Consider the following 55,692-nt stretch of genomic DNA (forward strand, 5'->3'; position numbering starts at 1 on the left):
ATGCCTCCCGGGCGAAGCCGAGTCGCTGAGCTGCTTTGCTGACAGACTAAGCGGACAGGGTCGGAGCGCTCCCATTTTTTGCTGCCGATCTGACGTTTTGTCTGCCAAAAAGCAGGCCGTCTGACGCCCCGGCGCTTAGCGATTTGGTCCTTCAAAATCGCTTATGCGTCCGCTGGCCGCGGCAGTCGGAGCGAGAGCGTCCTGCGTTGGGCAGGCAAACGGCAGATCGATTCACTCCTCTCTGAAGCCGTGCCTTAAGCGTAGAAGTCTGCCATCAGGCAGACTCGGAGCGTCCTTGAGTCTTCTCAAAAGCAGGATTAACTTATCTATTCCAGCACTGCGCTCCCGGAGTCCCAGCTCAACTCCGTAAGGGCATCGGCGGCAGAAGGATTTTCACCTTCAGGGAAGGCAAAGAGCACATATGCCTTCCTGTTCTCCCATGCGTCTGGATCTGTAATGACAATCGGCTCCCCTAAATCCGCTTTGTCCTTTGCTCCAAGGCGCAAAGAGGCATAACGATCCAGCTCTGCTCCTGTCATTTTCTTCCCCGAGAAATCAAAAACGAGACAGACAGAATCCGGATACTCCCGGAGAGAGAGAAGCTCCATCCCATCCAAACTTTGTTTTCGCTCCTTCTCCTGATACGATGCAGAGGGAAGCTTGCTCAAGCTGCACTGCGAGCCGCTCACCTGAAGGACCGCCTCGGAGGCATTTCCCGAATTCATGAGGGAAAAGTGCAGTTTATTCCCTTCAATGCCGCTCCCGCCCATGGAAATTTTATTCTCCTCCGAAGTGGGAGCTTCGAGCTGAACAAGCCTCAAATAAGGATTCTCCTTCTCCGCTGCCTCATCCGAAAAGCTCAGCTTCTCATTTTGCAGAGTCAGAGACAGGTAAGGGCCTATCCTCCTAAAATCCACCAGCTTCAGATCCGTATTGTCAGAAGAAAACTTCGGCCATTCCGAAGACGGAAGCTCTCTTGGCACAGCGGACAGCATGTCTCCCCCGGGCTCTTTCGATACGGAGGGCTCTGCCTCCGAAGCCTCTTTACTGCTCTCTTTTCCGATCCCCGTGCTGCCACGATCACTTCCTCCGCAGGAAGCCAAAAATACGGATAGAACGCAGATTCCCAAAACTAGCTTTATTTTATTCATGTCTGTTCCCTCCTTTCCGTTTCTTATGGTAGAGCGTTATCAGCCTTCAGCTTTCTCATGGTCTCTTCCGATATATAATATTTTGTGTCCTCTCCTTATTTATCGAATCACCGTATACCGGATAGATCATCACCTCTCTCAGCGGATTGCAGACAGCGGGGAATCCGCAAGATCTGGTAAAGAAAAATTCGAAGGGGAGGAGGAGACGAAGGAGCGCCGCGATATAGAGGAGAATCGAAGCGTTTATATAGCTCTTTCCCCGAAAAACTCTCAGCCTTTTTAAGATGCACAAAGCAGCGGCCAAAATCCCGGAACAAATCACCGTCGTCAGCACGGAAAATAGAGTAATGCTCACGGCCCCCTCCTCTCTCAGGAGTTGTCTCTGCCCTCCCTGTAGTCGTCAATAAACTTTTCCAGCTCTTCCATGAATTTTCTGTCGCTCTCCCGTTCTTCCTTCGTATTTTTCTTCCCGACAGCCGCCTTCACAAGGGCCATTGCCACATTGGGGAGGACGCGGCTTTCTCCATAGTTCTTTACCGCTTCTCGGACGGAAAAATCCCTTTCGCTGATGCAGGGTTTGAATAGTCTCGCATTCTTTTTCCCCGATATAATAAGACCGGAGACAGCGATCATTTTTTTATCGAGAAGGGAGTTCAGAGCCGTGTGAAGGGGCGCGGCATAATGAAAAATATCTGCCCTTCTTTCTCTCAGCTCCATGCTGGTCAGTGCGCTCTCACTGCCCCAGAGCTCCCGCATGACCGCCATCTCCCACTTGTTCAACGATTGATTGTCTTTCACCATATCTCTCCTCATCTTTGTTCCATTCCTAGGCTCTTCCGAATCCAGAATGGAATTTTAGCGAATTAGTTCTTCTGTTTTTATACTAATATTAAATGAAATATTTGTCAATACTGTTTTTTAATTATAATAAAAAAGGAGGGACTCCTCCCTCCTCGGAAATTTCTCTGTTCCATTCCCGTTCTATCGAAGCTCTAGCCCCTCCGCATTGTACCAGTGAAAGCCGTTTTCCCGGCAGTAGCGGTCGATCCGCGCGGAGAGCCCGGGATCCGCCCGGTATTCCAGCAAATAGACGGAGAGGCCGCAGGCCTTTGCCCGGGAAAGATAAGAGCGAAAGTATGCGCTCTCCTCCTCTCCCTGCCTCCCGTAGCTTTTCCTCTTAAAGTCGATGCTGCTGAATACCGTCTCCTGGTTGATCCCGTCCAAAAGAGCGAGGGCTCTTCCCTCTTCCATGCAGCGGGAGACGAAGAGATCTCCCCCGTTAATCAGGATCGGAAGGCCGAAGCCTCTCAGGCCTTCCAGGATCTCGCAGAGTCCCCGGTAGGTCTTCTCCTCCGGATAATGATAGTAAACGTCCGCATTGTCCAGGAAAAAGCCGTCCAGTCCGAGCTCCGCATACTCTTTTCCAAGCTCATTTACGAGAAAGTCCCTCCAGCGGGGGGAGGATACATCGATCCAGCTCTCCTCCGGCCAGTTCTCATAGGCAGAGAGCGAAAGATCCGAGAAGCGGGAGAAATAAGGGCGGCCGCTCTCGATCGCCCCGATGTTGAGATAGCCGTAGACCGTCTTTCCCGCCTCCCGAAGCTTTTGGATCTGCTCCTTTTGAAACTCCGAGGGTTCGATCACAACCGTGCGAAAGCCCCGAAGACGCTCCGCCTCCTCTCCGCCGATGCCGAGAAAGACCCCGTAGTCCCGCTCCGCCCCTTTCCCGCGCAGTAAAAGGCAAAAAAGAAGGAAAAGCAGAAGAAGGAGCGGGAGGGCGAGCGCAGCTTTCCTCCTCAACGGCTCTCTGATTCCGCACCGCCTCTCTCTAAAAGCGCGTCTCCGACCCGGTAGATATCCCCGGCCCCCATAGTGATCAGGAGATCTCCGGGCTGCAGGCGCTCCATCAGGAAGTCCTCGATCCTCTGAAAATCCGGGATATAGTAGACATTCGTGTTCTGCTCCAGCATGTGGCGCCTCAGATCCTCGGAGCTCACGCCCACCGTATTTTTCTCCCTCGCGGCGTAGATATCCGCGAGCACGATCTCATCCGCCTGGGACAAAGCTCCCGCGAAATCGTCCATGAGCGCCGCGGTCCTCGAGTAGGTATGGGGCTGGAAGGCGACCCAGAGCTTTCGATGCGGATACTTCTTCGCGGCCTCAATCGTGGCGGCGATCTCCTGGGGATGATGCGCATAGTCGTCTATGATCGTAAAGCCGCAGACCTCTCCCTTTTTCTGGAAGCGGCGGTCCGTGCCCTGGAAGCGGTGGAGCGCCCTCCGGATCGTCTCCAGCTCGATCCCAAGCGCCCGGCCCACGGCGATCGCGGAGAGGGAGTTGTAGATATTGTGCTCCCCCGTGACGCCGAGGCTGATCGGACCAAGCTCCTTCCCCCGCTCAAAGAGGGTGTAGCTCGGGTGCGCGTAATGATCGTAGCTGATGAAATTCGCGGTATAATCCGCGTCCCGGTCATGCCCGTAGGTCAAAACCCTGCAGCGGAGCCCCTCTGTGAAATACTCGTAGTGGGGGATATCCCGGTTGATCACGAGAAGTCCGTTCTCCGGAAGCTTCTCCGTGAACCTTCGGAAGGAGTGCCGGATGTCCTCCAGATCCTTGAAAAAGTCCAGATGGTCCGCCTCTACATTCAGGACCACCTCGATCGTGGGATAGAAGGAGAGAAAGGAATTGGTGTACTCGCAGGCCTCCGCGATGAAGTTTTCCGACTGTCCGACCCGGATGTTTCCGCCGATATCCCGCATCATGCCGCCCACCGTCACGGTGGGATCCCAGTCCGCCTCCAGGAGGATCTCCGCGATCATCGAGGTGGTCGTCGTCTTCCCGTGCGTTCCGGAGATATTGATGGCATTTCGGTAGTTCCGCATGATCTCTCCGAGAAGCCCCGCCCGGCTGATGATGGGAAGCCCCGCCTTCTTCGCCGCGACAAGCTCCGGATTGTCCGGATGGATCGCCGCCGTGTAAACCACGAGCTCGATCCCCTTTTCTATATTCTCCGCGCTCTGCGGATATCGGATCCTCGCGCCGAGCTTCTGTAAATGCTCCGTCAGTGCCGAGCTCTCCCGGTCTGATCCCGAGACCGTAAAGCCGCGGTCCAAGAGGATCTCCGCGAGGCCGCTCATGGAGATGCCGCCGATCCCGATAAAATGTACGTGGAGCGGCTTATCAAAGCTGATCTGATCCATACTCTCTCCCAAAGATGAACTCCCTCTGCTGCTCCAAAATCAAAAGCAGCAGGTTTCCGAGAAGTGCAGCGGCAAGCAGCTCCCCCGCGCCGACTGTGAGCATCATCCACGGGATGAGCTCCTTTGCGCCATAGGCATAGCGAAGCACGAAGGGAATGATGAGCGCGTTGGAAAGCACCGGCGGAAGACAGACGAGAAAGCGGGACAGCTTCCGGATCTGCCAGCTTCCGACGGCTCCGATCAAGGTCGCGAGCGTCCCGAAGACAATGTCCGGAAGGGGCGCTCCGGCCAGCGCGTTCGCAAGAAGACAACCGACAGAAAGCCCCGGCACCGCCGCGAAGCTGAAATAGGGGAGGATGCAGAGTGCCTCCGAAACCCGAAACTGCACCGCTCCGAAGCTGATCGGCTGAAAGATCAGTGTCAATACCGTATAGATCGCCGCGATCAAAGCCGCCTGCGCCAAAAATTTCGTCCTCTCCTGCTTCATCCTGCCCTCCTCTGATATGCCGCCCTTTCCTCCATCCGACAGAACACGCTCCCGCTCCGCAGAGATCTGCAAAGCAAAAGGGCAAGTCACAAAGCGCCGTCTGCTCATGGATTGGCTATGCTTTCCGCATCCGGATGCCGTGGGCGGCTCGCCCGCCGAAAAGTGTAACACAGTATGGCGCGGCTTGTAAACCCGGCCATTTCGAAGCAAGTCGGAAGGCCCCGGCCGATTCAGTATTTCCGCACGCAGCTTTTCCTCATCAGCCGCTCCGTTTTCTCCGGATCAGGCTTCCGTTTGCCAGGAGGCTGTCCCCCTGAAGGCCTCTGGAAAAGAGGATCTCTCCCCCTTCCCTGATTCCGATCGGGCCGGAAGAGCAGTTCAGAAGGACTTCCAGCTCTCTCCCCTCCTGATCCAGCTTGATATACTCTACCATCCTCTCCTGCTCGTATTCCCCCGGGAAATGAAAGTGCGGGCTCCGGCAGGCCGCCTCTCCCTTCCGCATGGCGATCAGTGCCTTCATGGCGGAGAGCTTTTCCCTGTTTTCCGGGCTCTCCAGACTCTCCCAGGGCATACATCTCCTGCAGTCCGGATCATATCCCCCCTCCAGCGCGATCTCGGTCCCATAGTAGATACAGGGGCTCCCCGGCATGGTGAAGAGGACAGCGAGCTGCTGATAGAAGATATCCGGATTCTGAACACGGCTCATCAGCCTCATGGTATCGTGGGAATCCAGGAGATTAAAGATGACATTGTTGCTCTGCTGCATATACATGGTATAGCAGCGGTTCACCATATACTCAAAGTCCTCCTTTTTCAGCTCCCTGTCCAAAAAGAAATCGTGGATCCCGCTCATCAGAGGATAATTCATCACCGCATCATATTCATCCCCCAAAAGCCATGGTCCGGCATCGTGCCAGATCTCCCCGAGGAGATAGAGATCCGGCTTTTTTTCCTTTAAGCTCCTCCGAAGCCGCTTCAGAAAGTGGTGGGAGACCTCGTCTCCCACATCGAAGCGGATTCCGTCGATATCGAATTTCCGGATCCAGTCCTCACAGAGCGAGGTGAAAAAACGGATGACCGCCTCGCAGTTTGTATTTAACTTCGGCATTCCGTCCGAAAAGGCAAAGGAATAGAAGCGCCCGTCTCTGGTGCTCCCCCTGTCCCGGATATGCTCCCAGTCCTGTACCATGAACCAGTCCGCGTATTCCGATGCCCTGCCCTTCTCCAGCACATCCTTCCAGGGGGCGAAGTTTCTTCCGCAGTGGTTGAAGACCGCGTCCAGCATGATCCGGATCCCGTAGCCGTGCGCCTCTCTTACGAGGGAGGCAAGCTCCTCCTCCGTTCCGAAGTCAGCATCCACCTTCGTATAATCCTCTGTGTCATACTTGTGGTTTGACTCCGCCTGCATAATGGGATTTAGGTAGATCCCGCTGATCCCGAGCGAGTGGAGGTAGGGAAGCTTCTCCCGGATCCCGTTCAGATTGCCTCCGAAGCGCTCCTCCCTCGTCACCTCCCCCTCTCTCCACGGACTCAGGCTCCGATCCTCCGGGCTCCCCTTGCCCCGGCAGAAGCGGTCCGGGAAGATCTGATACCAGATCGTCTCATTGACCCAGGCCGGAGTCTCATTGATATCCGCCGGATTCATCCAGGGCTTGGTAAAGCACTGCAGCATCCTGCCCTCGAGCTTCCTCTGCTCCTCTGTCAGAAAGCCGTCCTCGAAGTAATACCAAAGCTCCTGCTCCGTCCAAAGCTCAAAGAAATACTTGCACCTTTTATATCTCGGAACCAGGGTCGTCGTCCACCAAAGCTGGTGGCGGAGCCTCTTTTTAAAGCAGATCTCCTCGCGCTGTCCCGTCCACTGCTCCTTTCCCCCGAGAATTCCCGCTTCAAAAGGGTCTCCGTAATGCAGGAAGACCCTCTTCACATCATAGCCTGTCCTGAGATTGATGACCAGCTCCCTTTCATTTAAGGGATAGCACATCTGCTCCGATGTCCTGTGATATACCCCGGCAAATTCCATCGAAATCTCCTCACTCCCGAATAAGGGCGGCTCTCAGGGAAGAGCCGCCCTCTTAAGAAATCCGGGCAGGCGGCCCTCCCGAAGCCGCCGCCCGACAGCTTTCTCCTCCGATCTCCGTCTTCCAAAAAGCACTTAGCCCTTCACCGCGCCGGAGACACCCTCCACATAGAATTTCTGCATGCAGAGGAAGAGGATTGCAATCGGAATCGAGATCAGCACCGCTCCGGCCGCAAAGCTTGTGTACCAGCTGTCGATATACTCCTTCTCCACCATCTTCCAAAGTCCGATCGCGATTGTATACTGGTCGGAATTTGCGCGGCAGATCACCTTGGCGAAGATGAAGTCGAGCCAGGGCGCCATGAAGGAGGTCAGAATCGTGTAGATGATGATGGGCTTACTGAGCGGCAGTGTGATCCTGCTGAAAATCTGCCATCTCGTGCAGCCGTCCAGAAGTGCGGCCTCATCGATTGCCATCGGGAGCGTATCGAAGAAGCCCTTCGCGATCTGGAAGCTAAGCCCCGCTCCTCCGGAATACACAAGGATCAGGGCCAGACGGATCCATCCCCCCTCCGTAAGTCCCATCGCCTTCAGGATGAAATAGACCGCGATCATGGACATGAAGCCCGGGAAGAGTCCGAGCACCATCGCCATATTCATATAGGGCTTCCGCATCTTAAAGCGGAGCCTGGAGAGGCAGTAGGACACGGCGAGGACATAGAAGGTCGCGAGGATGCAGGAGCAGACCGCGATGATCAGAGTATTCATGAACATCCTCGGGAAGTTCAGAACCGTAGTGTCGATAAAGAGTCTTTTGTAGTTCTCCAGAGTGTAGGCCTTAGGGAAGAAGTTGGACACATAGGAGCCCTTCTCCTCCCGGAAGCTGGTCAGCACGACCCAGACGATCGGAAAGAGCCAGATCACCGCAAGAAGAGCCAGGACAATGTGCACGATCCCGTTCTTTACGCTTCGCCTTCCCGTCGCCGACGGCATTCTTTGTCCGCTCATTCTAAAATCCTCCTTCTTCCTTATAGGATTTACTCCTCCGATAGCTGAACAGGGCCCCGATCGCCAGAATGACAAAGGTCAGGATGCCAATCACTGCGCCGATATTATAGTACTGCTTGTCGATCGTGAGCTTATAAAGCCAGGTCACGAGCAGATCCGTGCTCCCCGCCGTAGAGGAGAGGTCCGTGACCGGCCCTCCCCCGGAGAGAAGGTAGATGACATTGAAGTTATTGACATTTCCGGTGAAAGTGGCGATGAGGTAGGGCGTCGTCACGTAGAGCATATAGGGGAGCGTGATCTTTCCGAAAATCTGCAGAGCATTGGCCCCGTCCACCCGCGCGGCCTCATAGAGATCCGACGGAATGTTCTGGAGTACTCCGGTCAGCTGCAAAAGGGTATAGGGCACTCCGACCCAGATATTGACCACGATGACGGTCACTCTCGCCCACATCGGGTCCGTAAAGAAGGGAAGACTCGCATCCGGCGCGATCCATCCGAGATTTCGCAAAAGGACATTGACTGCCCCGTCCGGCTGCAGGATGGTCCTCATGATAAGGAGCGAGACGAACATCGGCATTGCACAGGAAAGGACGAAACAAAACCTCCAAAAGCCCTTCGCCCTCGTCTCCTTCCGATTGATCGTAATCGCGAGAATCATCCCGAAGATATAGTTCGAAAAGGTTGCGAAAAACGCCCAGATCAGCGTCCAAAGGAGGACGGACCAGAAAGTGGTCCCAAGGATACTGCTCGAGTCAAAGAGGGTCCGGAAATTCTCAAGCCCCACCCAGTCAAAGAGCAGCAGGTGATTCCCGATCTTACTGTAATTCGTAAAGGCCATGCAGATCATGAAGATCAGAGGCAGTATGGTAAAAGCCAGGATGAACGCCATCGGAGGCGTCATCAGAAGACGGTAGAGATTCTCATTGAGGAGGGAGGAGAGATCCTCTCCGAAGGTATTGACATGCCTTCCCTCCTTTGCGAGACACTCCGCCTTGTAGGCGCTCCGAAGCGCTCCTCTCCAGGCGAGGAAAAAGAGGACGCTCAGAAGCACCGTCGTCACCCCGTAGAGAAGGATCAATACGGACTGATCCCCCTTCACATAGAGATAGACCTGCTTCGCCTCGTCCCAGACCTCCGTTTGCGGCACCGTCCCAAGGCCGCGGAGCATCCCCAGGAAGCTGAGGCCCGCCGCCGCCATGAATACGATGTAGATAACTTCCAGAGCGAGATACAGAAGTCCCTTGATTCTCTGTCCGTGGACAAAATTCCCAAAGCCCATCAAAAGCATGGACAGCTTTGTCTCCAGACCGCCCTCCCGGATCGCTCTCTCACAGGTATAAGGCGTCGGAAATTCATTGACCCATTTCTTTGATAATTTCATGTTTCTCCTCTCCCTGAATGCGCAGCCGCTCTTTTTCCGCGCCTAGATGCCGTCGCTGTTCATCGCCTTATTCATCGCCTCCACCTGCTCCTTCGCATTCTCATGCGTGACGCTTCCGTTCCGGATCCCCTTTCCCATGTTCTCGACCGGGACCCAGCAGTTGCTCATCTTCGGAACGAAGGGCTGCAGGACGGAGGTCTTGTCGAAGGTCTCGGTCTGCGCCGCCACGACGAGGTCTGAGAGGATGTCCTTGTCCTCCAGAAGCTTTTTATTGCACGGGATCACGTTCCGAAGCTCATAGTGCAGCTTCTGCCCCTTCTCTCCTCCGAGATAGACGGCGAGCTTCACGGCAGCCTCCATATTCTTCGCACTCGGGTTCACACCGATCGCCTTGGAGCCGGCATAGGAATACAGCTGCTTCTTCTGCCCGTTCAGAGTATAGGTCGGAAGAGCCGCGGCTCCCATGTTCTCCCCCAGGGCCTCCTTCACATTATTGGCATCCCAGGAGCCGGAGAACATGGCGTGGATGCTTCCATCCCGAAGCCCCGCGATGCCGGAGCCTCCCTCATCCACCTTGAAATTCGGATTCTTCAAAAGGTCGATCAGATAGTCTGTGACCTCCACTGCCTTCTCCCCTCCGAAATCGGCCCCCTTGGACTCGTCTGTACCGTCCCCGAAGAGGCTGCATCCGTTCCCGAAATAAAAGGCCGGGAGATTCCACGAATTGGTGAGCGGGAAGGAAACCGTCCCCTTTGAGAGCATGCTCTCCAGATTTTTCACATCCTCCTCGGTAAACACGGCCTTGTCATAGTACATATACCAGGTATTGGTGGTGAAGGGCACGCCGTAGAGCTCACCGTCCAGGGTCAAGGACTTGAGGAGCTCCGGTGTATTTTCCTCCTCGATCTCCTTTCGGTATTTCCCGCCGAATTTGGCGAGAGCCTTGGCGTCCGTCATGGTGGTCAGGGTATCATTTGCGAACATAAAGACATCCGCGCTCGCCTCCGGGTCCTGCGATACCTGTGTCGCCGCCGTCGCCTCATCGGCGACGCCGTAGACGAAGGTGATATCCCACTGCGGATTCTCCTCCGCAAAGGAGCGGCACATTTTCTGCAGCCATTCCCCGCTTGCCTTTGACTGATCCTCCGAGGGAGACCAGACCATGAGGCGGACCTTTTCCCGCCCCTCATCGCCCTGCACCGAGCCCCCGCATCCCGTCAATCCCGCGGCAAAAAGACATGCCGCGAGAAAAATTGCACATTTTTTTCTTAGCATCACAACTCCCCCTCTCCTGAGTGGATTCCCGTTCGTTTCGTTAATTTTAATAATATCATTCTCTATTTTATCCGTCAAATAATAAGAGAAACGGAAGAAAGCCGGAAAAGAGACGGAGGGAGAGGGGATTATGAGAAAAAAGAAAAGGAAAAGAAAAAAGTCTCCGGAAAATCCGGAGACCTCGCAGGGCTACATGGATTCGAACCATGAAATGACGGAATCAGAATCCGCTGCCTTACCGTTTGGCTATAGCCCTGGACAAAAACCGCCTGAGCTTTTCTCAGACTCATAAAGGATACTCGAGGCGGTGGGATTTGTCAAGTATTTTCTCCTCAGTCCGGGAGGAGATATTTCGAAAAGCCCTGCGTCATCGGCTTTTCGCCGTCATTTTCCACCCACATCGCTTCCAGCGCATCCCCCTCCGAGAGGCCGCAGAAATGCTCCTCCCGGATCCTCCGAAGGAGTGCCTCTCCCTCCTCCCGGCTCATGAGAAAAAGCGCGGTGGAGAGCGCATCCGCAAGTCCCGAATCCGCCGTCAGGATCGTGACGCTCCGGTGAAGCTTTCCGGGATAAAGCGTATCCGGATCCACGATATGGTGATACCTCTCGCCGTTCACCGTATAATAGCGCTCATAGTCCCCGCTTGTGACGAGAGAGAGCTCCGAAAGCCCCGTCGTAAGCGCATACCTCTCCCCTTCTCCGCTGTCGATGTAAAAGGGGCTCTCCACAGGGCAGATCCACTTCTCCCCATCCGGCTTCCGGCCGATCGCCTTCAGATTCCCCCCGATATTGAGAAGAAAGCTCTTCGCGCCGAGCTCTGCGGCCTTTTCTCCCGCCCTCTGTACGGCGTAGCCCTTTGCGATTCCGCCGACATCGAGGCTCATCTTCGGATCCATGAGAGCGACCGTGGAGGCGTCCTCATCGATCACAATATCCTCGATCCGGCAGTGCTTCGACGCTTCTAAGAGCGCGTCCTCCTCCGGAAGGGAGGCATGCTCCGGATCCGCGATTCCCTCCTCCCTCTTCTCATGCCAGAGAGAGAGAACCGCGCCGTAGGCGATATTGACCTTCCCCCCCGTGAGGCGATAGATTTCCTTCCCGAATTTCAGAAGCTCGATGATCCGGCCGTCCACCTTCACGGGACCCTGCCCCGCTCTCTCATTTACGGTCTTCAGATTCACTACGCCCTCGTAATCATCATAGATATCGAAGAGCGCATGGCAGTCGCGGAGCTCCTTATGCACCGCCTCCGCCTTCTCCTGAAAGCTTTTCTCGTCCCTGTCATAGCCTGTCAGCACAGAGACCGTGTCGAAGACATCCATAAACTGCGACTGAAAGCGCTGAAGAGAGGGAGCGCTCCTCCCGCATCCGGGGAGAAGGATGAGAAGAGAAAGGATGAGAAAAAAGCGGAGAAAAAGAGAGAAAAAGGCCCCCCTCTTCCTTCGGGGAGCCAGATATTTCACGGAATCTTTCACGGAAAATCCTCCTTGGAAAAGGCACTCCTCACATTTTCATTCCTTGCCCCTGAGGAGATGTCTTAGGGTCCTGCCGGCCGTTCCCGGACGGCGGACCTTTCTTTTATGAAGGATTATGATTCCACACTGCCTTTACTGTCAAGAGAAAGTTTCCGGATCAGATCTTTTTGCTGCTCATCCTGCTTCGGATATCGTAGACCAGCATGAAAGCGATCAGGAGAAATCCCAGATAACCGTTCATCCCATAGAGGATATTGACAAGTCCCTTATAGGGGAGGAAGCAGGCGATAATGCATCCGACAGCTCCTCCTATGACAGTCAGGAGCTTGTACTTCTTCGTGCCCTCCGTCGCCACTCTTCCCACGCCGGTCCAAAGCAGCGGCACGGAAGTCGTATAGATTCCGCAGAAGATGATGACAGCGAGTGCCTGGGCGAGAAGCGGCGAGACTCTGGCCGCGAGGACCAGGGCCGGAATATCCGCGGTGGCCGTCATATCAATATGCATAATCAGCGCGACGCTCGCAAGAACCGCAGTCCCCATGATGAAAACAGTGGAGAGAAGCATGCCCGCGTTGACCTCAGAGAGCTTGTTCTTCGCTCCGACCTCCGAGAGGAAGGAGGCAAACCAGAGGATTACGAAGCCTCCGTAGGAGGCACCCGATGCGAAGGGATTTCCCCCTCCGACCTGGGCAAGCTCATATTTTCCCGCATCCACCGCCTGCAGATTCTCCTGGAAATTCCCGCCTCCCGTAAAGAGAGAAGCCGCGGAGACCACGATGATGATGACGATGATGAGCGGACCCAGCTTCCCGAGGGCATTCAGAATCCCGTCGAGACCGAAGATCGCGGTGGCGATGACAGCAATGGTCAGAATCACGGCGCCCACGCCGTTTGGAAGTCCCCACTGCTGCGAGGCCGTGGAATTGGCTCCGCCGCACATGACGATAAAGCACATATAGCAAAAGAATGCCGAAAAATAGTCGTAGAAGCTCCCGATATACTTCCCGCAGTAATGCTTATAGATGTCACCGCCCCTCTGGATCTGAAGCCGGGAGCCGTTGGTTGCGAAGGAGAGATTCGTGTAAATATAAATTACAGAGATTACGGCGATCACGATCGGAAGCCGAGAGCCATAGGAGGCCTCGTACTGCATGACCTCCTGCATGGTCGCAAAGCCCGCGCCGATGTAAAACGCGATACAGGCCCCGCAGAATCCGATAATCGTCATTAAATTTCGTTTTTTCCCGTCCATGTCATCCCTTTCCTGTCCCGGAGAGGATTCCGGGGTCCACGGGGCGGCCGGCACGCGCTCCTCCCCCCTGATCCCTCAGAGAGGAAGAGCGCGATAGATTGCCCCCTTTAAAAATCTTCCTCGAAAACTGTCTGCTCTTCGACCGGGACCGTCAGCGTCTTCAGCGCACGCCTCACAAGCCCTTCCCGGATCTCATAGCTCTTCTTCTCTCCGAGAGTCGGATTTCCCAGCGGATAGGGGATGCCGATAGCCGGGACAATCCGGTTCGCACCGATCGTGAGAGAGATCGGGACAACCGTACACACATGCACAACCGGGATTCCTGCGCGATCAATTTCCTTAACCATAGATGCACCGCATCTAGTACAGGTTCCTCACGTACTTACCATCAAAACCGCGTCGACTCCGTCCTCCTTTAAGAGCGGGATATACTCCTCCGCAAAGCGCTTCGAGGAATTGGTCGCCGTACCGGTTCCGGTGGTGGTGATGAAGTAGTCCGTGAGCTTTCCGATCACGCCCTCCTTCTCCAGCTTCCGGAGCGCGTCGACCGGGATGCACAGGTCCGGATCCTCCGTGATGAAGGCCCGGTCGTAGCCTCCGTGGATCGTCATGAAATCCTTCTTGTCCGCGTGATCCATGCCCGCGATCGAGTACTTGCCCCACTTCGTCGCGGAGGAGGACTCGATATGGTCCGGGTTCCCCTGGGGCACGACGCCGCCGGAGGTGATGAGCGCGATCTTCGCCTTCGAAAGATCCTTCAGAGGCGGAGCCGGAGCCACATGATCGATGACCGGCATCGGATAATCCGTATAGGTCTCCTCCCCCTTTATTTTCCGGACGAGAAGCTCCACCGCTCTCTCCGAGCCCCGGCGCTCATTGAAGTAGTTGACACGGATCCCCTTCTCAAGGTATCCCTCCTCCTTCGGCCCGAGCACTTCCTCGCCGTTTACAAGCTTCTTCAGAAGCTTCGCCATCTTCGGCGCCGCATTCCGCATATCCGCGGAGGAATCCTTCGTCTCGATGATGTAGATGTCCTTCCGGAACATATCGACGCCCGGGTTCTCCCGGTACATTCCGCTCACGACCGGGATCGAGAGCGCATCCTGCACGGCCTTCGCCATCGTGCCGCAGGCCACGCCGTAGCGCCCCGCATTGAAGGCAGGCCCCGCCACGAAGGCATCCGGGCTGAGGGGACGGATGAGTTCGAGAATCTCATCCACCACGCCGCTCTCGATATGAGAGCCAAAGTAGTTGTCCCCGCAGATCACCGTCGCGACGATCTGGAAGTCCTCCCCCAGCTCCTTCTGAAGGGCGAGTCCGGGTCCGATCGCTCCCTCTCTCAGCTCCGGGGCGATGTCCGCCTTCTCCTCGCCGCCGATGCCGGCGAAGAACTGGTTAATATAATGAACTATTTTTTTTGCCATATTCTATCTCCTTCCTCTCAAAAGTTCCGAAAAGTCCCGGGGCGCGCTTTTCCGGCCCGCCCGGCTCCGCGTCACTTCCTTAATACCCTCTCGCGCAGAGCTTGTTGAAGCCGTTCGCGATGGTAGAGGCGATGATGATCTGAATCTCCGCGTCGAAGCTTCCGTCCTCGTTCTTGCATCCGACCCAGCCGCCGATCTGCATCTCGATAAAGTCCTGCGTGCCGATGAGCCGATCCATCGCCGGGAAGTGGATGACCACATTTCCGTTTCCGCAGGAGATCATGGTATCCGCCTCCTTGCACACGTCCGCGAGGGAATAGGACTTTCCGTCTCTTCCGGGGAATTCGTCGGTGATGATAACGACCTTCGTCCCGCGCTGCGTCGTTTTCTTGCAGTTCATCATGAGATCGGTATCCGGATTGCCGTAGCCCTCCTCCGTGAGGAGCACTCCCTCGAGCCCCAGATACTCGCAGAGCTTCGAGGTCATATCGGAATGTCTCTCCTTGTCCATCAGGAAGACATTCTCGTTGGTCAGGATCACGCCCATGAAGTTCACGGTCTTTCCGTGCTGCCGGAAGAGATCCTCGATGACCGGATTATGAAGGTGGTGGTAGGTCGTCACCTTGTCACAGGGCGCCACGCAGTTTCCGGAGATGATGGCTCCGTCGAAAATCTCCTCCGGATACATGATGGTCGGCACGATCTGCTTCGCGTCCACACCATAGTAGTAGGTGTCGTGGAGGAGTCCCTGGCTCTGCAGCATGTGGATATATCCGACTCTCGGAAGATCCGGATACTGCGCTGCCTGCTCCAGGAGCGGCTTTGTCTCGAAGACCTCGGTCTCATCCGGCGTCTGATCCTTCAGAGCCTTCGCGAGATAGGTCGCGGCGCTGAGTCCCGCCATGCGGCCCGCGCTCTCATAGACATGGGTCTCCAGACCCTCCTTCGGCTCGATCACGACGCAGACATTCTGCGTCTTCGAGAAGGGGCAGTACTCCGCCGCAGGCCCGCTCATGTCGATGACTCCCTCCTGGAAGCCCACGATCTTTCCGACCGTGACGACGCAGAGGCCGTCCATGCAGTAGGTCTTTCCGTGTCCGACCTCCGTGACCTTTCCCATGACGCCGGGGAAGACCACGCCCGGTCCCTCAACCTTGAGTCGGGGCTCGATGACGTCCTTCACCGGCGTGATACGGACAGACTCCCCGGGATGGGCGAGCTCCACATGGCAGTCGATCAGACGATCATCCCGGAGCACCAGCTCCCGAAGCTCATCTGCATTGACATAGAGAACGCCGGAGCGAATCTCCGTCTTCTCTCCGAATTTCACATCGTGGATATGGATTTTTCCCAGTTCAAGCTTCATACATTAAAAACCCTCCTTGGCTTTCAAGAAACTGTTTCCATGGTTCCTCTATATCTATAACCCCGGCTGGGTTAAAGAACGGATTTTATTGATGATTCAGTATCATCTGGTGAAGGAGAGAGCTGTTCAGAGCGGATTCGATGACCGAAAGGTCAACCGTCTGAAAATCCCGGAGCGCCTTCTCCGTCCAGCGCGGCGCCTGCATCCCCCTGGTAAACTTGTCCACAGCCGCGATGGCCGCCTCGATCAACTCGATCTCCCGCTCCTCGGACTCCGCGGCTCTCCCCTTCGAGAGAAAAACCGTCTTATAGGGACACTGGTTCGGCTTCAGATTGCTCGCCTGGGGATGCGTCATCAGATGCCAGCCCCGGTGGATCAGATCCCTCGCCCGGACGAGGACATCCCGGAAGCTGTCCTCCTCATGGTAGGAAAGCTCGATGTCCCGGTCCTCCCGGTATTTCTCCGCCGCCATCGGATTATTGCTGAGAAGCAGATAGATTTTCTCCATCCCCGTCCTCCTTATTGATATTCTCTATAAATCTATGTATCTATTTTAATGCCTGAAAAGTTGAATAGGAAGTTGGGATTTTTCAATGCTGACTTGAGAAATTTTCATGATACATAATTTTATGCTGATATAGAATTGTAAAAAAACACAAATTAAACAAGGGAGATCCCCCTTGGAAATAGCGGCAAAGTCAGACTCCCCTCCGTAGGTTTCGGATCGTTTCCGGCACTCTAAAAAGGTCCCGTCCGAATGGCCGGGACCTTATCTTCAAACAGATCCAAAGATTTAAAGCTTTGGGATGATTTCCTTCGCGTAGCTGATAAAACGCTGCGCCGCCGGAGAACTGCGGTTCAAATCGCTGACCGCGATCCCCAGCTTGATATACTGCGGAGGATCCAGCGGGAGAAGGCAGAGATGGTTGAGTCTCCCCTTCGTGATGAGCTCATTCATGATGAGAACTCCGAGCCCCTGCTCTACCAGGCCCATCGCGGAATAATTCTGGATCGTCGAGATAGAGCTGTGGATTTTCAGATCCCGGGATCGAAGCAGGTTCTCAACGTCGAGATCAGCCCCATAGGCCGGCATGATAAGCGTCTCCTTCTCCAGCTCCCGCAGGGAGATAGAGGAGCGGGACGCGAGAGGGTGAGAGCAGGAGACTGCCACCACCATGGGATCCTTCTTCAAAAAAATCCAGTGATAGGGGAGGGAGGGCTGATGGCTGAAAAACGCGAGATCCGCCCGGTTTTCCCTGAGATAGGAGTCCAGATCCTGCCAGACCCCCTCCATGATCTCGATCCGGATCCCCGGATAATCCGCGTGAAAGCGCGATATGACGGAGGGAAGCCACTGACAGGCGATGCTTGCGTAGGATGCGATCCTGAGCTCCCCGCTGCTGAGGCCATGGATCTCCGATACCATTTGACGAAACTGCTCCTCAAAGCTGCACTGCGCCCGGAGAATCGGGATCAGTCTCTCCGCATTCCTGGTCGGAGTGACGCCGCTCTTTGTCCGGATCAGAAGAGGAAAGCCCACCTCCGATTCGAGCGCCATCATCATATGACTGATCGCAGAGGGGGTATAATCAAACTGCGCGGCCGCATTGGCCAGACTGCCGGAATCCACCGCATGTAAAAAGACCTTCGCCTTTATGATATCCAAAGCATCACCTCTCGATCCGCCGTCAGAGCCGAAGAATATAATTAAGCGCCTGCGCGCTGTTTTTCCGTCTGCCGCCCCGGCATTTTACGATCAATCCCCCGCATTGCTCCGAGAAACAGAAACTCAGCCTGTGGGACGAAAAGACGAGGGAGCTATCCGTTAAAAGTATAGCATAGATTCCCTCTTTGCATAAGGGGCCGCTCTCCTGTATAATCATGGCAATTTCAGGGAGGAGAGGGCAGATTTTCGCAGAGGACAGGGAGGAAAAAAGCTAAGATGAAAGGGATGGCGCAGGAGGGGAAGCTCCGGGTCTGGACCAGGCAGCATGAAAATGTCTGGAAGCTCCTAGAGGAGAAGGGGCGCTACACGGCAAAGCGCTCCTGCATCGCCCTGGATATGCCGGAATTCTCCGAGATCCTGCTGAGAGCCTACGACTGGCTTGTAAAAAACAGCCCGGCCGCTTCCGAGAAGCCCCGGGACGCGGACTATCCGATCTGGCTCTCCTTCGATGAGGACACGGTCATGCTTCCGGGAGAGAAGGAGCTTGTGCTGGAGCTCGAGGTCGAAAGCAGTCTCATCACGCCGATCCATATCACAAAATGGGGAGAAATCCTGAACTACTCCTATCTCCCGGAGAATGCGGAGGACGAAAGACGGCATCGGGAGCTCCTCCGCCTACGCGGGATTGACGACGCAAGAGCTGTCATGACGCAATTCTACCCGGAGATCCGAAGAGAGATCATGGAGAGCTGGAAGCGCCTCTTCGATGAGGAAATCCTCTTCGGAAGCCGTCTGTACTATGGAAATATATGGGAAATCCGAAGGGAATGGGTCAAAAATGTGCGAAATTGAACTCTACAGCTCTCAGACGGAGCAGGTCCTTTCGATTCTGGAGCGGGACGGCGTCTGCTGCTCCCGGGCGGAATATGTCAGAAAAAAATATGGAGAGAGCGCGGAAATCTTCCTCCTCGCCTACAGCTCCTTCGTCCGAGAGGCGGAAAAGCTCCTGCCAAAGCCGGAAAAAGCGGAGTATCCCTATTGGGCCTTTCTCGACCCAAGGAGTGTCGATCTGTCGGGAGGAGGAGTCCTGAGCCGCCTCCTCGTTCCCGTCAGCGAAGTTCTCTTCTTCGACGCATGGGACTGGTACAAGGTCCTCCGTCTCTCCTATATCGGAGAGAACGAGGAGGAGGAAAAGGCATTTTCCCGGGAGCTCTCCCTCAGGGGGCTCGACAGCAATAAGGTCATGCTGAGCTCCTTCTACCCGGAGTGGAAGGAGAGAATCCTGAAAAGCTGGTCCCGGCTCTTCCGCTTTGACCCATTGATCCGCTCCGGCGACTACAGCTGTGTCCACAGCGTACAGGCCGCTCTTTGGATGCTGAAAAAAGAGTGGCTCCGATAAACCCGTCCGGAAGAAAAGGATCAGATGCCTGATCCACGGAAAAAGGCACAGCTGGAGGATACAGCTGTGCCTTTCCGCCGCAGATCTTAATGCTTTTCAAAATCATTCACGGAGATGCAGGGATTTGAACCCTGGCGCCGCTCACACGGCCTAAAGCATTTCGAGTGCCTCCCCTTCAGCCTCTTGGGTACATCTCCATCCTCTTCGGAGGTCTCCCTCCGAGCTGCCGGCAACCGGGATCGAACCGGTATGGGATTAAGTCCCGCAGGATTTTAAGTCCTGTGCGTCTGCCTGTTCCGCCATGCCGGCAATCCGGCTCCCACAGATCGCCGCAACGGGAGAATCATACTAAAAAGCGGGATCTTTGTCAAGGCGTATCCGACTGTGCTACAGTGGTGTTGTATCATAAATCTTGACACTTCTCATTCACGGATTTAAATAAGAAATCAGGTGAAGATGGAGGTCAAAATGGCACAGAAAAAAGTTTGCGACAAAGAGTTTAAAGTCCAGACCGTAAAGCTCGGTCGGGAGATCGGCTTCAGCAAGGCAGGGGGGTGCGGTTCCACGCTTCGATGCTTCCGGTGCATTTCTCATAGTCTTCAATGCGTTCTGATATCCTATGTATCTTGATTTTCTTGCCATCAAATCCTCCTTGAAAAAATAGCAGATGCCAGAGTGGTTTTTTCTCTGACATCCGCTCCATTCCCTGCAGATTCTTTATTGTGATTATGATAAAATAATGATAATATAACGATATAAAGGAGGTGCCGCTATGATCAACATTCGTCCTGTCTCGGATCTCAGAAATAAATTTTCAGAGATTGAGGAAACGGTTATTCATTCCAATGCGCCTGTGTTTCTTACAAAGAATGGTTATGGAACGATGGTGCTCATGAGTATTGAACAATACTCTGAGCTCACAGATAACATCGAGCGGAAACTGGATGAGTCTGATGCCGCTGCGGAACAAACCACCGTTCGGTACTCTGCATCCGAAGTCTTTGGCAGAGCAAGGAGCAGAATTAATGAGCACGCAAGGGTATAAGCTGTCATTTCTTCCTCTCTTTGAGAAAGACCTGGACGAAATCACGGACTATATTGCAAGCCATCTGCAAAACCCAGATGCCGCGCTCCGGCTGATTGATGATATTGAAATTGCGATCAATAAACGGCTTGAGACTCCGCTTGCTTTCGCACCCTATCCGTCATCAAAAAGCAGACCACATCCTTACTACCGAATCAATGTGAGAAATTTTTCAGTATTCTACATTGTCATTGGCGACACAATGGAAGTTCGCCGTGTCCTGTATGCCAAACGTGATCTTGACAGCCTGTTGAAATAGTTACGATAGTTACAGTAATAATTTCCCAATCTGCCGGACTATAGCTAGCCGGCAGGTAATGGATTCTTCCGCGGACGGCCACGCGGACGTTTCGGCTTCATAGTTGCCGGGTCCTTCAGTTTGGGCTTGCGCCCACGCTTCTTAGGTTCTGGTTTTGGAATCGGTTTGGATAATCCAAGAGCCTCCAGCTCAGCAAATACGGTCTTGAGGATATGCCGTCGTCTGTTGCTGGTTCGGTCGGGGAATCCATCCGTCTCCATGCAGAGGAAAGATCGTCCATCAGTTCTGCATAGGACATGTTATCGAGAAGGCCGGCTTTCCCTGCCTTCCTGATGATCCTGCAGGTGGCAACTGTAGAGAGGAAGTTGATGAACTCGTTTCCCATCACAGAAAAGTCGCCCTGGCAGTCGGTGTGGTCCAGGCATTCATCGTTCTTGTAACGGTTGAATACCACTTCCAGAAGCCACCGCCCTTGACGGTCCGAATTTTGGGAAAGTATTAATGAATTCATCCTCTGCTTTTCTGAGATTTTTAATGCCTGCTGTTTCAAACTGCTGTATACTGTTAAACATAGAGAACGCCTTTCGTGATTTGGTTTAGTTTGGTCGCTAAATACTTTATCACATCAATGGCCGTTCTCTATTTTATTGTCTGAGCTATCGCCGGTCGACTATGTGGACTGCTCCTGCTTCTTCGCATAGGCCGCGCCGGGTCCGGCGGCGTCATCGCCGGGATCCTCTGCGGAGATCTCTCCCTTCTGCGCGTCGCTCCCGGACTTTTCCCCTTCCTTCCGCGAAGCTCCGCTCTCCTTCCTCTCCTCCTCGCTCTTTTGCTCTTTACTCTCCGCACTCTTTTGCGCCGTGCTCTCTGTCTCTCTCTCCGCTTCTCCGCCCTTTCTCTCTTCCGTCTCCTTCTTTTCCGAAGAGGCAGCCGTTTCCTTAGAGGGCGCCGTCTCCTTCTTCTTCGGCTTCTCCGACTTCTTCCCCGCCTGTCCGTTCTCTCCGGCTGCTGTCTCCGCCTTTTGCTTCTTCTTCCCGCCTTTTTGATCCTTCTTTCGGATACTGCCTCCGCCGGTTCCCGCTTCCTCGGCATCCTGCCCTGCCTTGGTCAGTCCGCTCACCTTCCCGATGTGCGCACTGATCTCCTCCACGGCAGCGGACGGCTTATAGTCATCCACACCGTAGAGCATTTTGTGGAGCTCTGTGACATTGGAGCTTAGGGTCGTCGGGACGACGCAGTCCAGCTTCCCGATGTTCTTCGTCTCCCGGGAGAAGGGGAAGCCCCGGGTCTCCGCAAGCTGATAGCTCTTCGCCCGCACGGCGAGAGCGCTGATCTCTCCGATCCCCATGCTGGTGGAGATCTCCGGGAAAACGGAGCGGGCGACATTGATGAGGACGGCGGGGTTCGCCTTCTTTGCCTTATCCATAGCAAGGCTTAAGACCTTTCTCTGCCTCGCGGTCCGGTTAAAGTCCGTATCCATCAGGCGGAGCCTGCCGTAGGCCACGGCCTGCACGCCGTCCAGGTGGTTCATCCCCGCGTGCTCCAGCTGAACGGAGCCGATCCCGGTCGATTCCACGGTCTCCGTGATAAAGGCATTGATATAAAAGAATTCCGCATCGCTGATCTCGAGATCCACCCCGCCGAGCGCATTGATCGCCTTTGCCACTGCGGCCCAGTTGAAGCTCACATAGTCGTCGATCGAGAGATCCAGATTTTTTTCCAGAGCCTCCAGCGCCTGCTTGTGTCCTCCCTTGAAGAAGGCCTCGTTGAGCTTATGGTATTCCTTCTCCCCGATCTTCGCGTAGGTATCCCGGAAAACAGAGACGAGCTCTATCCGCCCGCTCCTCCTGTCGAGGCTCGCCACCATGATGACATCCGAAAGCGCCCCCGCTTCCAGCTTCCCATCCCGGGAATCCACACCGAAAACCGCGAGTGTCCAGTAGCGCTTTCCGAAGTAGGGGGAGAGAAAGCTCCAGGCGAGATAGGAGAGAAGGAGACAGAGAAACAGGAGGAGAAGCGGCTTTAACACTCTCCCCCTCCTCTTCCCTCTCCCCCTCCCCGGCGCAGCAGGGCGGGCATGAGAGGAATAGGGTCGACGCGGGGGATCCTCCGAAAAATCTCTCCCGCGCTCCGGCTCCTCCATGCGCAGCTTTTCCCTCTCCTCATGCCTCGCGGAGGGCGCCGTTCGGCGTCTCCGCTCCTCGCTCTCTTCTCTTTTCATCCCCAAGCTTCCTCAAAAAGGCCTGCCGCCCCCGCCCGCTTTCCAAAGAAAGAGGCGGGAGGCGGGACGGCGGAAATATTTTTATTTTCCGAAGGATCGGATTCTAGCGCGTCTCCTTCGGCCCGGCGGAAAGCAGTGCCCTTCCGGCCTCGCTGCTCTCGTATTTTCTGAAGTTTTTCACAAATCTCCCCGCGAGGTCGAGCGCCTTTTTCTCCCACTCGGAGGCATCCCGGTAGGTATCTCTCGGATCCAGAATCCCGGAATCCACCCCCGGAAGGGCCGTCGGAACCTCAAAATCGAAGTAGGGAATCCTCTTCGTCTCTGCCTTCAGGACCTCCCCGTTCAGAATCGCATCGATGATTCCCCTGGTATCCCGGATGGAAATCCTCTTTCCGGAGCCGTTCCAGCCGGTGTTCACAAGATAAGCCTTCGCGCCGCTCTTTTTCATCCTCTTCACAAGCTCCTCCGCGTATTTCGTCGGGGGAAGCTCCAAAAAGGCCTGACCGAAGCAGGCGGAGAAGGTCGGGGTCGGCTCCGTGATGCCGCGCTCTGTGCCGGCGAGCTTCGCGGTAAATCCGGAGAGGAAATAATACTGCGTCTGCTCCGGGGTCAGGATGGAGACCGGCGGCAGCACGCCGAAGGCATCCGCGGAGAGAAAGATCACATTCTCCGCGGCCGGAGCCATGGAGACCGGCCGGACGATCTTCTCGATGTGCTCGATCGGATAGGAAACCCGGGTGTTCTCCGTCACGGACTTGTCCGCAAAGTCGATCCTGCCCTCTTTATCCAGCGTGACATTCTCGAGGAGCGCATTTCTGCGGATCGCACGGTAGATATCCGGCTCGGACTCCTTGTCGAGATTTATGACCTTCGCGTAGCAACCGCCCTCGAAGTTGAAGATGCCCTTGTCGTCCCAGCCGTGCTCGTCATCTCCGATCAAAAGACGCTTCGGATCTGTGGAGAGCGTCGTCTTTCCCGTCCCGGAGAGACCGAAGAAGATCGCAGTGTGCTTTCCGTCCAGGTCCGTGTTCGCGGAGCAGTGCATGGATGCGACGCCCTTCAGAGGCAGGTAGTAGTTCATCATGGAGAAGATGCCCTTCTTCATTTCTCCGCCGTACCAGGTATTGATGATGATCTGCTCCCGGCTCGAGATATTGAAAAGGACTGCAGTCTCAGAGTTCAGGCCGAGCTCCCGATAATTTTCAAGCTTCGCCTTAGAGGCATTGTAGACGACGAAGTCCGGCTTAAAATTCTTAAGCTCCTCCTCCGTCGGATTGATGAACATATTCGTCACGAAGTGAGCCTGCCAGGCGACCTCCATGATGAAGCGGACCGCCATCCGGGTCTCCTTGCTGGCACCGCAGAAGGCGTCCACGACGAAGAGTCTCTTTCCGGAAAGCTCCCTCTGCGCAAGAGCCTTCGCACTCCTCCAGGCCTCCTCCGTCGCCGGATGGTTGTCGTTTGGATAGCCCTCGCTGGTCCACCAGACCGTGTCCTTTGAGTTCTCGTCCATCACGATAAACTTATCCTTGGGGGAGCGCCCCGTGTAGATGCCGGTCATGACATTCACCGCCCCGAGCTCACTCAGCTGCCCCTTCTCAAAGCCCTCGAGTCCCTCCTTCGTCTCCTCCTTAAAGAGCATTTCGTAGGAGGGATTATAGACAATCTCCGTCGTATCCTTTATGCCATAGCTTCCAAGATCAATCTTTGCCATTTTCCCTAACCTCTTTTCCCTGATCCGCTGTGCTCCGCCCCGCCAGAGCGCGGGAGAGCGCGCCTGCTGCCAACTGTCTTTGAAAAAAAACATTTTTTTCTCTACTATTATACATAGAAAGTCCGGATTGTCATCAGCGAATTTGAAAATTGTCAGAAAATTCACAAATCATGATCCCCGCGGCTTTTCTCTTTTTCCCATCCAATAATGCGCCCCTGCGGGTGATCTTTTTCGCATGGATCCGCCTGAAAGGGGCTGTTCCCGCGAAAAAGGACTGCGCCGGGTCCTCCCGCCGCAGTCCGTATTTTAAGCATCGTCTATTTCGCCCCGGCGGTCTGGAGGCGGATCAGAGCGCGGTAGAGCTTCGCCTGCGCCCTCAGTCTGGCCTCCTCGGAGAGCCGCTCCTCCCGGAGCTTTTCCTCCGCCTTCCGCTTTGCCTCCTTCGCTCTTTCCACGTCGATTTCATCGCTCCACTCCCAGGTGGACGGGAGAAGATGGCAGCGTTTGTCCATCACGGACAGCATGCCGCCGATACAGGCGCCATGTCTCTCCGTCCCGTCCGGGAGGATCAGCTTCGCCGTCCCCATGCCGACCGCTGTGCAGTAATTCGTATGTCCCGCGAGGATCGCCACATCTCCTGCGATGGAGCGAAGCGTTACCCGCTCCACCTCATCCTCGAATTTCAGACCGTCGATCGAGACGATCTCCAAATGGAAGCTCGCCATCCTGCTCTCCTCCTACTGCTTCTTTGCCTTCTCGAAGACCTCGTCGATCCCTCCCACGAGGAGAAACGCGCTCTCCGGCAGGGAGTCGCATTCACCGCCGAGAATCATCTTAAAGCCGCGGAGCGTCTCCTTCAGGGGGACATATTTCCCGGGAAGTCCCGTAAACTGTTCCGCGACAGAGAAGCTCTGGGAGAGGAAATTCTGGATCTTTCTCGCTCGGTAAACGGTGATCTTGTCCTCCTCGGACAGTTCGTCCATACCCATGATCGCGATGATGTCCTGGAGCTCCTTATAGCGCTGCAGGACCTGCTGTACCGCTCTTGCGATCTCATAGTGCTCCTGTCCCACGACCTCCGGCGTCAGGATGCGGCTCGTGGAATCCAGCGGATCCACAGCCGGGTAGATTCCCTTGCTGGCGATATCCCGGGAGAGAACGGTGGTCGCATCGAGATGGGTGAAGGTCGTCGCCGGGGCCGGGTCCGTCAGATCGTCCGCCGGGACATAGACCGCCTGAACCGAGGTGATGGAGCCCTTCTTCGTCGAGGTGATCCTCTCCTGCAAAGCTCCCATATCCGTTGCGAGGGTGGGCTGATATCCCACCGCGGACGGCATACGCCCGAGCAGGGCGGAAACCTCGGAGCCCGCCTGCGTGAATCGGAAAATATTGTCGATGAAAAGAAGCACATCCTGATTTCTCTCATCGCGGAAATACTCCGCCATGGTCAGGCCGGAGAGGCCGACCCTCATTCTGGCCCCGGGCGGCTCGTTCATCTGCCCGTAGACCAGAGCGGTCTTATCCAGGACGCCGCTCTCCTTCATCTCTCCGTAGAGATCATTTCCCTCACGGGTGCGCTCTCCGACTCCCGTAAAGACGGAGATGCCGCCGTGCGCCGTGGCGACATTGTGGATCAGCTCCATGATGAGAACGGTCTTTCCGACTCCCGCTCCCCCGAAGAGGCCGATCTTTCCCCCCTTTGCGTAGGGGCAGATCAGGTCCACGACCTTGATTCCGGTCTCCAGAATCTCCGTCGCCGGAGTCTGGTCCTCAAAGGAAGGAGCCGGACGGTGGATCGCCCAGCGCTCCTCCGTCTTTGGCGCCGGCTTCTCATCGACCGGCTCTCCCAGGAGATTGAAAATTCTCCCGAGGCAGGCATCCCCGACCGGCACGGTGATGGGTCCGCCGCAGTCCCTCGCCTCCATGCCCCGCACGAGGCCATCGGTAGAACTCATGGCAATACAGCGCACCACATCGTCCCCGATCTGCTGAGCGACCTCAGCGATGAGCTTCCCGCCGTCGTGGCTGATCTCAATCGCGTTGAGAAGCGACGGCAGCTGCCCTTCCTCGAAGCGGATATCGAGCACAGCGCCCATAATCTGTATTACCTTGCCTATATGCTGCTCACTCATGTATCGCTCTCCTTGTTCCCGCCCTATCACTGTCCCTCGGCGCCCGCGACGATCTCCGTGATCTCCTGGGTGATCGACGCCTGACGCGCGCGGTTGTAATAGAGACTCAGTTTATCAATCATTTCTCCGGCATTGTCCGTCGCCGCCTCCATCGCGCTTCTCCTCGCAGCCAGCTCACTCGCCTCAGAGCTCGCGATCGCGCTGTAGAGGAGCCCGGAGAGATACTCCGGAACAATCGCGTTGAAGACCTCCTCGGCGCTCGGCTCATAGAGAATCAGATTCTGAGCAATCTTCTCCTCCTTCCCCTCCCTCCCGCAGATCACGCAGGCATCCTCCCGGAAGTCCGAGAGCGGAAGAAGACTGGTGGAGCCGGTTTTTTGACTCATCATGGACAGAAATTCCGTATAGATCAGCGCGATATGTCCGAAGCTTTTCTCGCGGTAGCGCTCACAGAGAAGCTTCGCGATGGCATAGCAGTCGGATACCCTTAAGGCAGAGACCAGATCATATTGCTCCGTCACGATCGGAAAACTCCTCTGTCTCGCATACTCCAGGCTCTTCTTTCCGAGCGGAAGCACAGAGAAGCGCTTTCCCGCGCTTTCCTCCTCCAGAAAACGGAAGAGATTCGCATTATAGCCGCCCGCCATGCCGCGGTCTCCCGCGATGACGATATAGCAGTAGCTGTCCTCTCCGTTTTCCCTGGTGTAGGGGGAGGTGAAATCATAGTTTCCAAGCGCAATATTGCAAAGCGTCTGGCGGAGAATCCGGAAATAGGGCTTGCTTCTGTCCGCCCTCTCCTTTGCTTTTCTGAGCTTCGAGGAGGCCACAAGCTCCATCGCCTTCGTGATCTGCATCGTATTCTGTATGCTTTTGATCCGGAGTTTGACTGACTTCATATTCGCAGCAGCCATCTCTGTCCCCCCTTACTTCGCGTCCCGCTCAGCGGCCTTTCTCGCCGTAAAGTCCTCCGTGAAACGGAGAAGAGCGGCCTTGAGTCTCTTCTCGCTCTCCTCCTCGAGCTTTCCGCTCTTTCGGATCTCCTCCATGGCATAGAGCCCGTCGGCATCCGAATCGAGGTAGGAGAAGAGCTCCTCTTCATATTCATGGATATCTCTGACCTCGACAGAGCTCAGAACATCCTTTACCACGGCATAGAGGATCGCGACCTGCTTCTCCACCGAAACCGGAGAGGACTTGCCCTGCTTCAGCACCTCCACGATCCGCTCTCCCTGCGCAAGACGCGCCTTGGTGTCCGCGTCGAGGTCGGAGCCAAACTGTGCGAAGCTCTGGAGCTCCCGGTACTGGGAGTAAACGAGCTTCAGGGTGCCCGCGACCTTTTTCATCGCCTTGATCTGCGCATTTCCTCCCACACGGGAGACGGAGATGCCGGGATTTACGGCCGGCATGATGCCGCTGTGGAAGAGCTCGGTCTCCAGAAAGATCTGTCCGTCCGTGATGGAAATGACATTGGTCGGAATATAGGCGGAGACATCGCCCGCCTGTGTCTCGATGATCGGAAGAGCCGTGAGGCTTCCTCCCCCCATCTCCTCGGAAAGCTTCGCCGCTCTCTCCAGCAGTCTGGAGTGCAGATAGAAGACATCTCCGGGATAGGCCTCTCTCCCGGGCGGTCTCCGGATCAGAAGCGAGATCGCGCGGTAGGCGACCGCGTGCTTCGAGAGATCATCGTAGATAATCAGGACATGCTTCCCCTGATTCATGAAGTACTCCCCCATCGCGCAGCCCGAGTAGGGGGCGATGTACTGGAGCGGGCTCGGCTCGGAGGCCGTCGCCGCGACGACGATGGAATAATCCATCGCCCCCGCCTCCTTCAGCTCGTTCACGAGAGCGGTCACGGTCGATCTCTTCTGACCGATGGCCACGTAGATGCAGAGGACGTCCTTCCCCTTCTGATTTATGATGGTGTCGATCGCGATCGTCGTCTTTCCGGTCTGGCGGTCCCCGATGATCAGCTCTCTCTGCCCTCTTCCGATCGGAATCATGGAGTCAATGGCCTTGATGCCGGTCTGGAGCGGCTCCTTGACAGGCTGCCGCTTGATGATGCCGGGGGCGGGACTCTCCACCGCGCGGAACTCACTGCTCTCGATCGGGCCCGCCCCATCGATCGGCTGTCCGATCGCATTGACGACGCGGCCGATCATGGCCTCTCCCACGGGCACCGAGACCACTCTTCCGGTGCGCTTTGCGGTCTGTCCCTCCTGGATCCCGACGTCCGAGCCGAAAAGCACTGCGGACACGCTGGTCTCCTCCAGGTTCTGCGCCATACCATAAGTGCCGTCCTGAAACTCCAGAAGCTCCCCCGACATGCAGTTCGTCAGGCCGCTGACCCTCGCGATCCCGTCTCCGACGGTCAGGACCGTTCCGGTCTCATTCTGGATGATGGCATTCTCATAATATTTGATCTGACTTCGGATGACCTCCGAAATCTTTTCTGGCTTTAATTCCATTCTATGCCCATCCTTTACAATACGTATTCATCAAGCTTCTTTCGGATCGCGGAGAGCCGGCCCGATACCGTGCCGTCCAGTCTCTTTCCGTCGATCTCGACGAGAAGTCCTCCGAGAAGGGAAGAATCCAGCTTCTCCGTAAGCTCCACCTCTTTCCCGCTTCGCTCTCTCAGGCGGGAGAGGAGCTCTCTCCTCTCCTCCTCCGTGAGCGCCACGGCGCTGAAAACCGTCGCCTCCAGTATCCCGTGATCCCGGTTGTAGGCGTTTTTGAATGTTCTCTCCGCGCCGCTGTAGGAGCTCAGAAGGCCCCTCTCCACGAGGAGCTTCAGGAAATTCAGAAAATAGGGCTCAATGCTGCCGCGAAAGGCCTTGTCCAGAAGGGAAAGCCTCTCCAGCTTCGGCAAAGAGGGCTCAGAGAGAAGACGGATATAGTCCGGATTCTCCGAAAAAAGCTTCCCCACCGTCCGCATCTCCGAGAGTATCCTCTGATCCAGCCCCTCCTCGCGGGAGAGCTCGTAGAGGCTTTTGCCGTAGAGCTCCGCCGCGTTTTTCATGAGGCCTCCTCCACGTTTTTCAGGAAGTCTTCGATCAGGCTTCGGTGATCCTTTTCATCGATCTCCTTCTCCACGACCTTTCCGGCGATGTCCATCGCGATGCCGCCGATCTCGCCCTTCAGCTCATTCAGCGCCTTTCTCCGCTCCTGCCGGATATCCTGGTCCGCCTTCGTCTTCAGATTCTTTGCCTGCTCCTCCGCCGCGCGAAGCAGCTGCTCGGAGCGGGATTCCGCGTCCTTTTTCGCCCTGTCAATGATGGAGGACGCCTCCGCTCTCGCATTCGCCATATTCTTCTCGTACTCCGAGCGGACGCCTTCCGCCTCCTCACGGGCTTTTTCCGCGGCCCGGATATCCTGATCCGCCTTCTCCTGCCGCTTTCTGATCACCTCCTGCACCGGCTTGAACAAAAAGCGCTTGATGAGATAGAGCTGAAGAAAAAGATTCAGAATCGTCGCGATGAAGGTCCAGGGTACAATGGTTACTAATTGCTGAGTTTCCATTTACTGCCTCCGAAATAAGTGTATAAGTCTCCGCCAAGCGGGCAAATGCCGGACAGGCCTGCCTGCACGAGCATTGGGACGGACGTTTATTTCAGGAAGTTCATGAACATTCCCGGCGCAACGAAGATCAGAAGAAGTCCGGTGACAAAGCCGTAGATACCGGTGGTCTCCGCGATTGCGCAGCCGAGCAGCATCGTGCTCGTGACATCGCCCTTGCACTCCGGCTGCCGTCCGATCGCCTCCAGTGCCTTCGCGACGGCATTTCCTTCTCCGATACCGGGTCCGATACCGGCGATCAATGCGCATCCCGCTCCGATTCCACAGCCGCCAAGTGCAATTCCTCTCGCAAGAAACTGAAAATCTGTCATTTTATTTTCCTCCTAAAGCTGTCTGCCGGTGCTTCCGGCATGGACGTTTCTGTAGTAAGTATAACTCCCCTGTCCTTCCTAGCCCTCCGCCGCGTTCGCGATATACATGATCGTGAGCATGGTGAAGATAAAGGCCTGCATGATGCCGGAGAACCAGTCGAAGTAGAACGAAAGGATCGCCGGAAGCCCTACATCCAGAATCGGAATCTGGGAGAGAAGCTGCCCCGCCGCGCCGGGGATCAGGTGAAGAATCGCGGAGGAAGCCAGGGCGAGAGCCGCGTAGATGAGGCCGTTGATGACAACTCCCGAAAGGATATTCCCGAAATGACGGCAGGCCATGCTGATGGGCGTCGCGATCTCGGAGAGAACATTGAACGGGGTCATCACAAAGATCGGCGTCGTAAAGCCCTTCAGGTAGCCGAGGACACCGCCCGCCTTGATCTTGTTCGCCGTAATCATGATGAAAACGACGACGGCCCAGGCCGCCTCCACGGAGAGATCCGCCGTGGGACTTCTGAGGCCGGTTAAGCTGATCAGATTCGAGACGACGCTTGTGGAAAAGAGAGCCGCGACAAAGGGAATCATGCGGTCAAAGCGCTTCCCCCCCGTATTGCTTCGCACCAGATTCGTCGCGGTCTCCACGAGAAGCTCCGCCACCGCCTGGCGCTTTCCGATCTTTTCCACCTTGAGATTTCTCGTCAGGAATATGCAAAGCCCGGTGATGATCGCCATGACGAGCCAGGAGACCAGGATGGTCTCTGTGATCAGGATATCCCCGAGAACGGGGATGCCCGTCGGGATGCGGAAGAAAATTTTCGCACCCGAGATATCAAAGTTCATAAATTACTTCTCACCTCCCTCTGTCTCTTCCGTCCTCTTTCTCCCCGAAAAAATCCCCCGGAGCCGGATCAGCGTCCCCGGAAAAAGGAGGGGCAGGATCGCCGCCACCGGCTGAAACGGCGGGGCGACCAGCGCCAGGATGATCCAAAGAAGCTGCATGAGATTCCGGTTTCGGTAGGAAAGACGCATCTTCTGATAGGCGTCCTCCTCCTTTTCCGTATTCACGATGCTCTGGACCGTCATCCCCATCATAAAGAAATTCAGGACGGAAACTGCCGTGCCGAGTGCTGCGCTGAGCGGTACCCGATAGTCAAAGGGGATCCTCTCCGGAAAGCAGCGGTGAAGAAGAAAAAAGACGGCGAGCATCAAAAGCATCATGAGGATACTGCCCCGCGCCACTCTCCCGCTCTCCTCCTTTACCGTCTTTTGTACCTTCATCTCTCTATCCCCGATGCTGATTGAATGCCGCTGTCTCCCGCTTCTTTTTCTCCTCTTCCTCCCGCTTCATGATCGAGCGAAAGAGCTTCCACGCCGTCATAAAGGAGCCGCCGAGCCCGAAGAAAAACCCCGGGATATAGACCCACTCTCCGAGAGAGAAGCGAAGGCTCAGCTGCTGACACAGAAAAAGGCATAAAAGAAGCGGCATCGCGAGAGAAAGACCCAGCTGCGTAAGGATGGAGATATTCCGATAAATATTTGACCATTTGCGCATACTGAAGCTCCTCCCGCGGCGCCGTCCGGCTTTCGCTGTTAAAGATGCCGAAAAAACTCAGATTTCACAGACTTCCAAAATGCCGCTACAAACTCAAATTCTACCGCAGCGAAGGGGATAAATCAAGGTTTGGAATCGGGCAATTTGTCGTAAAAAGCCGGGAAAACGACTGTTTCCCCGGCTTTTTACTTATTGCATTTTACGATAAATCATTCCCCGGCGCCCCTGCCGGTTTTCAAGGACAGCCGCGAAAGGTCCAAAGCTTATTGTGCTCCCCCCTCCGCTGCCTTGAGCGCATCCTTTTGGGGAGGCGGCGGAGCTGCCGCCGCGGGCTTTGGCTTTACGGGCCGCTTCCCGGTGATCGCCCCCGTCGGGCATTTCTGAGCGCAGATTCCGCAGTCGGTGCACTTTTCATTCATAACTGCGAGATTATCCGTGACGTGAATCGCGTCAAAGGGACAGTTTTTCTCGCAGAGCCCGCAGGCGATGCAGCCGATGGAACAGGAAGTCCGCACATCCTTTCCCTTCAGGAGATTTTTGCAGGCGACGAGACGCTTCTTCTTATAGGGCACAAAGGCGATGAGCTTCTTCGGACAGGCCTTGATGCAGGCACCGCAGGCGGTGCACTTCTCCTTATCGACGACGGCGACGCCGTTTATCACATGGATCGCATCGAACTGGCAGACCTTCACGCAGGAGCCGTAGCCCGCGCAGGAGTAGGGACATTCCTTCTCCGAGCCGTTCGGAACGACGGCGAGATCCGAGCAGTCCGCGATGCCGCTGTAATGATAGCTCTGCTTCGCCTTATCACAGGAGCCCTGGCAGTGGACGAAGGCCACCTGCTTCACCTTATCGAGATCCCCCGCCTCTGTCCCCATAATTTCGGCGATCTTCTTAGCTGTGGGGGCGCCTCCCACCGGGCACTGCGTGACCGGGGCCTCCCCCTTCGCGATGGCCTTCGCGCAGCCGTCGCAGCCCGGAAAGCCGCAGGCTCCGCAGTTATTTCCGGGGAGCGCCGCTCTCACCAGAGCCTCCCTCTCATCGACCTCGACCTTGAACTTCTCCGAAGCCACTCCCAGAAAGAGACCGAGGATGAGCCCGGTCGCGCCCACGAGGAGAGCGGCTACCAGGACAAATGTCGTGATATTTTCCATAATCCTTCCCTCCTTAAATCATACCGCTGAAGCCGAAAAAGGCGATCGCCATGAGGCTCGCGGTGATGAGCACGATCGGGGAGCCCTGAAAGGCATGGGGAATCCTGTCATTGTCCGCGATGATATTTTCACGGATCCCGGCCATAAGAAGAAGGGCCAGAGCGAAGCCGACGGAGATCCCGATCCCATAGACCAGGCACTCGATGAAATTGTAGCCATAGGTCACATTGTTCAGCGCAACGCCGAGCACCGCGCAGTTTGTCGTGATGAGCGGAAGGTAGACGCCGAGCGACTCATAGAGAGAGGGGATATTTTTCTTCAGGAACATCTCCACAAACTGGACCAAAGCCGCGATCACGAGGATGAAGACGATCGTGTTCAGAAACTCCAGCCCGTCCTTCAGCCCAAGCGCCCTGCAAAGCGGCCCCGAGGCCTTCAGAAAGAGGATATAGATCGCATGGGTGATGACGGAGGCGATCGCGATGACGAAGATCACGGCTCCCCCCATTCCCTTCGAGGACTCCGTCTTCTTCGAGACGCCGAGGAAGGGACAGATGCCCAGGAACTGGGAAAGCACCACATTGCTGACCAGAGAATATTTGATTGCTATCAGTAAAAGCCCCAGCATCCTTATCCCTCCCTTCCGATCGGACTCTCCTTAGGATCAGAGCCCTTATCCGCACTGTCTGCCTGCTGCTTCCCGCTGTCCTTCTCCTCCTCCGGCTGCTTACTCTCCGCCTGTACTTCAGAGGAGCTCTCCGCCTTCCGGCTCCCGGGTCTTAAACGGGAGCGCCCCGCAGGCTTCTGTACCTCCTCCTTCGCGCCCTCCGAAGCGGAGACAGCGGCGCTTTCCTTCTTCTGGGAGACCGACTTCTCCTCTGTCTTCGGCTTCGCAGCGCTCTTAGGCTCCTTGCTCTCACAGGAGGCAAAGCAGCCCATGCAGTTTCCGGCGCAGACAAAGTCCGCCGGAGCGTCCCCGTTTGTCGCGGAGGGGAGCTTTAGCTTGTTCTGAATCGCCGTGAGCACCGCGAGCACCAGGAAGGCGCCGGGCGCAAGGACAAAGATATTGATGCTGAAGGCCTCCGGGATCAGGCGGAAATTAAAGATCGTTCCGGCGCCGATGAGCTCCCGGACCGCTCCGATCACCGTGAGCGCGAGGGTAAAGCCGATCCCCATTCCAAGACCGTCCATGAAGGAAAGCATCGGCTCATGGGAGAGCGCATAGGCCTCCGCTCTCCCGAGGATGATGCAGTTCACTACGATCAGCGGGATATAAATGCCGAGCGCCTCATAGAGCCAGGGCACATAGGCCTGGATCAAAAGCTGAACGATCGTAACGAGGGAGGCCACTACGACAATCTCCCCGGGGAGCCGCATCCGATCCGGTATGATCTTCCGAAGCACCGAGATCAAAAGGTTGGAAAACATCAAGACCGCGGTCGTGGACAGACCCATGCCGAGTCCGTTCAGAGCGCTGGTCGTCGTCGCAAGGGTCGGACACATGCCGAGCATGATGACGAAGGTCGGGTTTTCCTTTACGATGCCGTTATAAATCCTTTCCGTATATTTATCCATTCTTCCCGCCTCCTCCCTGCTCCAGGACATAGTCCCCGATAAACTGTGTCGCGGCGTTTACCGTATTCGTGACAGCGGTGCTCGTGATCGTGGCCCCGGAGATCGCATCGATCTCATTCTCCCCGGCGCCTCCGCCCTTCTTCACGGAGAGCTTCGTGCCCTTTCCCGCGAACTGCTGATAGAATTCCGGCTCCGTGGCCTTCTGCCCGAGCCCCGCCGTCTCCGGAAGCGTCTCCGGAAAGGAGATCCCGGAGACCTTCAGGTCTGGGGTCACTCCGACGACCACGATGACATTCCCTCCGTAGCCGGCCGCCTGCCCCTTCACGATATAGCCGATCGCCTCTCCTCCCGCGTCTTTTGCGGCGACAGCGGAGAGAAGCTCCGCACCGCCGTTGTCCGCGGAGACCGTTCCGTCCGTTTTCGCTTTTTCAAGAGCGTCCGTCAGGCTCTCCTCATCGTAGCTCTCCGCGTCCATCACCTTGTGGTAGGACTCGATCGTGGACGCCATATTCGCCTCATAGATCCTCTGCTTCGTGAGACCGTAAACTCCGCCGAGGAGAAGTCCGGAGACCAGGGTGATGGCAGTCAGGACGATTGCGTCCTTGACAAAGGAATCCTTCTTCATGACTTCTCTCCCTCCCTTCCGAAAGCCTTCGGAATCGTTTTTTCATTGATCACGGGCACAAGGATATTCGTCAGGATAATCGCGTAGGACACGCCCTCGGCGGAGCCGCCGAAGAGGCGGAAGAGCCCGGTGAGAAGCCCGAGGATCAGTGCGAAGATGATCTGGCCCTTCGGCGTGATCGGCCCCGTGACATAATCAGTCGCCATGAAGAAGGCCCCGAAGATCAGGCCTCCCCCGAGGATTTCCGCGAGCACATAATGGAGGTCAAAGCCTCTTCCCCCGAAGAGAAGCGTAAACAGCGCGACGGTCCCGATATAGATAAGCGGAATCTTCGGGGAGATCACTCTTCTCAGGATGAGATAGAGCGCTCCGATCAGGAGGCAGAGCTTCGAGACCTCGCCGATCGTCCCCGGGATCTGCCCCAGGAAAAGAGTGCGGAGGCTCTGCACCGCCGCGGGATCCGCCTTCATCAGGGCGAGCGGCGTCGCGGAGGAGACCGCATCTGCCCCGACTCCCCGGAACTTCGTCATCGGTCCCGCAAAGGAGATCAGGAGAAAGCAGCGGGCCGCAAGGGCCGGATTCATGAAGTTTCTTCCCAGACCGCCGTAGAGCTGCTTTACGACGAGGATCGCAAAGACCGCCCCGACCACCGGCATCCAAAGCGGGATATCCGGCGGACAGTTCAGGGCGAGGATCAGCCCCGTGACCGCGGCGGACCAGTCCTTCACCGTGTTCGGAAGCTTCATGCACAGCTCATAGAGATACTCCGTAAGAACTGCGGCCGCGGTGGTGAGAACGATGACGAGAGCGGCGTTTAAGCCCCACTGCATCACGCCGTAGATCGCGGTCGGCAGCATGGCGATCACGACATCCCGCATGATCTCCGCGGTGCTGATCCTGTCCCTTATATGAGGATTCGCAGAGAGATTCAGCATTTTCATTTCTTTTCCCCCTCTTTCTTCCCTTCCGCTTCCCGCGCCTTCATGGCAGCGGCTCTCCGCTCCGCATTCACCCTTCGCTTCATTTCCTTAAAGCCCTGTGTCAGGGGGCGCTTCGCCGGACAGACATAGGAGCAGCATCCGCACTCGATGCATTCCATCCCATACAGCTTCGTAAAACGGGCGGTATCTTTTCTTAAAGCCGACTGCATCATGAGAGTCGGCATCAAATTCTCCGGACAGGCGGAGACGCATCTCCCGCAGTTGATGCAGGCTGTCGTCGGCTCCGCAGAGACCGGGTCCTTCAAAAAGGCCAGGATGGAGCTTGAATTTTTCACAAGCGGCACATCGAGCTTAAAGAGAGGAACCCCCATCATGGGGCCGCCGGAGATGACCTTCTCCGGATCCTCCTTAAAGCCCCCCGCGGCATCGATAATCTCCTGATAGCTTATGCCGAGCGGCACCCGGAAATTCCCCGGCTTCACCACCGCGTCCCCCGTCACCGTGAGTATCCTCCGAACGAGCGGCATGGATTCGCAGACCGCGTCGTAGATCGCGATCACGGTGTCCACATTATCTACCACCACTCCCGCGTCCGCGGGGAGCATGGAGGAATTGATTTTCCGCCCTGTCGCCGCGTAGATGAGCTGCCGCTCTCCCCCCTGGGGATATCTCGTTCGAAGGGACAGGACCTCCATCCTGTCCTCCGACTTCACAAGCTCCGACAGCTTCTTGATCGCCTCCGGCTTGTTGTCCTCGATGCAGATCTTCCCTGCCGCATTCGGAAAGAGGCGGAGCAGCACGCGAAGACCGCCGATCAGACGCTCCGGATACTCCAGCATATCCCGGTAGTCCGAGCACAGATACGGCTCGCACTCCGCGCCGTTTACCAGGAAATAGTCGATCTTCTCCGGCTCCTTCGGAGAGAGCTTCACCGCAGTCGGAAATCCCGCTCCCCCAAGCCCCACGATCCCCGCATCTCTCACGATGGAGACAATCTCCTCTCTGCTGAGAGATTTGTAATCGCGCTTCTCCCCGAAGCCCGGAATCTTCTCGTCGTTCTGGTCGCTCTCGATGAGGATGGACTCCGCCATGGCACCGCCCGGCGTCAGTCTCTTCTCAATCGCTTTCACGCTCCCCGAGACGGAGCTTATGACCGGCGCGGAAATGAATCCGCCGGCCTCCGCTATCGTCTGTCCGACCAGAACCTTGTCCCCCTTTTGCACCACGGGCTTTGCGGGCGCGCCGATATGCTGGGACAAGGGATAGACCATGGTCCCCTTCGGCCTGATTTCCCGGATCGCCTCCCCCATTGCGAGCTCCTTGCCGTCATAGGGATGGACTCCGCCCTTGAAAGTGGAAATACCCATTTTTGATACCTCCCAAATATGATTCCGCAGACTCTTTTTATCATTATAGATGAGAAAAATTCTTCCGACAAGCAAAGAAAGAACCATGCATTGGATTTAGTGCATGATTCTTTCTGATGGCTCTTTGCTTTCGCTGTTAGATTTTTACAATAAGTTCCTGCCTAGCAGGATCTTTTCACTCCACCGTCACGGATTTCGCGAGATTCCTCGGGCGGTCCACGTCCAGTCCCCGGAGCACGCTCACCCGGTAGGCAAGGAGCTGGAGCGGGATTACAGAGAGACTCGCGGAAAAGAGCGGCTCTGTCTCCGGGAGGAGAATGCTGCCGTCCGTTCCGGAGAGAAGCTCTTTGTCCTTTCCCATAAAAAGCGCATAGAGACAGCCTCCCCGGCTCTTCACCTCCGCCATATTGGACCGCATCTTCTCGAAAAGCTCCGGCTGACTGAGAATCCCGATCACGGGTACGCCTTCTTCAATCAGGCTGATCGCCCCGTGCTTCAGTTCTCCGGCCGCGTAGGCCTCTGCGTGGATGTAGCTTAACTCCTTCAGCTTGAGGGCAGCTTCCAGCCCCGCCGCGTAGTCGATCCCTCTCCCGAGGAAAAAGACATCCCGCGCATCCCGGCAGCGCTCCGCAATCCCGGAAAGAGAATCCGAAAGCGAGAGGCAGAGGGAGATCTTCTCCGGGAGCTCCCGGAGCGCCCCTGTGAGCCGCTCCTCCTCTGCTCTCGTTAGTCTCCCCCTCGCCCTCGCAAGGGCGAGGCACAGGATATAGCCCGCCATGAGCTGTGCGCTGTAGGCCTTTGTGGTCGCGACAGAGACCTCGGGCCCGGCAAGCGTATAGAGGACATAATCCGCCTCTCTCGCGATGGAGGAGCCGGGGACATTTACGATGGCAAGCGTCGAAGCGCCCCGCAGCTTCGCCTCCCGAAGCGCGGCCAGTGTATCGGCGGTCTCCCCCGACTGGCTGATCAGGATCACCAGATCCTCCGAAGAGAGGAGCGGCTTCCGATAGCGAAACTCCGAGGCAAGCTCCGTCCGGACCGGTATCCCGGCGAGGGCCTCTATCCCGTACTGAAGCGCGCTCCCTGCGTAGAAGGCCGAGCCGCAGGCGACGATCCAGACGGAGCGAAGCTTCTGAAGAGCGGAATCGGAGATTCCGATCCCGGAGAGAGAGATCCTGCCATCCCGCAGCATGGAGCGAAGTGTCTCCTCCACCGCAGCGGGCTGCTCATGAATCTCCTTCAGCATAAAATACGGATAGATGCCCTTCTCCGCCGCCCGGCCGTCCATCTCGATCCGGCCCATCTCCTTCTCGATCGTCCTTCCCTTTTCATCGAAGAAGCTGATGCCTCTCTCCGTGAGACGCGCGATCTCCCGGTTTCCGATATAGCAGACCGAATCGCTGTACTTCAGAATCGCCTGGACATCGGAGGCGAGACAGCAGCCATCCTCTCCGCGCCCGATGATCATGGGACTGTCCTTCCGGACGGCCCAGATCTCATCTGCCCTCCCCTGAAAGAGGATCGCCAGGGCATAGGATCCTCTCGCCCGCTCCATGAAACGCCGGATCGCCTGCTTCGGCTCTCCCTCCGCTCTATCAAAGCAATGTTCGATATAGTTTGCTGCGACCTCCGTATCCGTCTCGGAGTAAAAGCGGAAGCCCTCTCCGAGAAGCTCCTCCCGGAGCTCCCGATCATTTTCAATGATGCCGTTGTGGACGAGCGTCACTCCCCCATGCATGGAGACATGCGGATGCGCATTCTGCTCGGAGGGGGCGCCGTGCGTCGCCCAGCGCGTGTGTCCGATGCCGCATCTCCCCGGAAGAAGCGCCCCTCCCTCCGTCTTTTTGATCAGATTCGAAAGCTTTCCCACCGCCTTGCTGATCGAAATCCCGCCGTCCTCCCGAAAGACCGCGATCCCCGCCGAGTCATAGCCCCGGTATTCCAGTCTGGAAAGCCCGTCCAAAAGGAGCGGACCCGCCTGCTTTCTCCCGACATATCCCACAATTCCGCACATAAAAAGCTCCTCTCACAGATCCAAAATCATCCCTGAGCGGGAGACAGCTCTCCGAAAGCATCCCAAAATAAAGGGAAGTCCTCCGCCTCTTATCTTATAAAAGACAAAGGCGAGGAGACCGTCCCCGCTCTCTTTCCATGACCTGGTGAGTGAGAGAAGCTCTGTTACGGTTTTGATTCCGCTTTTTCCATTCCCTCTTTCGATTCACTACTCCGTGGCAGCATCCGCCGAATCCTTCGATCACTGCCAGCCTCGTCAACCGTCTCCGGTCCCGGCGCTATGCGGCCCGTCTCTCCTTTCCCTCAGACCGACATTTGCAGTACTATAGCACGTATGAGAAGAAAGCGCAAATCCGCATCTCTAAAAGCGCGGAGGAGAGGCTGTCAGGAATTCCCTCCCGGATTCCCTTCCCTTTCCTTCCTCCTTCGGAGCATAAGGATATGCGCCGCGAGAGAAAGAAGCACGAGAAAGGCGGAGAGAAGTTGAGACACGGCAAGCTTTGTCCCCCAGAGGAGAAGGGAGTCCGTCCGCAGACCCTCGATGAAAAACCTGCCAAAGCCGTACAGGCCGAGATAGAGGAAGAAGATCTGCCCCTCAAAGAGCTTCTTTCCGGAGCGGCTCCAGAGAAGAAGAAAGAGGAAGACGGCGAAATTCCAGGCGCTCTCATAGAGAAAGGTCGGATGGACCTGAATATAGCGGACGCCGTCCACGAGGATCTCCCGATCCAGTACGGAGCGGGTCAGCATATTCTGATTTACGATATCCTCCCGGAGACGCATCGCAAAGAGCGAATCCGTATAGCCCCCGAAGGCCTCCGCGTTAAAGAAATTCCCCCAGCGTCCGATCGCCTGTCCGAGGATCAGGCCGATGACGCCGCTGTCCGCCATATTCAGGAAACGGAGCTTCCGCCACCTCGTAAAGAGAAAGCAGCAGAGGATCGAGGTCAGAACGCCGCCATAGATCGCAAGCCCCCCGTGGCGGGTCATGAGAATCTCCGCGGGATGCTTCGAATAATAGCCCCATTCAAAGATCACGTAGTAAGCCCTCGCGCCGAGGATCGCAAGCACGATGGTGTAGAGCGCGAAATCCTGAATATCGTCCGCCTTCCCTCCCCTGTTCTGATAATCCCGGGAGGCGACCAGTATGCCGATCAGCATCCCGATGGCGATGATAATCCCGTAAAAGGCGATTCGAAAGCCGAAGGGCGAAATCGAATTCACGAGATGGCGGATGCCGATGCCAAGATGCGGAAAATATACGTCGTATGAATTCACCTTTGTCTTTCCTTTCCGATCCCAAAAATCCGCTTCGAAGCTTCTATGGCGGTCTATGGGGCAGTCAATGGCGGTCTTAAGCGGTACTGAGCGGTTTTTTAGTCCTGCCGCGGAGCTCTCAGTCTCCCTGCGCACTCTCCCGGCTCTCTCCCAGTATCTTCAGGAACTCCTCCTCCGTGACGATCGGGATGCCGAGCTCCTTGGCCTTTTTATTCTTTCCGGATTGAGAAGAGCTGTCGTTATTCACAAGATAGGAGGTCTTCTTTGAGACGGAGCCCGAGCACTTCCCCCCCGCCCGGAGAATCTCCTCCTCGAGCTCCTTTCGGTTTTCAAAATGTGTGAGATTTCCCGTGATGACGATGGTCTTTCCGCGGAGCGCTCCCCCCTCTTCCTCTCTCTCCTCCTCCCTTCCGATCCGAAGCTCCGGGAGAAGCTCATGGAGCTCTGAAAGCTGCTTCTCCGAGTGGAAATAGGCATAGAGCTTCTCCGCAAGCACCTCTCCGATGCCATCCACCTCCAGGAGCTCCTCCTTTTTTGCCCCCCGGATAAGACTGAGCTCCTGGTGAAAATGCCGGCAGAGCAGACGCGCGTTGGCGAGCCCGATCCCGTCGATCCCGAGTCCGTAGATCAGATGATAGAGGAGCGTATCTCTGGATTTCTCCACTGCCTCCATCAGTCTCTCATAGGACCTTTCACCAAAGCCCTCCATCGAGAGAATTCCCTCCCGGTGCCGTTCAAGATGGTAGAGGTCCCGATAGCTTTTAATAAAGCCGTGCCCGATGAATTTCTCGAGCGTCATCTCGGAAAGTCCCTCGATATTCAAAGCATCCCGGCTCACAAAGAGGGAAAACTTCTTGATTCTCTTCGCCGGACAGTCCGGATTTTTGCAGTACAGAAACTTCGCATCCTTATCCTTTCTGACCTCCGTCTCCTCCCCGCAGGCAGGGCAGCGGGAGGGCGGGGAGAGCGTCCCGGATTTTGTGAAATTCTCCGAAAGCTGAGGGATAATCATATTCGCCTTATAGACAGAGACGCGGTCCCCCAGCCCGAGGGAAAGCTCCTCGCAGAAGGAGAGATTGTGGAGACTCGCCCGGGAGACTGTCGTCCCCTCGAGCTCCACCGGATCGAAGATCGCGACCGGATTGATGAGTCCGGTCCTGGAGGGAGACCACTCCACCTCCCGGAGCACGGTCTCCGCCTCCTCATCCCTCCACTTAAAGGCAAGCGCATTCCTCGGAAACTTCGCCGTCCTGCCGAGCGATTCCCCATAGGCGATGTCCTCCAGGAGAAGAACCAGGCCGTCGGAGGGGAAGTCATTGTCCTTCACCCTCTCCGAAAAATCCTTCACGGCAGCCGGGACCTCTTCTCCCCGAAGCAGCCTGTACTCCACGACGGAGAAGCCCTGCTCCCGGAGGAATTCAAACTGCCTCCTCCTGCTGTTCTGAAAATCCACGGGGCTCCCGTCCTCCTCTTTTGCGGAGACCAAAGAAAAGGCGAGCAGCTTCACATGCCGCTCCTTCGTAATCCCGGGGTCCAGCTGGCGGACAGAGCCCGCGCAGAGATTCCTCGGGTTCTTATAGCGGGCCTCCGCGTCCAGGATGCCGTCATTGATCCTCTCAAAGTCCGAGTAACGGATGAGCGCCTCCCCGCGGAGCACGAGGCTCCCCGAAAAGGGGATGCGGGTCGGCACATTGTCAAAAACTCTGACATTTTGCGTGACGAGCTCCCCGATCTCTCCGTTCCCCCGGGTGACTCCCCGGACCAGCTCTCCCCCCTCGTAGTTCAGAACGATGGTGAGCCCGTCCAGCTTCCAGGAGAGAAGCCCCTCCCTGTCCCCGAGCCATTCCGCGAGTGCCTCCGGGGACTTTGTCTTATCGAGAGAGAGCATGGGGGATAAATGCCGCACCTTCGGAAGCTCCGAGAGAAGCTCATAGCCCACCCGCTCTGTGGGAGAAGCGGAAAGCACGATCCCCGTCTCCCTCTCCAGCCCCTGGAGCTCATCGTAGAGCTTATCGTACTCGAGATTCGACATGATCTCGTCTCCGTCCTGATAATAGGCCTTTGACGCCCGGTTCAAAATCTCGACCAGTTCCTTCATTCGTTCGATCTGCATCAAAGCTTCCGCATCCTTTCCTCCGGCATCACTCCGGCCAAAGTTCCTCCGAAAGTCCGAGCTCTGAAAGCCCGATCTCCCGAAACTCACCGGGTCTGAGTCCCTCCAGTCTTAAGGAGAGGATCCGGACCCTCTTTAAGCGTTTCACCTCATAGCCAAGCGCCTCGCACATCCTCCGGATCTGCCGGTTCAGTCCCTGGCTTAATACGATATGAAACTGCCTCTGCCTTCTTCCCGGCGGGAGGCGGAGATCCTGCCAGACCTCGCAGGGGCGCGTCTTTTGATTGAGCTCCGGAAGCTCCACACCGTCCGCGAGGCGGTCCAGCGCCTCCCTCGTGAGAGGCCTGTCCACGGTGACGACGTATTCCTTCTCATTCCGTCCTCCCCGGTTGATGCGATTCACAAGCTCGCCCTGATTGGTGAGGAGGATGAGTCCCTCCGAATCCTTGTCCAGCCGTCCGATCGGATAGACCCGCTCCGGATAGCTCACAAGCTCCACGATATTCTTCGCTCTGTCCTTATCGGAGCAGCTGCACACCACTCCCCGAGGCTTATAGCAGGCGAGAAGGACTCTTCGCGGAGCCTGCGCCCGGACAGCCCTTCCCGCCTTCTTCACCAGCTTTCCGTCCAGCTCAAGGCGGTCCTTTTCCTCGACCTGCTGCCCCATTTCCGCGGTCTCCCCGTTCAGGCGGACTCTCCCCTCGGCGATCCAGCGGTCCGCCTCTCTCCTCGAGCAAAGCCCGAGCTCCGAGAGGCATTTATTGATTCTCATCCCTGCCCTCCTCTCTCCTGCTCCCTCAGACCTTCCCGGTGAAGTGAAAGCTCTCCCGAAGGCCAAGCCATTTCTGGTCCTTCTCCGAAAGGATCAGTTTTGTCCCGTCCTTAAGGCAATAGGGGGATGCATCCGTGGAACCGGGATAGGTTCCCGTAAGCTCCGGCCATTCGATGTGAAGCTCCGGATCGTTCCAGGCGATCCCGCCCTCATCCCCCGGGCGGTAAAAGTCCGTCACCTTATAGCAAAACTCCGCCTCCTCGGAGAGCACCAGGAAGCCGTGCGCAAAGCCCTCGGAGATGTAAAACTGCCGGTGATTCTCCGCTGTGAGCTCCACGCCGAAGTGCTCCCCATAGCTCTCACTCCCCTCCCGGAGGTCCACCGCGACATCATAGACCCTGCCGCGGATCACGCGGACCAGCTTTCCCTGCGGATACTGCTTCTGAAAATGCAGGCCTCTCAGCACGCCCCGCACGGACATACTCTGATTGTCCTGCACAAAGCGCATATTGAGCCCGGCCTCCTCCATATCCCTCTGATTATAGGTCTCCATAAAATAGCCGCGGCTGTCACCGTGCACCGCGGGCTCTATGATATAAAGACCTCTGATCGGCGCTTCCGTCACCTTGATCTGTCCCATATCCTCTTCCCCCTTCCCAGCGTTCCAATTCCGCCCTGCTAAAGGGCATATCAATGCCCCTCCCGCAGATTGTCTGTCCGCCTCTTCCGTATTTGGCATCTGAGCTTTTCCGTCGCTTATTCGCCAGGCTGCGCCAAGCATAAACAAAAAATGCGGCAGCGCTGCGGTTCTATCCCTTTATCCCGTCAAATATCCGGATACTCGTGCAAGATTGTATCCCATATCGGACAAAATTTCCAGTCCGCTTCCATTGAGCGAAGAAGAAAGCAGACCGCTTTCAAAGACAGCTTTCAAAATGGGAAGGAGCGCTGCAGGCGGAGATCTGTTCAGACAGGAAAAGTGCTGGCTTATCGCCCGCACTTTCGTTATACTGAAGCCATTGCATCATTCCGGTATCAAAGCGCGTCTCCAGGATGCGACGGCAAAGGGGAAAATATGGAAAAGCAGAAGGAAAACGAAACGCAGGACCTGCCCGGCGGAAAGGGCGAAAAGAAGGTAGAATACATCGAGCTTTTTTTCGATCTCATTTTCGTCTTCACTCTTCGGACGATCAACGCGCTCTTTCACGACTTTGAGACAGAATTTCCGCCTCTTCCCACTCTTTTCTCCTTCTTCTTTCTGATGCTTGTCGCACTGCAGGTCTGGTACTTTGCGACCATGTATTTCAATCGCTACGGGAGAAAGTCTCTCCGGGATTATCTCATGATCCTGGCCAGCATGTTTTTCCTGTACTATATGTCCTTTGGCGCCAATCTGGACTGGCAGAAGCACTATCTTCCCTATTGCATTGCCTGGGCTTTAATCCTCCTGAATCTCGCCTACCGAAACTGGGACAAGCGAAAGAGAGGGCCTCAGCTGGATGAGCTGGACCGGAAAATTCTGGGCAATAACGTTTTTATCGAAAGCGCCGAGGCGGGAATCATTCTCCTCTCGATCCCGGTCCAGGCATTCTTCGGCCCCGTCCTGGCCCCTGCCGCGCTTCTCTTTGGCTATACCGCAAGGGCCTTTGAGTACCGCTATTATAAAAAGCGCACCGTCGATTTCCCGCATCTTTCGGAGCGGGTGCTCCTGCTTGTGATCCTGACCTTCGGAGAAATGATCATCGGCATCTCGGAATTCTTCCACGGCGGCTCAAATATCCTCCTGAATCTCTTCGCCTTCCTGACCGTGGTCGGCATGTTTTTGCAGTACGGTTTCTACTTCGACAATATCCTGGATCATCATAAAAGGACGAGCGGACTCGGCTTTCTCTCTCTCCACGTCGTCCTGATCTGCTCCATCAATTCCGTGACCATCGCCCTGGAATTCTTTTCGCGGGAGGGAATGGCGCAGTTTCCGAGGCTCCTCTTCCTGCTCATAAGCATGATATCCTATTACATCCTTCTGGTCGGTGTGGACCGCTACGCGAAGGACTGTTTCCGGAGCATGGGGCGTCTCTTCTTCTGCACCGGCGCCCTCATCCTCCTCTATGTCCCGGCGGTCCTGCTCCTCGGCCGTTCCCCCTTCTCCGCGATCACTATCACCATGCTCTATGTCTTTGCGAATTTCACAGGCATCCTGATCCTCTACCGGAAGAAGACGGGGCGGAAGCTCGAGCTCGGAGGCTACCTGGAGTAAGCAAAGGGCCGCGGCTCACAGCTTTTCCGGAGAATGAAAGGCATTCGCTTAAGCCGGAGGAAAAATGCGGAAGAACTACCACGAAGTTTCACTGCCTGAAGTCCTGGACGCCAGAGAAAAACGGGTGCTGCGTCAAAAGGAACTGCTCCTTCAGTATAAAAAGCCCCTGCTCTGCTTTACGATGAATATTGCAGGGCCCGTGAAAAACTCCCCTCTGATCCGGCAGGGCTTTCTATATGGCCTGGAGGACCTCTCCCTCCAGCTCCGGAGGGTGAAGGCCGAGATTCTGTACCGGAAGATATGGGATGAAGCGACGGGGAACGAAGCCTTCCTCGTGATCGACGCTTCGCCTTCTACAGTCAAAACGCTTGCCTGCGAACTGGAGGATGCCGATCCCCTGGGACGGCTCTATGACATGGACCTGCTTATGCCTTCGAAAGACTCCGCCTCCGGCTTTCGCAAGATGGAGCGAGAGGAGCTGGGGTTTTCCGGAAGGCAATGCCTTCTATGCAAAAGGCCCGCGAAGGAATGCGCTTCCAGAAGAATCCATCCCCTGAGCGAGCTCGTCGCCAGGACCGATGAGATTCTGAAAAACGCCATACGGGAACGCACGGCCATAAGAATCGCGGAGCTTGCCACAAGATCTCTCCTCTATGAGGTCGCCATAACGCCAAAGCCCGGCCTTGTGGACAGGGCGAATAACGGCAGCCACAGGGATATGGATTTCTATTCCTTTTTAAACAGTGCCGCCGCCCTTTGGCCGTATTTTAAAAAATGCGCTGCCTTCGGCATTCAGGCGGCGGAAAAGGCGGAAAGAGGAGAAAAGGAAGATCTGCCGGAGCTCTTCCGCTCCCTTCGCCTGCCCGGAAAGCTTGCGGAAAACCAGATGCTCCGCGCCACAGGCGGCGTCAATACCCATAAGGGGGCGATCTTCTCGATGGGAATCCTCTGCGCCGCCGCTGCAAGTCTCCCGGCGGATCGCTGGGATGAAAGCGAAACCATCCTTTCCATCTGCGCCAGGATGACAAAAGGAATTATGGCCGAGGACTATAAGAATCTGACGGTCGATACCGCAAAGACCGCCGGTCAAAGGCTCTACCTGGAATATGGCATCACAGGAGTCCGCGGGCAGATGGAAGAAGGTCTTCCTGCGGTATCCGCCTATGGCCTTCCGCTATTGGAAAAGCTCCTAGCCGAGGGAAGGAGTACGGATGAAGTCGGCGCAGCGGTCCTGCTCGCCATCCTTTCTCATACGACGGATACCAATCTCATCGCAAGAAGCGATCTGCCGACCCAAAAGGAAGCATCCCGCCGGGCCGGAGAGCTGCTGGAACACTCCCCCTGCCCCCCTAAGGAAAAAATCGAAGAACTGGACCGGGAATTTATCCAGAAAAATCTCTCCCCCGGCGGCAGTGCGGATCTGCTCGCGCTGTGCTGGATGCTGTATTTTCTCAAAACGGACCGCTCTCCCTGAGCACTCAGTGAGGCAGGGCGCTCCATCCTTGCTCCCGCTTTTCCGGTAAAAAACGAGCGCATGCATTCGACGGACAGCTCCAGGAGAATCCTCGCTGCTTCTATTTGCCGGAAACTGCAAATATGCGCTTATGCGCCTGGGCAATACCGCCAGGATCCTCCAAAAAGACTCTCGAAAGTCAGTGCCGGCAAGCTCATCCCTCAGCAGGGCTTCGATCGTTCTCCCTTCGGCCCTGCCCTTATCGCTGAGGACAGATGTGATTTCTGGCTGATTTTTTGTAATGATTTTCTCTTCGAGTAATGCATAAGTGAAAAAATAGTAAAGATTTACAGTATTCTATCCTGCGATAGTATTTGTATTTACCCGCACAGTAGGGTAAACTGATGCTGAAAATAGTTTCTGAAGGAAACAGAAGAAAGGAGGAAAGCAATGAGATCTTCGATGGATGCCGCTGATACAGAGAGGCTTCATCCAGCACGGGATACGGGGCTTAGCGTAAGCCCTTCTCTCACGAAGGAAGCCGGGCATACGGATGCAGGGCTGCAAAGGCAGAATTTCGCCTTCACAGTAAGTCTGATCCTGCTCAAGGGAGCCGGACATACGGATGCGGAAGCACAAAGACAGTATCCCGCCTTCCTGGTAAGTCCGGGCCGGATCGAGGGAGAGGGAAGAGAAAAAGCTGGGCAAACGACTGCCGAGGCCATGAGCGCGGAAGCCACGACTACTGAGCCCATGGCCGTTGAGCCCGTGAGCGCAGAAGCTATAAGCGCCGAACCCATGACCGCTGCACTCGCAGCTGCCGAGGCCATGACCGCTGAGCCCGTGAGCGCAGAAGCCATAAGCGCCGAACCCACGACCGCTGCACTCGCAGCTGCCGAGGCCATGACCGCTGAGCCCGTGAGCACAGAAGCCGTAAGCGCTGCGCTCACAACTGCCGGGACCATGGCCGCTGAGCCCATGAGCACAAAAGCCATGGCTGCTGAAGTCATGCGTACGGAAACCATGAGCGCTGCGCTCGCAGCTGCCGGGACCATAGCCGCTGAGAGATGGAAGGGTGCAGGGCTTCTCCCGATTATACCGGAGAAGCTTCTTCCGATTATGCCGGAGGAATTTCTTCCGATTATGCCGCTCAGTCTTCTTCCGAATGTACCGGCACGGGAGGGGCAGAAGGCTGTCCAAATCATTCGCTGCCGAGGCCATCCGCTGTAATATAAGTGATTTTCTCTGCCGCGCAGCCGATCAAGGCTTTCCGTATCTCTCTCCATTCCAGGGAGCGCGGAGGAATCGCTCCGCAGACGGCATGGAATATCACAGAAGGTTTCAGAATCTACCCGGACATTGACCGTCAGAGGATCTCTGCCTCTGTCTGGCAGCCGGTGCATATCGTACAGTGCACATGCCCTGTCCTTCAAGACGAGCAAAACAGCAAAGCACCCACTTAGAGACAGCGGCAGCGAGAAGCTTCCGCGGGATTACGAAAAGGGATTCGGGAACTAAGAGGAGCGCGGGTCACACAGCGATCCTCCACACTCGTGCAGGAAGCTGTTTGGCCCAGGTATTGTCATACATTTATCAATATCCAACGAAGGGGATGAAAAGGAATGAATTCAAAAAAGAAATGGCCTCTGTACTTTATGCCGATGCTGCTCTGCTTCCTCTGTATTCTTTCACAGAGGGTATCAGCGTCCACAGGTGTCTATGTACCTGACCCTGTGACCAGCTTCGTGGCAAATGTTCGGGACCCGGCCTATGGCGCGGTGGGAGACGGCGTGAGTGATGATACTGCCGCAATACAAAAGGCCATCGATGCCGTTTCTGCGGCGGGCGGCGGGATCGTAGACATTCCGGCGGGCCACTACCGGATCAACACTCTGTACCAGACGGGAAAGAGCTATGAGAAAGCGGGGCTTGTGCTGAAAAGCAACATCATCGTTCGCATCAATGACAACGCCGTACTTGAGGCGATTCCGAACGGGGAGAGGTCCTATCAGATGTTCAGTATCACGCATGTCGATAATGTCCATATCATCGGCGGCACACTGATCGGTGATCGCGATCATCATACCTCGAGTATCGGAGAGACCGGATATGGCGTTCGCATCACCGATGCCAGCAATGTGGTCATTGAGAATCTGCATGCCGGTGAATTCTGGGGAGACGGCCTGTTTCTGGGAGAGGACAGCAAAAATATCACCATCTACAATGTTGTCTGCGACCATAACCGCCGTCAGGGAATGTCGATTGTCGGCGGTCAGAATGTCAAAATTCTGAACTCGAAATTCAACCACTCCGACGGTACGCCCCCGAAATCAGGAATTGACATCGAACCCGAGGGGGACCTTCCGGTCGTCAAGGATGTGGAGATACGAAACTGTGAATTCTCCGGAAGCAGTACCGGCTTTGTGGTTGGCAATCACTATTCAAACAGTGTCGCGGCGAATATCACCTTTGCCGATAATATCGTCCGTGATAACCGGACCGGAATCAATCTGGTAGGTCTGCAGGGCGGTAAGATCATCGGCAATACGGTCTATCATGATCAGAGTACGGAAAATGATACACATTGGGGGATCCGGCTTCGCAACTCCGGGGTTCACGCGACAAGCAATGTGACAGTCAGCGGCAATACCATCTACGGTGCCAATATCATTGACAGCACCGGAGAAAGCAATACGATTCAAGACAACGTTTTCAAAGCTGCTGTCTACATCCGCGGCATCGCCCATGCCGGGAAGACGCTGAACGCCAAGGTATACGACGGCGATTATGGAGATCTTCATGTCCATAATGTCGTACTGGTCCCGGCCTCAGCAATCTCTTCCTATCAGTGGTATGCCGATGGAACGGCCATCAGCGGTGCGACACAGTCCAGCTATGTCCCGACGGCATCCGATTCCGGAAAAAGGCTTACCGTGCAGGTGCAGTATACGGATAAAGCCGGAAATGCGGAGGATGCCGTCAGTCCTCCTACCCTGCCGGTAGACTATGCAAATCAAGCGCCGACGGACATCACGCTCAACCCTCTCTTCATCTACAGCAATCAATATCTGGCAGAAGTGGGGCTCCTGAGCACGACAGACCCGGACGCCGGAGATGTGCATACCTATACGGTTGACGATGATCGCTTTGAGATAATATATGATAATCTGCTTCGTTTGAAAGGAGACAACTATATTCCCTTTGGATCTGTGTCTACGATAACCCTCCATGTAACGGCAACCGATGCGCTCGGCGCTTCTCTGACAAAAGCTTTTACCATAGAGGTGGCAAGGCCCAAGAACCAGCCTCCGAAAAAGGTCACGCTTTCCAACAATACTGTCGCGGCAGGCAAGGCGGGAGAAATCGTAGGGCAGCTTACGACGACAGATCCCGATGTCGGCGATACACACAGCTACACCGTGAGTGATTCGCGCTTTGAGGCCAACTCTGACGGCGTGCTGAAGTTGAAGGAGGGAGTGCGTGTAGAGGACGCTATAGGATCGAGCATTCCTCTCCGGATCGCAGCGAAGGATTCCGGAGGCTTGATCTACACCGCAAGCTTTACCCTGCAGGTAACGGAAGGATCGGCGGACAACGGCAATGCCAATAACGGCAACGCCAACAACGGCAATGCCAATAACGGCAACATCAACAACGGCAATGCCAACAACAGCAACACCGGAACGGCAACGCCCTCCGATCTGAACCCGGACAATCAGGGCCAGTCTCGAAATTCCGGCGGAGGCAGCTCAGGATCTTCTTTCCGCGGCCGCAGAAGCCTTGATTTCGGGAATATCTCTGTCAATCCGTATTCCTATATCCGGACCAACGGAAGAATCCATGATCATGGCAGCTGGAAGCAGGAAGGAACGGTGTGGAAGCTGGATGTCGACGGAGCAACAGCAACGTCCGCATGGGCATATCTCTCAGGAAACTGGTATCTCTTCAACGAGAAGGGAGAGATGATGACAGGCTGGGCGAATGTCGACGGAAGCTGGTATTTTATGGACGGCTCCGGCTCCATGCGCGATGGCTGGGTGGAAGACGGAAAGGGAGAATGGTACTATCTGAATCCCGTCTCCGACGGCACAAGAGGCGCCATGCGCATCGGATGGCAGCTGATCAGCAGCAAGTGGTATTACTTCCATACAGTTTCTGACGGAAGCCAGGGAAGGATGCTGAAGAGTCAGAGATCACCGGATGGTTATCTCCTGAAGGAGGACGGAAGCTGGGATCAAGGTGCCGCAAGGCAATAGAATCCCTCAATACTAAACGGTGAAGGAAGAGCTCAGGCCCTGCTTCCCGGATAGACTTGAAAATCTTTCGTTCTGTCAAAGGGAAGAGGAGCAGAGCTTCTTCACGGCGAGGATGAGATGGACTGAAAGGTCTGTCTCATCCTTTGTTATATGGAAGGCCCGGAATGAAGCTTTTCTCTCTGAAGCTTCAGAGAAAAAGGGCCTCCGATCCTTGTTTCCATAATTACAGAAAAAACACATCTATCCCGGCAGACAGCCGAAGAGCGTCTCGATCCAGAAAAGCATTTATGCTTCTCCGGATCGGAAAACGGCAGATCGATGCTCTGCACCCCAGCACTGCGGGATGCGATGACCGCAGGGACTGTCAGAGTACGGAATTTCGCAAGCAGCAAAAGCCATGACGGATCCTCCGTCCGGGGCGATCCCGGCTTTGACAGCACCTGCCTTTGATGATAGAATAAAGGGCCGCAGGATTTTGGCGGCTCTGCGGATATGGCGGAATTGGCAGACGCGCCAGATTTAGGTTCTGGTGGGAGACCGTGCAGGTTCAAGTCCTGTTATCCGCATAAAACATCAATGAGAAGCCGGAGGCCTTGCCTCCGGCTTCTCATTGCATCTTCTTCCCTCCCTCAGGATTCGTCAAGGACTACAGACCCCAGAACATCTCCGATACTTTCCCGGATCACAAGATCTGCTCGGCCGTCACAGGCGGTCTCGCTTTTATTAATTAAAACAAGTATGTGAGCGGAATCATCAAAGTAACGAAGAAGACCCGCGGCGGGGTAGACCACGAGCGAGGTTCCTCCGACGATGAGAAGGTCCGCCTCCCGGATCGCTTCCGCTGCTCCCTGTAAAACCGCCTGATCCAGCCCCTCTTCATAGAGGACGACATCCGGCTTCACGATGCCTCCACAGCTGCATCTCGGCACTCCGCTTCCGGAGAGAATGAAATCGAGAGGATAGGATTTCCCGCAGCGAAGGCAGTGATTTCTCCAAACTGAGCCGTGAAGCTCATATACCTTTTTGCTCCCGGCCTTCTGATGGAGTCCGTCAATATTCTGTGTGATAACTGCCCGGAGCTTCCCTTCTTCCTCGAGCCTTGCAAGCGCAAGATGTGCCCGATTCGGCTTCGCCTCCGGAAAAAGCATCTTCTCCCGATAAAAACGATAAAACTCTTCCGGATTTGCCTCAAAAAAGCTGTGGGAAATGATCTGTTCCGGCGGATAAGCATAGCTTTGCCGGTAAAGCCCGTCCTGACTCCGAAAATCAGGGATCCCGCTCTCCGTGGAGACTCCGGCTCCCCCAAAAAATACGATATTCCGGGCCTCCCCGATCCATTTCCGAAGCTTCTCTCTCTTCTCTTCCATCTGCGCCCTCCTCCCTATGGCCAAAATATAGTCCTTTCCACTATCTTAGCCCAGATATCCCGGAAAAGCCACTCTATCCTTTCCCTCAATATGGATGGCATCAGGAAAGCTCAGGAAACAGCTTGCCCGCGGGCAGGCGTTTCCTGAGCTCACACGACGCATATAAGATCGCTTTACTTTTCTTCTGACTTCTCCTTCGGGAGCAAGAGATTCAAGAGAATCGCGCTGATCGTCGTGATGACGACCGGAGATTTTCCGAAGACCATCGTCACAGAGAGCGGAAACTGGTTCAGGCTTCCAGCAGCCTGCGCGATGCCGACTCCGAGCGCCACAGAGAGGCCCACGACCGTGGAGCTTCTCGCCGTGAGCGGCTTCGAGGTGATGAGCTTCATCCCCGTCATTGCGATCGTGGAGAAAACGGTGATCGTCGCCCCGCCGAGGACACACTGCGGAATCGTCGTGAGAACTGCGGAGAACTTCGGGCAAAGCCCGGACAAAAGGATCAAAGCCGCACAAGTCGCGAAGACCTTCCGATTTACGACCTTGTTATTCGTCACAATGCCGACATTCTGAGAGTAGGTCGCCGTGGGAAGTCCTCCGAAAAAGGCGGAAAAGAAGTTTGTCACGCCATAGGCGATGATCCCGCCCTGAAGCTCTCCGTCCGTCGGTTCCCGGTCAAAGCCTCCTATGGTTGTGGCGGTGAAATCGCCGATCGCCTGGACGGAATTGATCGCAAAGAGAAGGCCGATCGAGATGCAGGCCGCCGGATCAAAGCTCACACCAAAGGGAAGGAAGTGCGGGAGAGCGAACCAGGACGCCTTTCCGATCTCCGAGAAGTTCACCATCCCAAAGCAGAGCGCCGTGAGATAGCCGGCCAGCATTCCGAGAAGAATGGATGCGAGTTTAAAAATCCCCTTCCCGAGGTTATTTAAGAGAAGCACGATAAGCAGCGTCACCGCAGCGACCGCCCAGTTCTGCCAGGAGCCGTAGATCAGAGCCTCCGTCAGATGCTTCTTCTCCACAACAAGCTCCCTCGTATTTGCGACGCCGCCGGCCATATAGTTGACGGCTGTCGGATAGAGGGATACGCCGATCGTAAAAACTACGGTCCCGGTGATGAGCGGGGGAAAGAGCGGGCGGATTCTCTTCACGAAGATACCGACAAAGACCGCGACGATTCCGCCGACGAGAAGTGCCCCCGTGATGGTGTGCACTCCCTCCCCCGCTTCGGCGATTGCCTGAAGGCTGGGGAGATAGGCAAAGCTGATCCCCAGGATGACGGGAAGGCCCGAGCCGAATTTCCCGCCGATCGGAAACAACTGAAAAAAGGTCGCGATCGCGGACATCGTAAGAGATGCCTGAATCAGAATAATTCGCTGCTCGATCGGCAGCTGCGCCACATTCGCGATGATAATCGCCGGCGTCACGCAGCCGATAATCATCGCCACCAGATGCTGGAGCGCGAGGGAAATCACGCTCCAGACCGGCGGATTTCCCTTCCAGCAAAACAACGCCTCCATTCCATCCTTCTTCCCCATCCTTTTCCTCCTGAAACTAAATTTTATTTTGAAACCTAAAAGTTTTTGCTATAGGCAATCATATACGGATGGAAAAAATAGCACAAGTAGAAATGAAAGGCAAATTTTTGTTAATTTAGCACAGGTGCATAAACCCAATGTGCAAAAACCTGCTCTTTTCCCGAGGAATCCGTTAGATTCTATGAAAAAATCTCCGAAGCTTCGATAGGAAAGACCCGGAATTTTCCACCTGCTTATCCTCTCCTTTGGCGGAAAAAGACGGATATACGCCATCTTCGCTGAAAACCCGCTCCATCGGGATATCGTGATTATCTACAGAAATCTCATCGAGAAGCAGCTTCTCATAGCATAGGCAAAAGCGACGCATCCTCTGCCCTTCCAGGAAGCGATCGTAATAGCCCGCCCCGTGACCAAGTCTCCTTCCGCTCCGATCCGCGGAAATACAGGGAATCAAGGCGAGATCGATCTCCTCCTTCTCCACCAGGGGAAGTCCCGGCTTCGGCTCCGGTATCCCGAGAACTCCGGCTCCGAGATCCTGAAAGGATCGGATCTCCACCGCCTCCATCCGCCTCTCCCTTCCCGGAATGCAGCGCGGCACGGAAACCCTCTTTCCCATCTGCCAGGCGCTCTCCAAAAGCAGCTTTGTGTCCGGCTCCTTCTCCACACTGATATAGCAAAAAATCGTGTCCGCCTGCTGAAAATACGGATGCTGAAGGATACGGGAACTGATCTCCGCATCCGCGCTCCGACAGTACTCTTCGCTGAGCCCCCTCCGAAGCTCCGCCACCTCCTCCCTCTCCCTCGCCTTTCTCTCTCTGATCTCGTCCTCCATAATTATCCCTCTCCTTCCCTTTCCCCGTCTTCTGCCCGCTTTCTCCCTATCGGACAGCTCCATCTATCCCCATGTTCCATTCTTTCCCCCGCTTTGTCAAGAAAGAAAAAAGAAAACATAGCTCCCCCATTTCGAAACCAGAACTATTTTTGTATAATGATTCCAGCGTCGAAAGTCTCTCCTCCGCGGCGTGCTTGCACGGAA

Annotated in this window: 50 protein-coding genes, 4 tRNA genes and 1 pseudogene; 9 read left to right on the plus strand and 46 right to left on the minus strand. The window is 55.8% G+C overall.

All coding sequences use genetic code 11. The features are described from left to right. Positions 1–326: 326 nt before the first annotated feature. From HMPREF1986_RS01990 to HMPREF1986_RS02075, 16 genes are all read right to left on the minus strand, one after another. Entirely contained in the window at positions 327–1,151 is an 825-nt protein-coding gene (locus tag HMPREF1986_RS01990) for a hypothetical protein (RefSeq protein ID WP_021773067.1), read from the minus strand. Positions 1,152–1,520: 369 nt separating this feature from the next. Beyond that, a complete protein-coding gene (locus tag HMPREF1986_RS02000) occupies positions 1,521–1,952 on the minus strand; it encodes a hypothetical protein (RefSeq protein ID WP_155978749.1) in 432 nt (143 codons plus the stop codon). A gap of 180 nt (positions 1,953–2,132) precedes the next feature. Next, positions 2,133–2,951, minus strand: a complete 819-nt coding sequence (locus tag HMPREF1986_RS02005; protein WP_021773070.1) for an endo alpha-1,4 polygalactosaminidase — start codon at positions 2,949–2,951, stop codon at positions 2,133–2,135. Further along, complete coding sequence (gene murC / locus HMPREF1986_RS02010; protein ID WP_021773071.1) at positions 2,948–4,351, minus strand: UDP-N-acetylmuramate--L-alanine ligase; 1,404 nt, start codon at positions 4,349–4,351, stop codon at positions 2,948–2,950. Before murC ends, HMPREF1986_RS02005 begins: the two co-directional genes overlap by 4 nt. Beyond that, on the minus strand, positions 4,332–4,838 hold the full coding sequence (locus HMPREF1986_RS02015; RefSeq protein ID WP_036598892.1) for a QueT transporter family protein: 507 nt from the start codon (positions 4,836–4,838) through the stop codon (positions 4,332–4,334). Before HMPREF1986_RS02015 ends, murC begins: the two co-directional genes overlap by 20 nt. Before the next feature lie 259 nt (positions 4,839–5,097). Then, positions 5,098–6,858, minus strand: a complete 1,761-nt coding sequence (locus HMPREF1986_RS02020; protein ID WP_021773073.1) for a glycoside hydrolase family 13 protein — start codon at positions 6,856–6,858, stop codon at positions 5,098–5,100. Positions 6,859–6,990: 132 nt separating this feature from the next. Further along, positions 6,991–7,863, minus strand: coding sequence for a sugar ABC transporter permease (locus tag HMPREF1986_RS02025; RefSeq protein WP_036598881.1), 873 nt, complete (start codon positions 7,861–7,863; stop codon positions 6,991–6,993). Position 7,864: 1 nt separating this feature from the next. Next, entirely contained in the window at positions 7,865–9,244 is a 1,380-nt protein-coding gene (locus tag HMPREF1986_RS02030) for a carbohydrate ABC transporter permease (protein WP_021773074.1), read from the minus strand. A gap of 42 nt (positions 9,245–9,286) precedes the next feature. Next, positions 9,287–10,519, minus strand: a complete 1,233-nt coding sequence (locus tag HMPREF1986_RS02035) for an extracellular solute-binding protein (RefSeq protein ID WP_036598893.1) — start codon at positions 10,517–10,519, stop codon at positions 9,287–9,289. A gap of 184 nt (positions 10,520–10,703) precedes the next feature. Beyond that, positions 10,704–10,775 (minus strand) — tRNA-Gln (locus HMPREF1986_RS02040). A 76-nt stretch (positions 10,776–10,851) separates the two neighbouring features. After that, positions 10,852–11,994 (minus strand): FAD:protein FMN transferase, encoded by a 1,143-nt coding sequence (locus HMPREF1986_RS02045; protein ID WP_021773076.1) that lies wholly within the window; start codon positions 11,992–11,994, stop codon positions 10,852–10,854. Between the two features lie 157 nt (positions 11,995–12,151). Beyond that, positions 12,152–13,246 (minus strand): YkvI family membrane protein, encoded by a 1,095-nt coding sequence (locus HMPREF1986_RS02050; RefSeq protein WP_021773077.1) that lies wholly within the window; start codon positions 13,244–13,246, stop codon positions 12,152–12,154. A gap of 107 nt (positions 13,247–13,353) precedes the next feature. Next, on the minus strand, positions 13,354–14,670 hold the full coding sequence (gene grdB, locus HMPREF1986_RS02060; RefSeq protein ID WP_081688416.1) for a glycine reductase complex selenoprotein B: 1,317 nt from the start codon (positions 14,668–14,670) through the stop codon (positions 13,354–13,356). Between the two features lie 79 nt (positions 14,671–14,749). Then, positions 14,750–16,036: a sarcosine reductase complex component B subunit alpha gene (gene grdG, locus HMPREF1986_RS02065; RefSeq protein ID WP_009216312.1), complete on the minus strand. Its 1,287-nt coding sequence runs from the start codon at positions 16,034–16,036 to the stop codon at positions 14,750–14,752. Between the two features lie 85 nt (positions 16,037–16,121). Beyond that, the gene (locus HMPREF1986_RS02070) at positions 16,122–16,544 is read right to left on the minus strand and encodes a GrdX family protein (RefSeq protein WP_009216311.1); all 423 of its coding nucleotides are present in this window, start codon (positions 16,542–16,544) and stop codon (positions 16,122–16,124) included. Between the two features lie 285 nt (positions 16,545–16,829). Then, the gene (locus HMPREF1986_RS02075) at positions 16,830–17,702 is read right to left on the minus strand and encodes a LysR family transcriptional regulator (protein WP_021773080.1); all 873 of its coding nucleotides are present in this window, start codon (positions 17,700–17,702) and stop codon (positions 16,830–16,832) included. A 276-nt stretch (positions 17,703–17,978) separates the two neighbouring features. On the opposite strand from HMPREF1986_RS02075, the gene HMPREF1986_RS02080 reads away from it, so the two are divergent. Further along, positions 17,979–18,554: a DUF3841 domain-containing protein gene (locus tag HMPREF1986_RS02080; RefSeq protein ID WP_021773082.1), complete on the plus strand. Its 576-nt coding sequence runs from the start codon at positions 17,979–17,981 to the stop codon at positions 18,552–18,554. Further along, entirely contained in the window at positions 18,541–19,101 is a 561-nt protein-coding gene (locus HMPREF1986_RS02085; protein ID WP_021773083.1) for a DUF3841 domain-containing protein, read from the plus strand. Before HMPREF1986_RS02080 ends, HMPREF1986_RS02085 begins: the two co-directional genes overlap by 14 nt. Before the next feature lie 109 nt (positions 19,102–19,210). Here the strand turns inward: HMPREF1986_RS02085 and HMPREF1986_RS02090 are convergent. The 3 genes from HMPREF1986_RS02090 to HMPREF1986_RS13070 all read right to left on the minus strand — a co-directional run bounded on the left by HMPREF1986_RS02090 (position 19,211) and on the right by HMPREF1986_RS13070 (position 19,743). After that, positions 19,211–19,298 (minus strand) — tRNA-Ser (locus HMPREF1986_RS02090). 27 nt (positions 19,299–19,325) lie between these two features. Continuing rightward, positions 19,326–19,410 (minus strand) — tRNA-Leu (locus tag HMPREF1986_RS02095). A gap of 117 nt (positions 19,411–19,527) precedes the next feature. Beyond that, positions 19,528–19,743 carry a hypothetical protein gene (locus HMPREF1986_RS13070; RefSeq protein WP_021773084.1) on the minus strand — a complete coding sequence of 72 codons (216 nt, stop codon included), beginning with the start codon at positions 19,741–19,743 and terminating at the stop codon, positions 19,528–19,530. A 130-nt stretch (positions 19,744–19,873) separates the two neighbouring features. Here HMPREF1986_RS13070 and HMPREF1986_RS02105 point away from each other — a divergent pair, with 130 nt between their 5' ends. Continuing rightward, a complete protein-coding gene (locus tag HMPREF1986_RS02105; protein ID WP_021773085.1) occupies positions 19,874–20,146 on the plus strand; it encodes a type II toxin-antitoxin system Phd/YefM family antitoxin in 273 nt (90 codons plus the stop codon). Next, on the plus strand, positions 20,046–20,444 hold the full coding sequence (locus HMPREF1986_RS02110) for a type II toxin-antitoxin system RelE/ParE family toxin (protein ID WP_330365111.1): 399 nt from the start codon (positions 20,046–20,048) through the stop codon (positions 20,442–20,444). Before HMPREF1986_RS02105 ends, HMPREF1986_RS02110 begins: the two co-directional genes overlap by 101 nt. A 115-nt stretch (positions 20,445–20,559) precedes the next feature. Here HMPREF1986_RS02110 and HMPREF1986_RS02115 read toward each other — a convergent pair whose 3' ends face one another. The 24 genes and pseudogenes from HMPREF1986_RS02115 to rfbC form a co-directional block, all read right to left on the minus strand. Then, the gene (locus HMPREF1986_RS02115; RefSeq protein WP_036598886.1) at positions 20,560–20,955 is read right to left on the minus strand and encodes a hypothetical protein; all 396 of its coding nucleotides are present in this window, start codon (positions 20,953–20,955) and stop codon (positions 20,560–20,562) included. Between the two features lie 159 nt (positions 20,956–21,114). Continuing rightward, a complete protein-coding gene (locus HMPREF1986_RS02120) occupies positions 21,115–22,665 on the minus strand; it encodes an LCP family glycopolymer transferase (RefSeq protein WP_021773088.1) in 1,551 nt (516 codons plus the stop codon). A 103-nt stretch (positions 22,666–22,768) separates the two neighbouring features. Further along, positions 22,769–24,379: a phosphoenolpyruvate carboxykinase (ATP) gene (gene pckA / locus HMPREF1986_RS02125; protein WP_036598899.1), complete on the minus strand. Its 1,611-nt coding sequence runs from the start codon at positions 24,377–24,379 to the stop codon at positions 22,769–22,771. Positions 24,380–24,696: 317 nt separating this feature from the next. Next, on the minus strand, positions 24,697–25,104 hold the full coding sequence (gene atpC / locus HMPREF1986_RS02130; RefSeq protein WP_021773091.1) for an ATP synthase F1 subunit epsilon: 408 nt from the start codon (positions 25,102–25,104) through the stop codon (positions 24,697–24,699). A 12-nt stretch (positions 25,105–25,116) separates the two neighbouring features. Further along, the gene (gene atpD, locus HMPREF1986_RS02135) at positions 25,117–26,511 is read right to left on the minus strand and encodes a F0F1 ATP synthase subunit beta (RefSeq protein WP_021773092.1); all 1,395 of its coding nucleotides are present in this window, start codon (positions 26,509–26,511) and stop codon (positions 25,117–25,119) included. Between the two features lie 26 nt (positions 26,512–26,537). Next, positions 26,538–27,422 (minus strand): ATP synthase F1 subunit gamma, encoded by an 885-nt coding sequence (gene atpG / locus HMPREF1986_RS02140; protein WP_021773093.1) that lies wholly within the window; start codon positions 27,420–27,422, stop codon positions 26,538–26,540. A gap of 12 nt (positions 27,423–27,434) precedes the next feature. Next, positions 27,435–28,976, minus strand: a complete 1,542-nt coding sequence (atpA, locus tag HMPREF1986_RS02145; RefSeq protein ID WP_021773094.1) for a F0F1 ATP synthase subunit alpha — start codon at positions 28,974–28,976, stop codon at positions 27,435–27,437. A 14-nt stretch (positions 28,977–28,990) separates the two neighbouring features. Then, complete coding sequence (gene atpH / locus HMPREF1986_RS02150; protein WP_021773095.1) at positions 28,991–29,530, minus strand: ATP synthase F1 subunit delta; 540 nt, start codon at positions 29,528–29,530, stop codon at positions 28,991–28,993. Beyond that, positions 29,527–30,030, minus strand: coding sequence for a F0F1 ATP synthase subunit B (gene atpF / locus HMPREF1986_RS02155; RefSeq protein ID WP_021773096.1), 504 nt, complete (start codon positions 30,028–30,030; stop codon positions 29,527–29,529). Before atpF ends, atpH begins: the two co-directional genes overlap by 4 nt. A gap of 86 nt (positions 30,031–30,116) precedes the next feature. After that, positions 30,117–30,398, minus strand: a complete 282-nt coding sequence (atpE, locus tag HMPREF1986_RS02160) for an ATP synthase F0 subunit C (protein ID WP_009216295.1) — start codon at positions 30,396–30,398, stop codon at positions 30,117–30,119. Between the two features lie 78 nt (positions 30,399–30,476). Further along, the gene (locus HMPREF1986_RS02165) at positions 30,477–31,238 is read right to left on the minus strand and encodes a F0F1 ATP synthase subunit A (RefSeq protein WP_021773097.1); all 762 of its coding nucleotides are present in this window, start codon (positions 31,236–31,238) and stop codon (positions 30,477–30,479) included. 3 nt (positions 31,239–31,241) lie between these two features. After that, positions 31,242–31,676: an ATP synthase subunit I gene (locus HMPREF1986_RS02170; RefSeq protein ID WP_009216293.1), complete on the minus strand. Its 435-nt coding sequence runs from the start codon at positions 31,674–31,676 to the stop codon at positions 31,242–31,244. A 4-nt stretch (positions 31,677–31,680) separates the two neighbouring features. Further along, on the minus strand, positions 31,681–31,950 hold the full coding sequence (locus HMPREF1986_RS02175; RefSeq protein WP_021773098.1) for an AtpZ/AtpI family protein: 270 nt from the start codon (positions 31,948–31,950) through the stop codon (positions 31,681–31,683). Between the two features lie 263 nt (positions 31,951–32,213). Further along, positions 32,214–33,104: an RnfABCDGE type electron transport complex subunit B gene (locus HMPREF1986_RS02180; protein ID WP_021773099.1), complete on the minus strand. Its 891-nt coding sequence runs from the start codon at positions 33,102–33,104 to the stop codon at positions 32,214–32,216. Positions 33,105–33,117: 13 nt separating this feature from the next. Beyond that, positions 33,118–33,732 (minus strand): electron transport complex protein RnfA, encoded by a 615-nt coding sequence (locus tag HMPREF1986_RS02185; protein WP_021773100.1) that lies wholly within the window; start codon positions 33,730–33,732, stop codon positions 33,118–33,120. A gap of 197 nt (positions 33,733–33,929) precedes the next feature. After that, positions 33,930–34,679 (minus strand): annotated as a pseudogene (gene rsxE, locus HMPREF1986_RS02190) (electron transport complex subunit RsxE); the annotation flags it as partial. After that, positions 34,672–35,304, minus strand: a complete 633-nt coding sequence (locus HMPREF1986_RS02195) for an RnfABCDGE type electron transport complex subunit G (protein WP_021773102.1) — start codon at positions 35,302–35,304, stop codon at positions 34,672–34,674. The pseudogene rsxE and the gene HMPREF1986_RS02195, both read right to left, overlap by 8 nt. Then, entirely contained in the window at positions 35,301–36,245 is a 945-nt protein-coding gene (locus tag HMPREF1986_RS02200; protein ID WP_021773103.1) for an RnfABCDGE type electron transport complex subunit D, read from the minus strand. The genes HMPREF1986_RS02195 and HMPREF1986_RS02200 overlap by 4 nt, the downstream gene beginning before the upstream one ends. Next, positions 36,242–37,612, minus strand: coding sequence for an electron transport complex subunit RsxC (gene rsxC / locus HMPREF1986_RS02205; protein WP_036598901.1), 1,371 nt, complete (start codon positions 37,610–37,612; stop codon positions 36,242–36,244). Before rsxC ends, HMPREF1986_RS02200 begins: the two co-directional genes overlap by 4 nt. 175 nt (positions 37,613–37,787) lie before the next feature. Then, positions 37,788–39,626 (minus strand): glutamine--fructose-6-phosphate transaminase (isomerizing), encoded by a 1,839-nt coding sequence (gene glmS / locus HMPREF1986_RS02210; RefSeq protein ID WP_021773105.1) that lies wholly within the window; start codon positions 39,624–39,626, stop codon positions 37,788–37,790. Between the two features lie 383 nt (positions 39,627–40,009). Further along, a complete protein-coding gene (lgt, locus tag HMPREF1986_RS02215) occupies positions 40,010–40,900 on the minus strand; it encodes a prolipoprotein diacylglyceryl transferase (RefSeq protein ID WP_036598903.1) in 891 nt (296 codons plus the stop codon). A 118-nt stretch (positions 40,901–41,018) separates the two neighbouring features. After that, entirely contained in the window at positions 41,019–43,013 is a 1,995-nt protein-coding gene (gene ligA, locus HMPREF1986_RS02220; RefSeq protein WP_021773108.1) for an NAD-dependent DNA ligase LigA, read from the minus strand. 28 nt (positions 43,014–43,041) lie between these two features. Then, positions 43,042–43,785: a pseudouridine synthase gene (locus HMPREF1986_RS02225; RefSeq protein WP_021773109.1), complete on the minus strand. Its 744-nt coding sequence runs from the start codon at positions 43,783–43,785 to the stop codon at positions 43,042–43,044. A 25-nt stretch (positions 43,786–43,810) separates the two neighbouring features. Continuing rightward, the gene (gene rfbC, locus HMPREF1986_RS02230) at positions 43,811–44,425 is read right to left on the minus strand and encodes a dTDP-4-dehydrorhamnose 3,5-epimerase (protein WP_036598888.1); all 615 of its coding nucleotides are present in this window, start codon (positions 44,423–44,425) and stop codon (positions 43,811–43,813) included. A gap of 435 nt (positions 44,426–44,860) precedes the next feature. Between rfbC and HMPREF1986_RS02235 the strand changes: the two genes are divergently transcribed. The 5 genes from HMPREF1986_RS02235 to HMPREF1986_RS02260 all read left to right on the plus strand — a co-directional run bounded on the left by HMPREF1986_RS02235 (position 44,861) and on the right by HMPREF1986_RS02260 (position 52,317). After that, entirely contained in the window at positions 44,861–46,042 is a 1,182-nt protein-coding gene (locus tag HMPREF1986_RS02235; protein WP_021773111.1) for a low temperature requirement protein A, read from the plus strand. A 64-nt stretch (positions 46,043–46,106) separates the two neighbouring features. Next, positions 46,107–47,516: a triphosphoribosyl-dephospho-CoA synthase CitG gene (gene citG / locus HMPREF1986_RS02240; RefSeq protein WP_021773112.1), complete on the plus strand. Its 1,410-nt coding sequence runs from the start codon at positions 46,107–46,109 to the stop codon at positions 47,514–47,516. 429 nt (positions 47,517–47,945) lie between these two features. Continuing rightward, positions 47,946–48,725, plus strand: coding sequence for a hypothetical protein (locus HMPREF1986_RS02245; RefSeq protein ID WP_036598889.1), 780 nt, complete (start codon positions 47,946–47,948; stop codon positions 48,723–48,725). Between the two features lie 392 nt (positions 48,726–49,117). Further along, positions 49,118–51,751, plus strand: a complete 2,634-nt coding sequence (locus HMPREF1986_RS02250) for a glycosyl hydrolase family 28-related protein (RefSeq protein WP_021773117.1) — start codon at positions 49,118–49,120, stop codon at positions 51,749–51,751. Positions 51,752–52,237: 486 nt separating this feature from the next. Further along, a tRNA-Leu gene (locus tag HMPREF1986_RS02260) sits at positions 52,238–52,317 on the plus strand. Between the two features lie 63 nt (positions 52,318–52,380). On the opposite strand, the gene HMPREF1986_RS02265 is transcribed toward HMPREF1986_RS02260, so the two are convergent. The 3 genes from HMPREF1986_RS02265 to HMPREF1986_RS02275 form a co-directional block, all read right to left on the minus strand. Further along, positions 52,381–53,118 carry an NAD-dependent protein deacylase gene (locus HMPREF1986_RS02265; RefSeq protein ID WP_021773120.1) on the minus strand — a complete coding sequence of 246 codons (738 nt, stop codon included), beginning with the start codon at positions 53,116–53,118 and terminating at the stop codon, positions 52,381–52,383. Between the two features lie 173 nt (positions 53,119–53,291). After that, complete coding sequence (locus HMPREF1986_RS02270) at positions 53,292–54,656, minus strand: uracil-xanthine permease family protein (protein ID WP_021773121.1); 1,365 nt, start codon at positions 54,654–54,656, stop codon at positions 53,292–53,294. Between the two features lie 172 nt (positions 54,657–54,828). Next, complete coding sequence (locus tag HMPREF1986_RS02275; protein ID WP_051273849.1) at positions 54,829–55,488, minus strand: 5-formyltetrahydrofolate cyclo-ligase; 660 nt, start codon at positions 55,486–55,488, stop codon at positions 54,829–54,831. Positions 55,489–55,692 lie beyond the last annotated feature (204 nt).

The sequence above is a fragment of the Oribacterium sp. oral taxon 078 str. F0263 genome (assembly GCF_000469565.1).
In the GTDB taxonomy this organism is placed as follows: Bacteria; Bacillota; Clostridia; order Lachnospirales; family Lachnospiraceae; genus Oribacterium.

Coding starts and splice junctions, on each gene's coding strand:
- HMPREF1986_RS01990 (WP_021773067.1), bottom strand. CDS start 1,151: ATGAATAAAATAAAGCTAGTTTTGGGAATCTGCGTTCTATCCGTATTT.
- HMPREF1986_RS02000 (WP_155978749.1), bottom strand. CDS start 1,952: ATGGTGAAAGACAATCAATCGTTGAACAAGTGGGAGATGGCGGTCATG.
- murC (WP_021773071.1), bottom strand. CDS start 4,351: ATGGATCAGATCAGCTTTGATAAGCCGCTCCACGTACATTTTATCGGG.
- HMPREF1986_RS02015 (WP_036598892.1), bottom strand. CDS start 4,838: ATGAAGCAGGAGAGGACGAAATTTTTGGCGCAGGCGGCTTTGATCGCG.
- HMPREF1986_RS02020 (WP_021773073.1), bottom strand. CDS start 6,858: ATGGAATTTGCCGGGGTATATCACAGGACATCGGAGCAGATGTGCTAT.
- HMPREF1986_RS02025 (WP_036598881.1), bottom strand. CDS start 7,863: ATGAGCGGACAAAGAATGCCGTCGGCGACGGGAAGGCGAAGCGTAAAG.
- HMPREF1986_RS02030 (WP_021773074.1), bottom strand. CDS start 9,244: ATGAAATTATCAAAGAAATGGGTCAATGAATTTCCGACGCCTTATACC.
- HMPREF1986_RS02035 (WP_036598893.1), bottom strand. CDS start 10,519: ATGCTAAGAAAAAAATGTGCAATTTTTCTCGCGGCATGTCTTTTTGCC.
- HMPREF1986_RS02050 (WP_021773077.1), bottom strand. CDS start 13,246: ATGGACGGGAAAAAACGAAATTTAATGACGATTATCGGATTCTGCGGG.
- grdG (WP_009216312.1), bottom strand. CDS start 16,036: ATGAAGCTTGAACTGGGAAAAATCCATATCCACGATGTGAAATTCGGA.
- HMPREF1986_RS02070 (WP_009216311.1), bottom strand. CDS start 16,544: ATGGAGAAAATCTATCTGCTTCTCAGCAATAATCCGATGGCGGCGGAG.
- HMPREF1986_RS02080 (WP_021773082.1), top strand. CDS start 17,979: ATGAAAGGGATGGCGCAGGAGGGGAAGCTCCGGGTCTGGACCAGGCAG.
- HMPREF1986_RS02085 (WP_021773083.1), top strand. CDS start 18,541: ATGTGCGAAATTGAACTCTACAGCTCTCAGACGGAGCAGGTCCTTTCG.
- HMPREF1986_RS13070 (WP_021773084.1), bottom strand. CDS start 19,743: ATGGCAAGAAAATCAAGATACATAGGATATCAGAACGCATTGAAGACT.
- HMPREF1986_RS02105 (WP_021773085.1), top strand. CDS start 19,874: ATGATCAACATTCGTCCTGTCTCGGATCTCAGAAATAAATTTTCAGAG.
- HMPREF1986_RS02110 (WP_330365111.1), top strand. CDS start 20,046: ATGAGTCTGATGCCGCTGCGGAACAAACCACCGTTCGGTACTCTGCAT.
- HMPREF1986_RS02115 (WP_036598886.1), bottom strand. CDS start 20,955: ATGAATTCATTAATACTTTCCCAAAATTCGGACCGTCAAGGGCGGTGG.
- HMPREF1986_RS02120 (WP_021773088.1), bottom strand. CDS start 22,665: ATGAAAAGAGAAGAGAGCGAGGAGCGGAGACGCCGAACGGCGCCCTCC.
- pckA (WP_036598899.1), bottom strand. CDS start 24,379: ATGGCAAAGATTGATCTTGGAAGCTATGGCATAAAGGATACGACGGAG.
- atpC (WP_021773091.1), bottom strand. CDS start 25,104: ATGGCGAGCTTCCATTTGGAGATCGTCTCGATCGACGGTCTGAAATTC.
- atpD (WP_021773092.1), bottom strand. CDS start 26,511: ATGAGTGAGCAGCATATAGGCAAGGTAATACAGATTATGGGCGCTGTG.
- atpG (WP_021773093.1), bottom strand. CDS start 27,422: ATGGCTGCTGCGAATATGAAGTCAGTCAAACTCCGGATCAAAAGCATA.
- atpA (WP_021773094.1), bottom strand. CDS start 28,976: ATGGAATTAAAGCCAGAAAAGATTTCGGAGGTCATCCGAAGTCAGATC.
- atpH (WP_021773095.1), bottom strand. CDS start 29,530: ATGAAAAACGCGGCGGAGCTCTACGGCAAAAGCCTCTACGAGCTCTCC.
- atpF (WP_021773096.1), bottom strand. CDS start 30,030: ATGGAAACTCAGCAATTAGTAACCATTGTACCCTGGACCTTCATCGCG.
- atpE (WP_009216295.1), bottom strand. CDS start 30,398: ATGACAGATTTTCAGTTTCTTGCGAGAGGAATTGCACTTGGCGGCTGT.
- HMPREF1986_RS02165 (WP_021773097.1), bottom strand. CDS start 31,238: ATGAACTTTGATATCTCGGGTGCGAAAATTTTCTTCCGCATCCCGACG.
- HMPREF1986_RS02170 (WP_009216293.1), bottom strand. CDS start 31,676: ATGAAGGTACAAAAGACGGTAAAGGAGGAGAGCGGGAGAGTGGCGCGG.
- HMPREF1986_RS02175 (WP_021773098.1), bottom strand. CDS start 31,950: ATGCGCAAATGGTCAAATATTTATCGGAATATCTCCATCCTTACGCAG.
- HMPREF1986_RS02180 (WP_021773099.1), bottom strand. CDS start 33,104: ATGGAAAATATCACGACATTTGTCCTGGTAGCCGCTCTCCTCGTGGGC.
- HMPREF1986_RS02185 (WP_021773100.1), bottom strand. CDS start 33,732: ATGCTGGGGCTTTTACTGATAGCAATCAAATATTCTCTGGTCAGCAAT.
- HMPREF1986_RS02195 (WP_021773102.1), bottom strand. CDS start 35,304: ATGAAGAAGGATTCCTTTGTCAAGGACGCAATCGTCCTGACTGCCATC.
- HMPREF1986_RS02200 (WP_021773103.1), bottom strand. CDS start 36,245: ATGAAAATGCTGAATCTCTCTGCGAATCCTCATATAAGGGACAGGATC.
- rsxC (WP_036598901.1), bottom strand. CDS start 37,612: ATGGGTATTTCCACTTTCAAGGGCGGAGTCCATCCCTATGACGGCAAG.
- glmS (WP_021773105.1), bottom strand. CDS start 39,626: ATGTGCGGAATTGTGGGATATGTCGGGAGAAAGCAGGCGGGTCCGCTC.
- ligA (WP_021773108.1), bottom strand. CDS start 43,013: ATGCAGATCGAACGAATGAAGGAACTGGTCGAGATTTTGAACCGGGCG.
- HMPREF1986_RS02225 (WP_021773109.1), bottom strand. CDS start 43,785: ATGAGAATCAATAAATGCCTCTCGGAGCTCGGGCTTTGCTCGAGGAGA.
- rfbC (WP_036598888.1), bottom strand. CDS start 44,425: ATGGGACAGATCAAGGTGACGGAAGCGCCGATCAGAGGTCTTTATATC.
- HMPREF1986_RS02235 (WP_021773111.1), top strand. CDS start 44,861: ATGGAAAAGCAGAAGGAAAACGAAACGCAGGACCTGCCCGGCGGAAAG.
- citG (WP_021773112.1), top strand. CDS start 46,107: ATGCGGAAGAACTACCACGAAGTTTCACTGCCTGAAGTCCTGGACGCC.
- HMPREF1986_RS02245 (WP_036598889.1), top strand. CDS start 47,946: ATGAGATCTTCGATGGATGCCGCTGATACAGAGAGGCTTCATCCAGCA.
- HMPREF1986_RS02250 (WP_021773117.1), top strand. CDS start 49,118: ATGAATTCAAAAAAGAAATGGCCTCTGTACTTTATGCCGATGCTGCTC.
- HMPREF1986_RS02265 (WP_021773120.1), bottom strand. CDS start 53,118: ATGGAAGAGAAGAGAGAGAAGCTTCGGAAATGGATCGGGGAGGCCCGG.
- HMPREF1986_RS02270 (WP_021773121.1), bottom strand. CDS start 54,656: ATGGGGAAGAAGGATGGAATGGAGGCGTTGTTTTGCTGGAAGGGAAAT.
- HMPREF1986_RS02275 (WP_051273849.1), bottom strand. CDS start 55,488: ATGGAGGACGAGATCAGAGAGAGAAAGGCGAGGGAGAGGGAGGAGGTG.